We start from the raw sequence: 57,671 nt of genomic DNA on the forward strand, positions 1-57,671 counted from the left end.
TGCACCCACCGGGCGCCGCGAATGGTTGCCCTGCACCCCACCGAGCGCCGCGAATGGTTGCCCTGCACCCCACCGAGCGCCGCGAATGGTTGCTCAGCGGGAGCGGATGGTCAGTGCCACCGTCACCCTGTCGCCCAGCTCGATGCCCTCGGCGTGCCGCACGGCGTCCTTGAGCGGCACCCAGAACGACCCCTGCCGGGGCCAGAGCGAGGTGGTGAAGCCGGTCGCGCCGACCCGGCCGGTCACGGGCACCATGCCCCAGCCGTAGGTCACCTCCCGCATCACCTCGGTCAGCCACGCGCACTCGTGCTCCGGCACCACGAGGAAGTGGTAGGGCGCGGGCCCGCGCCACTCGACGACCTCGCCGGTGAACTCCAGGTCCGGCGGCGTGGTCTCCACTCGCGCATCGCCCGTCGGCGTCGCGTCGCTCGTGCCTCGCCTACCGCCCTCCTCCCGTGCCTCAGAGGTATGCCCGGAGGCCGGCAGGTCGTCCTCGTCCCACTCGAAGGCGGGGCGGGTCGGCGGGGAGTCGGGCATACCTCACCGTAGTCCTGCGCTCGGCGGACGACCGGTGTCCGTGACGATGGCCATGGCGCCGCCCGACAGTGGTCCGCGACTGCAGCGGATAGGTCGGCGACGAGGTCGATTCCGCGACATAACCGGTGCAGTCGCGCGCTGTGCGGAGGGGGGCGCGGCCTGAGGCGGGCTCCTGGCGTGGTCCTTGCCGCCGGTGGTGGAAGCGTCAGCGACCCTCGCCCGGCGGCCGGAAGGTGAGCCCCCGCACGCGCGGTCGCTCCGTCCCGGGGGCGGGCGGGATGACCTCACCGCCGCTCCCGGTCGGGTCTGCCGAGGACGACGACGCGCCGGTGCGGTCGGCGTCGCGTCTGCCGAGCACGAGGCCGGCGCCGACGAGCACGACCCCGACCACCCCGCCGCCGCCGAACCAGCGGGCAGCCACGCGGTGCGCGGCCGTCGGTTCGGCATACCCTGGGGTGAGCCGCAGGTCCGCGTCGTCGGGGGCGCAGTCCACCGTGGTGGAGGCCACCCACGCGGGGACGTCGTAGCGCGCGACCCGGCGCAGCTGCTCGTCGCCGGAGCCCAGGAGCGGGCCCGGACCGACCTCGCCCGAGAGGCCGCCGCCGGCGTCGTCCGTCACGGTGCAGGTCACGTCGGGAGCGGCGTCGGCGTCGTCGCCGACGACCTGCCAGATGATGAGCTCGGCGTCGGACGAACGGCCGACCGTCGTGCCGTCGGCCTCGACGGCGACCGCCGAGTCCATCGCGCGAGACGGGCTCTGGGCCAGGGAGGCCGCGCCCAGCGAGACCGGCAGGCAGGTGGCAGCCAGAGCCGCCCCGAGCCGCACCCACCTCATCCGCTGACCATACTCGGACTAGGCTGGACCGCCCGGTCGGTCACGTCCGACCGCTCGTCGTCCGCACCGGCATACCTGCAGGAGGGACCCGTGGAAGGCACCGTCGACCAGCAGCGCGCCGTGATCCGACAGGACGACGCGTCGCGCCGTGCCGGGCTGCGGCAGATGCGCACCGTTGCGACCGGGTTGCTCGTGGTCATGGCGGTCATCTACGTGCTGACCCACGGGCGCGACGGGATCTGGGGATACGTCAACGCGGGTGCCGAGGCGGGGATGATCGGGGCGATCGCCGACTGGTTCGCCGTTGTCGCGCTCTTCCGGCACCCGCTCGGGCTGCCGATCCCGCACACCGCTCTGGTCCGTCGGCGCAAGGACGACCTCGGGGCGAGCCTCGAGCAGTTCGTCACCGACAACTTCCTCACCCCGCAGGTGCTCAGGGACAAGCTCCTCGACGCCCAGGTCGTGCACCGGGTCGGCGAGTGGCTGCGCGAGCCCGAGCACGTCGAGCGCGTGGTCTCCGAGGCGGCGCCCTTCCTGCGCCGTGCCGTCGAGCGCCTGGACGAGGACGAGATCCGCACCTTCGTCGACGACGTCGTCCTCCCGCGGGTGCGCGAGGAGCCGCTGTCCCCGGTCGCCGGTCACCTCCTGGAGCGTGTCGTCGAGGACGGCTCGCACCGCGGGCTCGTCGACCTCTTCGCCCGGGAGCTGCACGCCTGGCTCGCCCTGCACCAGGACCAGGTAGAGACGATCGTCCGCTCGCGCGCCCCGGCCTGGGCCCCGACCTGGGTCAACGACCAGGTGACCCGACGGGTCTACACCGAGGTGCTGCGCTGGGCCCGCGACGTCAAGGACGACCCGGAGCACACCGTGCGGCACGCCCTCGACGCCTACCTGGCCGAGCTGGGCCGCGACCTGCAGGAGGACGAGCGGACCCGCGAGCGCTTCGAGTCGCTCAAGGAGCGGGTCCTGGACCACCCGCAGGTGAGCGCGACGGGCGTCGCCCTCGGGGAGACGCTGCGCACCTCCGTCCTCGACGCCCTGGACGACCCGCAGGGGGCGCTGCGCACCCGGATGAGCACCGGGCTGGCGGCACTGGGTCGACAGCTCGTCGACGACGAGCGGCTGCAGGCGCGGCTGGACGCGTGGGTCGCCGACACCGTGGTGTCCCTGGTCCAGCGCTACGGGCCCGAGCTCACCTCGGTCATCTCCGGGACCATCGCGCGATGGGACGCTCGCGAGGCGTCGGACAAGATCGAGCTGCACGTCGGTCGCGACCTGCAGTTCATCCGGCTCAACGGCACCGTCGTGGGCGCGCTGGTCGGCCTGGTGATCCACGCGGTCTCCCAGCTGCTCTGAGGGGCACCACCGGGCATACCGCCCCTCCGGACCGACGTCGGCCTAGCAGGAGCTTCATCGGCTACATCCCGATGGAGGTCGTGCTACCCCGACGTCGGTCCCAGGTATGCCGGGGGCTGTGGACAACTTCTGCGCGACGATCGCGCGCCGGGGCAGGCTGGCCGTCATGAGTTTCGAGAACCTTCCTGATGACTGGCCCGCCCGTCCGCTCGACGACCCGGTGCTGGCCGCCGATGTCGTGGACCTCGTCGTGAGCGACGCCGACCGCGCCGCCGGCGCGCTGGGCTTCCTCCTCTGCCGCCCCGGCGGCACGCTGGCCCAACCCGTCGTGGTGGGGGAGGTGGCGCAGGAGGACCCGACCCAGGTGGTGGCGCGGATGATCCCGGTCATCGCGGACCTGCCGGACACGCCCGGATTCGTCCTGGCGCTCGCCCGCCCGCGTGGCGGGGTCGGCGACGCCGATCGGGCCCTGCACCAGTACGCCCTCGACGCCTGCGAGGACGCCGGGCTGACCCTCTGGGGCACCTTCCTCGCCACCCACGCGGGAGTGACCCACCTGCCGGTCGCCTCCGGCCTGGTGCCCCGCAGCGGCGCGGCCTGAGCGCAGAGCCGCCGCCGGACCGGGGCGCCACGGCCGGAAACCCGGTGGTGCCGCCTCGTTAGAGTGGAGGGCGTGCCCGAGCCCGACCGACGTGACCCCGACGCGGGCACCGGTCGACGGCAGGGGGGCCGGGGTCGCGCAGGCTCCGGGCGTCGTGGCCGGCGCCGGCCGCGCGGCACAGGGTCACCGACACGCTCGGACCCGGGGTCGGACCGTCGCTCACGCGGAGCCTCGAGAGAGCAGGCCGCCGCGGCGACCGCCGCCCGACGGGCGGCCCAGCCGGCCCCCGGATCGTTGCACTACCCGCCCGAGCTGCCTGTCTCCGAGCGGCGCCGGGACCTGCTGCAGACGGTCGCCGAGCACCAGGTGGTGATCGTCGCGGGGGAGACCGGGTCGGGCAAGACCACCCAGCTGCCGAAGATCTGCCTGGAGCTGGGGCGCGGGGTCGAGGGCATGATCGGCCACACCCAGCCGCGCCGGATCGCGGCGCGGTCGGTGGCCGAGCGGGTCAGCGAGGAGCTCGGTGCCGAGCTCGGCACCGTCGTGGGATACCAGGTGCGCTTCACCGACGTCTCCCGCGCGGACACCCTGGTCAAGGTCATGACCGACGGGATCCTGCTCTCGGAGCTCCAGCGCGACCGCGACCTGCGCCGCTACGACACGCTCATCATCGACGAGGCGCACGAGCGCAGCCTCAACATCGACTTCATCCTCGGCTACCTGCGCCGGCTGCTCCCGCGACGCCCCGACCTCAAGCTGATCATCACCTCGGCCACCATCGACGTCGAGCGCTTCGCGGAGTTCTTCGCCGACGAGCAGGGTCGGCCGGCACCGGTCATCGAGGTCTCCGGCCGCACCTACCCGGTCGAGGTCCGCTACCGGCCGCTCACCCGTGAGGAGCCGCCGCGGGGCCGTGGGGCCGACGCCGAGCCCCGGCAGGTCGAGATCGACCAGGTCACCGGGGTGGTCGAGGCGGTCGAGGAGCTGTGGACCGAGGACACCGGGCGCGACGGCGCGGGCGAGGACGTGCTCGTCTTCTGCTCCGGCGAGCGGGAGATCCGGGACGTCTGCGACGCGCTCGCCGGGCTCGACCTGCCCGACACCGAGGTGCTGCCGCTCTACGGCCGGCTGTCCGCCGCCGAGCAGCACCGCGTCTTCGCCCGGCATACCGGCCGACGCATCGTCGTCTCCACCAACGTCGCCGAGACCTCGCTCACCGTCCCCGGCATCCGGTATGTCGTGGACACCGGCACCGCGCGGATCAGCCGCTACAGCCAGCGGCTCAAGGTGCAGCGGCTGCCGATCGAGCCGATCAGCCAGGCCTCGGCCAACCAGCGGGCCGGGCGCTGCGGGCGCCTCGCCGACGGCATCGCGATCCGGCTCTACAGCGAGGAGGACTTCGCGAGCCGGCCCGAGTTCACCGACCCCGAGATCCTGCGGACCAACCTGGCCAGCGTCATCCTGCAGATGACCAACCTGGGGCTGGGGGAGATCGAGAAGTTCGGCTTCCTCGAGCCTCCGGACCCGCGGCAGGTCGCCGACGGCGTCCGGCTGCTCACCGAGCTGCAGGCCATCGACCCCAAGGCACCCGCGCACCTGCCGCGCCAGCGCCTCACCCCCTACGGCCGGGCCATCGTCGGCCTGCCGGTCGACCCCCGGCTCGCGCGGATGCTCCTCGAGGCCGAGCGGCAGGGGGCTCTCACGGAGGTGCTCGTCGTCGTCGCGGCGCTGTCCATGCAGGACGTGCGCGAGCGACCCTCGGACCGGCAGCAGCAGGCGGACCAGGCACACGCCCGCTTCCGCCGCGCGGGCGGTGCGCAGGGCCCGCCGAACCCTCGACAGCCGGCATCGAAGGACACGACCGACAAGGACGCCAAGAACGTCGTCGACAGCGACTTCCTCGTCGTCCTCAACCTCTGGCGCTACCTCCAGCGGCAGCAGAAGCAGCTGTCCGGCAGCGCCTTCCGGCGGATGTGCAAGGCCGAGTTCCTGCACTACCTGCGGGTGCGGGAGTGGCAGGACCTGCACACCCAGCTGAAGCGGGCCGTCAAGCAGCTGGGGATGGAGCTCAACCAGCACCCGGCCACCAGCGACCAGGTGCACTCTTCGCTGCTCACCGGGCTGCTGTCCAACGTGGGGATGTGGGAACGCGAGGCACGGGCATACCTCGGCGCCCGCAACGCCCGCTTCGTCATCCAGCCCGGCTCCGTCCTCCACCGGAGGAACCCCGAGTGGGTGATGAGCGCCGAGCTCGTCGAGACGACGCGGCTGTGGGCGCGGACCAACGCGGTCATCGACCCGGCCGAGGTGGAGCGAGCAGCCGCGCACCTGGTCAAACGGTCCTACAGCGAGCCCCGCTGGTCGCGCTCGGCCGGGTCGGCGGTCGCGGACGAACGGGTGACGCTCTACGGCATACCCCTCGTCGCGGGGCGTGCCGTGCCGCTGGGGCGGATCGACCCGGAGACCGCGCGTGACCTCTTCATCCGGCAGGGGCTGGTCGAGGAGGACTGGGAGACGCGGCACGACTTCTTCCACGCCAACCGGCGGCTGGTGCGCGAGCTGGGCCAGCTCGAGGAGCGGGCGCGGCGCCGCGACATCCTCGTCGACGACGAGACGCTCGTCGAGTTCTACTCCGCCCGGATCCCGGAGCAGGTGGTGTCCGGCGCGCACTTCGACACCTGGTGGAAGACGGCACGCCGCGAGGACCCGCAGCTGCTGACCTTCACCGAGGACCTCCTGGTGGGCGACGCCGGCGACCGGGTGAGCGGTCTCAGCGAGGACTTCCCGACCGAGCGGACCCAGGGCGAGCTGACCGTCGGGCTGACCTACCAGTTCGAGCCGGGTGCTGACGCCGACGGGGTCACCGCGCACCTGCCCGTCGAGGTGCTCAACCAGGTGCAGGACGAGGGTTTCGACTGGCTCGTGCCGGGGATGCACGAGGAGCTGGTGACGGCGCTGGTGAAGGCGCTGCCCAAGGACGTGCGCCGCAACTTCGTGCCGGCGCCGGACCACGCGCGCGCCGCGCTCCGGGGTATGCGCGAGGCCGGCGTGGTCGGGCAGGTCCCGGTCCGGGAGGCGCTGGCGGCCGAGCTCACCGGCCGCGGCCTGGTGCGGGTGGACCCCGCGGACATGCCGTGGGAGAGGGTGCCGGACCACCTGCGGATGACCTTCCGGGTCGAGCGCGCGGTGCGGCCGGGCGGGGGCAAGGGTCGGGGCCGGCGGCGCGGACGGGCCGAGGTGCTCGGCGAGGGCAAGGACCTCGCGGCCCTGCAGGAGCAGCTGGCGCCCGCGGTGCGCAGCTCGATGGCTGCCGCGGCCTCGGGCGTGGAGCGCACCGGCCTGACGGCGTGGCCCGCCGACCTCGACCCGTTGCCCGAGACCTTCAGCCGGCAGGTGGGGCCGCGCGAGGTGCAGGGCTACCCGGCGCTCGTCGACACCGGAGACGCGGTGGACGTGCGCGTGCTCGCGACGCGCTCGGAGGCGGACCGGGAGACCCGGCGCGGCGTGCGCCGGCTGCTGCTGCTCGGCACGACACCGCCGTGGAAGCGGCTGCTGGCGTTGCTCTCCAACAGCCAGAAGCTCTCGCTCGGCCACAACCCGCACGGCTCGGTGCCCGCCCTGCTCGAGGACGCGCTCGCCGCGGCGGTCGACTCGGTCGTGGCCGAGCAGCCGGGGGCCACGGTGCGCACGCCCGCGCAGTTCGAGGCGGCGCTGGCCGGGGTGCGGCAGCAGAGCGTGCCGCGGGTGCTGGAGATCGTGGAGTCGCTCGTCCCGATCCTCGACACGGCGCGCGAGGTCTCGCTGCGGCTTCAGCGGCTGGACGCCCCCGCTGCGGCGGACCTCGCCACCGACCTGCGGCGACAGCTCGACGCACTCGTGCGGCCGGGCTTCGTGACCGACGTCGGGTATGCCCGGCTGCCGCGGATGGTGGTGTGGCTGCGGGCGATGGCAGAGCGGCTGGACAAAGGGGTGCAGGACCTGCCCCGTGACAAGCAGCGGATGGAGGATGTCGGTGTCGTGGAGTCCGAGCTCGCGTCCTTCCTCGATGCCTTGCCGCCGCACCGCCGGGAGGACCCCGACGTCCGCGAGGTGGTGTGGTCACTGCAGGAGCTGCGGGTCTCGCTCTTCGCCCAGCGCCTCGGCACGCCCGCCCCCGTCTCGCCGAAGCGGATCTACGCCGCCATGGATCGCGCCGAGGCCGCCGGCTAGGGCCGCTGGTACTCGCTGACCCAGAGGTCCGGGAGGACCTCGTGGTCCCCGCGGTGGCGGAACCCCAGGGACTCGTAGAGCCGGCGCGCCGGGTGGTTGTCGCGGCCCGTGGTCACGACGACTGGTGAGCTGGTCGGCAGTGCCGCCACGAGCATCCGACCGAGGCCGCTGCGGTGCCGTTCGGGGTCTACGACGAGGCGGTCGACGTCGATCTCGCCGTCGTCCATGCTGCAGGCGAGAGCTGCGACGCAACGCCCGTCAATCTCGAGAACGTGCCACGTCAGCCCCGCCGCGACCAGGTCGTTGGTCGTCTCGTGGAGCGGCGGTATGCGGTCGTCGCCGATCAGGTCCGCCTCGACCTGGTAGGCCGCGCGCTGCAGGGCCGCCAGCTCGGGAGCCCGCTGGTCGACCTCGTCGGTGGTGAGGCGTCGCAGCACGGGGGAGGCAGGCACCATGCCCTGATCTCACCACACGGCAGAGCGTCCCGTCGGTCGGCGCAGACCGTGCGGCCGGTCGGGATCTGGCAGAGTCGCGGTATGTCCTCCGAGACGCTGACCGACCACGCGCTGTCCACCGACCCCGAGCTCGCCGACTGGCGGGTGCTGCTCGGGAGGCTGCAGACCCGCTTCGCCTCGCCGGACTTCTCGACCGGGGCCCGGCTGGTGTCGCGGATCGCCGAGCTCGCCGACGAGCTGGACCATCACCCCGACGTCGACCTGCGCTACCCGCACGTCACCGTCTCCACGGTCAGCCACGACGTCGGTGCGCTCACCACGCGCGACCGGGCGCTCGCCGTCGCGATCAGCGCCGCCGCTGCCGAGCTCGGGCTGGACGCCATGCCGCACGAGGTCGCGGCCCTGGAGATCGCGCTCGACGTCACCGACGCCCCGTCGGTCGAGCCGTTCTGGGCGGCCGTGCTCGGGTATACCGGGGCCGGCGAGCACCAGCTCGAGGACCCGGCGGGGCGGCTGGCCCCGATGTGGTTCCAGCAGATGGACGACGGCCGGACCCAGCGGGGCCGGTTCCACCTCGACATCACCGTCCCGCACGACCTCGCGCAGGAGCGGGTCGCTGCGGCGCTCGCCGCCGGTGGCACCCTGGTCACCGACGAGTTCGCCCCGTCGTGGTGGGTCCTCGCCGACGCCGAGGGCAACGAGGCCTGCGTCTGCACCTGGCAGGGGCGCGAGGGCAGCGTCGAGAGCTCGTCATGACTCTGCGCGTCGGGCTCTCCGGCGGCATCGGGTCGGGCAAGTCGACGGTCTCGGCCCTGCTCGCGGACCTCGGCGCGGTGGTGGTCGACGCGGACGCCGTGGCGCGCCAGGTCGTCGAGCCGGGTATGCCCGCCCTCGCGCAGATCTCCGAGCGGTTCGGGCCGGAGGTTCTGGCACCCGACGGGTCGCTCGACCGGCCCGCGCTGGGCCGGGTCGTCTTCGGCGACGAGCAGGCCCGGCGTGACCTGGAGGCCATCACCCACCCGCAGATCCGGCGCCGCTCCGCCGAGCTCATGGCCGCGGCACCGGACGACGCGGTCGTCGTCCACGACATCCCGCTGCTGGTCGAGCTGGGGATGGCCGCCGACTACGCGCTCACGGTGATCGTCGACGTGCCCGAGGGCGAGCGGGTGCGACGACTGGTGCAGGACCGCGGCATGGACGAGCAGGCGGCCGGCGACCGGGTGCGGGCCCAGGCCGACGACGCCGCCCGCGCCGCGGCCGCCGACGTGCTGCTCGACAACACGGGCACCAGGGACGACCTGCGACGACGAGTCACCGAGCTCTGGCACGAGCGGCTGCTGCCCTTCGAGGCGTCGCTGCGCTCGCGGACCCCTCCCGAGGGCGCCCGCGAGCCCGCCCCCGGCAGCCCGGAGCACGAGCGGCTCGCGGCGCGGGCCCGCAGCGGCACCGACCCGGAGGCGCTGCGGCGCCGGGGGATCGTGCCCGCCCCGGACGGCAGCGGGTCGCTCATCTGGTGCTGCCCGCCGGCGCCGCTGCTCTGGTCGCCCGGCGTCACCGCCGCCGAGGGGTAGCCGGCCCGGCCGGCCCGGTCAGGACGCGCCGGGGGAGCCGTCCTCGCGCGAGCCGTCCTTCGTCGGCGGGGTCAGGCCGAGGTGCTCCGCCGCGGGCGGCGGCTCCTCGCCGAGGACGTGCTCGGCGAGGAAGGCGCTGACGGTGGCATACCAGACGGTGGCGTGCTGGGGCTTGAGGATCCAGTGGTTCTCCTGCGGGAAGAAGAGGAACCGGTGCGGGGTCGTGCCGTCCTCCGCCTGCGGCAGCCCGGAGCGCGAGAGCAGCTCGTACCACAGCCGCAGGCCCTCACCGATCGGCACGCGGTAGTCCTTGTCCCCGTGGATGACCAGCATCGGGGTGACGATGTCCTCGACGAAACGGTGCGGGCTGTTGGCCTGCGCCATCTCCGAGGTCATCTCCCGCTGCCAGTAGAACGCGGCGTCCGTCGTCGGCCCGAAGCCGTCCAGGGCCCAGAGCGAGGCGTGCGTGACGACCGCCCGGAATCGGTCGGTGTGCCCGGCGATCCAGTTGGCCATGTAGCCGCCGAAGGAGCCGCCCATCGCCGCGGTCCGGTCGGCGTCGAGGTCGTCCCGCGCCAGGGCCGCGTCGGTGATCGCCATGAGGTCGGTGTAGGGCGCCTGGCCCCACGCGCCCCAGCCGCGCTGCACGAAGTCCTGCCCGTAGCCGGTCGAGAGCGCCGGGTCGGGCAGCAGGACGGCATACCCCTGGGCGGTCATGAGCCACGGGTTCCACCGCCAGGTCCAGGCGTTCCACGAGCCGAGCGGGCCGCCGTGGACCCACAGCAGCAGCGGGTGTCCGACGTCCGAGGCCGGCTCACCCTCCGGGAGAGCCAGCCAGGCGCGGACCCGGCTGCCGTCCTCCGCGGTGGTCTCGACCTCCTCCAGCCGGCCCGGGAGCGTCGGTCGCTCGGCCGGCCCGGGGAGGCGGGTGACCTCGCCGGTGGCCAGGTCGAGGCGGGCGAGCTCGGGTGGGAAGAGGTAGGACGAGCGCACGCCGTAGGCGGTGGCGCCGTCGGGGGAGAGGACCAGCTCGCTCCAGGCGGCGTCGTCGTGGGTGACCTGGGTGACCTCGCCGGTGGCGACGTCGATCCGGAAGACCGGCCGCCGACCCTCGCTGTCGGCGAGCGCGATCACGGAGGCGCCGTCCGGGGTCCACGCGACGGGCTGCGCCCAGCGGTCCCAGTCGTGGGCCAGCGCTGTCGTCTCCCCGGTCGTGGTGTCCATGAGGTGCAGCCGGGGGCGCGGCGCGCTCGTCGGCGAGGTGATCTCGCTGATGACGACGACGGCGCGGGCGCCGTCCGGGCTCACCGGTCCCGCGTGCGCGTCGTGGCCCGGCGTGTCGACGAGGGTGCGCGTCCGGCCGCTGTCGAGATCCACCCGCACGACACCCTCGCGCAGGTCCGCCCGGCCCTGGGTCACGGTGAGCCCGACGAGCGCGAAGCTCCCGTCCGGAGCGACCACGGGGCTGGGCTCGTGCAAGGGGGTCGGCAGGTCGCCGGTGAGCAGGCGCAGGTGCACCTCGCGGGCGCGGTCGACGGTTCCGGGCAGGTCGGCGGGTGCCTCGTGGTCCGTGTCCTCCGGGACGGCGTCGACGCCCGCTGCGGGACCGTCGTCCAGGGCGAAGACCTGCGGCCGCGCCGGGCCGAGGTCGTGGTCCCAGTAGCGGATCGGGTAGGACGTGTGCAGGATCGCGTCGACCTCGGCCTTGCGGCGGCTCGCGGACAGCTGTGCGTGCTCCGCCTCCGTGGACGCCCCCGGCAGCAGCCCCGCGACGACGAGGACGCGATCGGCGTCCCGGGCGGTCGCCACCGCGTCGACGCCGCCGGGGCGGCTCAGCACGACCCGCGCCTCCCCGCCGCGGCGCGGGATGGTCCACAGCGCCGCGCCGGCAGCGGAGCTCTCGGCGGCGTCGTCCTGCTGGCCGTCCGGGTCCGGGCGGGCGGAGGTGAAGTAGAGGTCGCCGTCGGCGGCGAAGGCCGCGCCGCTCTCGCCCTTGGCGCTGCGCGTGATCCGGTATGCCGGTCGCTCGCCCGTCGGGTCGACCTCCCACAGCGCGGAGACGTAGCCGGTCCCGGCGCCGTTGAGGGTCGCCACAGAGGTGGCCAGGCGGGTGCCGTCGGGGCTCAGCGCGAGGCCGGAGACACGGGGGAGGGCGACGTAGTGGGACAGGTCGTGGAAGGGCGTCCGGGGGGAGGGCATACCTCGTTCCTATCATCGGCGCCCGCACGTCTCGCGCCGACATGGAATCCTGGGTGCCGGACCGACGTTGTGCTGGGCAGACCCCGAGAGGAGACACCGTGACGACGCACTCGCCGCTGTTCCGGCTGGAGGCTGACGCCGCCCGCCAGCCGCAGCCCGCCCCGCTGCTGCTGGTCTCGCTGGACGGCTTCCTCGACGCCGGCCAGGTGCGCTCGACCCTGGCCGAGCATCTGCTGGACACCCTCGAGCACGAGGTCGTCGCGACCTTCGACGTCGACGAGATGGTCGACTACCGGTCGCGGCGCCCGTTGATGACCTTCGACTCCGACCACTACACCGACTACGACGACCCCTCTCTCATCCTCTACCGGATGGTGGATGCCGCGGGCGAGCCGTTCCTGCTCCTGCACGGGGTGGAGCCGGACTACCGGTGGGAGGGCTTCGTCGAGGCGGTGCGCCAGCTCGGGATGGCCTTCGGGGTGCGACGGATGGTCAGCGCCCACGGCATCCCGATGGCGGTGCCGCACACGCGGCCGGTCGGCACCACCCGCTTCGCCAGCGACAACTCGGTGCTCGGGGACTACACCCCCATCTTCGGGCAGGTCCGCATCCCCTCCAGCGCGGACTCGCTGCTGCACCTGCGGCTGGCCGAGTCCGGCCTGCTCACCATGGGCGTCGCGGTCCACGTGCCGCACTACCTCGCCGAGACGCAGTTCGGCGACGCCGTCGTCGCGGCGGCGGACACCCTCATGGACCTCACCGGTCTGGTGCTGCCCACCAAGGAGCTCGTGGCCATGGCCGGGCTGACCCGGGGCCGCATCGAGGAGGAGCTGGCCAGCAACGACGAGGCGCGCGAGGTCGTCGAGGGGCTGGAGCAGCGCTACGACCACTTCATCGAGGGCCAGCGGCGCAAGAGCCTGCTCGCGGCTGAGGTGGCCAACCTGCCCAGCGCCGACGAGATCGGTGCCCAGCTCGAGGCCTTCCTGCGCGATCCGGAGGCCGCCGACGAGACGGACGAGTCCGACGACGACGCCCCGCCCGCGGATCAGGGTGGCGGCAGGTCGTAGCGCGGCCCGGTGGGCCCGCCCTGCGGCGGGCCGGACGGCGGCGGTCCGTAGGGATCCCGCGGCGGGGGGGCGGTGCGCGGGTCCAGGGTGTACGCCCCGGGATCCGCGCCCTGCTCCGGCTCGGTCCGGCGCCGGGCGAGCACGGCCAGCACGGCGCAGGCCAGACCCAGTGGCAGCAGGAGGAGGCCGAGCGTGAGCCCGGTGCCCCCGCGCAGGCCCGTCGGGGCGGTGGCCGGCCCGAACGGCCCGGCGTAGACGGTGTCCTCGGTGTCGCAGACCAGCGGCAGGTCGCCGGTCGGATGGCCGGCCGGGGTGCGCGCGACCTCGTGGAACTGCTCGCCCCCCACCCGGGTGGTGAAGTCCTCCGCCGGCCGCTCCAGCGTCTCTGAGTCCAAGGTGCAGACCGTGTCGGCCCGCGTGCCGGCGCTGCGCGACCAGACGGACAGGCCGTCGGCACCCACGCTGACCCGGTCCCCGGCGACCACCCCCACCATGTCCGCGCTCGCGCGGTCGCGCGAGCCGAGGACCCCCAGGACGAGCAGGACCAGGCCCGCCACGGTGAGCAGTGCCGCCAGCGGCCAGAGGACCCGCGCCCCCGGCGGCCGCTGCGGAGACGTCATACCGCGCAACCTAACGCACCCCGTGTCAGGATGAGGCGCAGACAGGCCCCCCAGACGTGAGGAGACATGACGTGGCTCGACGTGAGTCCGAGGTCGCGACCGACAACCCCGAGGCGCCCGAGGACGGGCCGCTCGACAACCTGGCCAACGCCTTCGTCGGCAAGCTGCTCGACTTCGGGGTGGACGGGGTGGGGCCGCTGCAGTCCTCCAGCCAGGTGCTGGTCAAGGCGCGCCGGGAGAAGGGCCAGGACGACGAGAAGGTCGTGGACGAGATCGTCTCCGACCACATCAAGAAGGCCGCCGTCGGCGGTTTCGTGACCGGCGTCGGCGGCATCTTCACGATGCCGGTGGCGATCCCGGTCAACGTGCTGGAGTTCTACACCCTCGCGACCCGGATGGTGGCGGCCATCGCCGAGCACCGCGGCTACGACGTGAAGAGCAAGGAGGCGCGCGCCGCCGTGCTCCTCTCGCTCGTCGGCGCGGACGCGGACGACCTCATGCGCAAGGCGGGTATCTCGACCGCCGCCGGCCTCACCGGGTCCGGGCGGCTCGCGACGCTGGCGATGTCGAGGCTGCCCAAGTCCGCGTCCATGATGGTCAACAAGGCGGTCGGCTTCCGGCTGCTCACCACTGTCGGCGGCAAGGCCCTGGGGCGGCTCATCCGCTTCGTCCCGGTCGCGGGCGGCGTCATCGGCGCCGGTCTCGACGGCTACCTCATGAAGCGGATCGCCGACCATGCGCGCGCGGAGTTCGCGCCGCGGCCGGAGGTGGCGGGCGAGCAGCCGGGCTGAGTTATCCACAGATCGCGAGCGGGCCCGCCACGGCGGGCCCGCTCGCGGCACGCTGGGGGTATGACGACACACGAGCCCGGGGGGCGCTCGCGTCGGCACGACGCTGCCGCTGACCACGACGCCCACGACCACGACGACGCCAAGGACCACGACGGCGCCCCTGACCAGCGCGGCCGCCGCGACCACGACGAGCGCGATCACCCGTCGCGAGCCACGACGACCTCGGCCCGGCTGCGCGGCGCCGAGCAGCTGATCGCCGTCCTGCCGCAGCTCATCGGCTACCAGATCGACCACAGCGTGGTCGTGGTGGCGGTCCGTCTCGGCGGACCGCACGGCCGGTCCGTGGGGCAGATGATCTTCACCGGTCGACTGGACCTCCCGCCGCTCGAGGCGATGAGCGACCACCTCGACAGCATCCGGACGGCGCTGCTCCAGGCGGACGACGGGTCACCGGGGCCGGTCCTGCTCACCGTCGTGGGCTACGACCTCCCGGAGCGGCAGCCGGGCCACGTCGACGAGGAGCACGTGCTCGCCCTGGAGGCCGCGGCCGATCGCCTGGCAGACACCACCGGTGCTCACGTGCAAGACCTGCTGCTGGTGCGTGATGAGGGGCGGGAGACCTATGCCGTCCGGCGCGACGGCGAGCACGTGCCGCCGCCGGAGCGAGGCTGGAGACCGACCCCGCCGACCGCGGACGTTCCGGTCGCCGCCGATCTCGTGCTGCAGGGCCGCGTCGCCCTGCCCAGCCGGGCGGCCCTCGCCGAGCTGGTGCGTCGCCGGGACGAGCCGGCGGCGCGGGCCACCGCGCTGGCCCTCGGGATCCTCGACCTCGACCCGACCCGGCACGACCCCGGCGCGATGCTGCGGGCGCTGACGGCCTGGCTGACCGAGGGTGTCCCGCCGACGGCGGGCCTGCGCGCCGGCATCGCCTGGACGCTCGCCGACCGGGAGGTGCGCGACGCCGTCCTGGCCCGCTGGCTGCCCGAGCTCGGCTGGGACGACGGCCTCGGGCAGGACGGCGCGAGAGACCTGTGCGCGGGGCTGGCCGCCTTCCCCGGCGAGGGATGGCGGGAGCCGGTCGGGCGGCTGCTGGCCCTGGCGGGGCAGGTGCCGCACCCCTTCGACAGCGCGGTCCTGACGATGGTGGCGATGGTCTCCTGGGTGCGCGGCGACGGCACCCTCGCCAACGAGGCCGTCGACACCGCGCTCGAGCGGGACCCCCGGTATACCCTCGCCCGGCTCCTGCGCCGGATGCTGGAGGCCGGCCTGCGACCACCGCGCGGGGCGGGTGTCGGGGCTCGTCCGGACCGACGCTCGGGAGGCCGACCGGCCTCATGAGGTTGTAGCCTCTCGGCGAAGGCAGTCACCGTCAGGAGGTCCACGTCCATGTCGATCATCGTTGGCTACATCCCCACGCGCGAGGGCCGCGCGGCCCTGGTCGCGGCGCGCACCGAGGCGCTGCTGCGCAAGGTCAAGCTCGTCGTAGTCAACTCCCACCGCGGCGGCCGCGACTTCGACGCGGGGGAGGCGCGGCGGTTCGAGGAGGAGCTGGAGTCCGTGGCCAGCGACCTGAACGGCGCGGGGATCGAGCACGAGGTCCGGGCGCTCGCGCGGGGCAACGAGCCGGCCGAGGACCTCATCGAGGTGGCCGCGGAGTCGGACGCCGACCTCATCGTCATCGGGCTGCGTCGCCGGACCCCGATCGGCAAACTCATCCTCGGCTCCAACGCCCAGCGGATCCTGCTGGAGGCGCAGTGCCCGGTCCTGGCGGTCAAGGCCGGCGAGGGCGACTGAGGCACGCCCTCGCCTCGGCCTGCACCGCCGGTCACCCCGTCGGCAGGGCTGCTGGGGGCGGCGGGAATGTGTCATCGCCCCGCAGGGTTTTATAATGGTGTGAGTCGCGTGCCGCACCCGGCACCGCTCACCACTTCCTGATCCGCGTCGGGGCACCCTGCTGCCCCGGCTGCGGCATACCTGCGTCGTCAGAAAGAGTTGGTTCAGCCCGTGACAGCCAGGACGTCTAACACCAGCACCCCCGAGCTCCCGCCCGCCTTCGAGCACGAGGCCCTGCGTGCCCTGCTCGCCTCCGGGACCGAGCAGGGTTACGTCGAGGCCGACCAGATCAAGACCGCCCTGGAGGCGGCGGAGGTCACCGCTGCCGCGACCCAGAAGAAGGTGCTGCGCGTCTTCAGCGACCAGGCGATCGAGGTGCGCGCGGCAGAGCCGGCCCCGGCGCGGCGGCGCAGCTCCACGACGAAGAAGAAGGCGGCTGCCACCAAGGGGACGCCCACCGGCTCCGGGACGACGAAGAAGACGTCGGCCGCCGCGCAGGGCTCGACCTCGACGAAGGCCGCGACCCCGTCGAAGAAGGCCGCGGCGTCGACGACGTCCAGCACGAGCAAGAGCACCACCAGCAAGAGCGCGTCCTCGGGCGCGAGCGCCGCGAAGAAGAGCACGCCGGCGTCGACGAAGAGCTCGGGCAGCACCCGGGCCGCGGCCAAGACTGCGTCGAAGACCCAGGAGGGCTCCGCGTCCGCGACCCCGACCAAGACCGGCGGCACCGGGCGGCGGAAGAAGAAGGACGTCGTCGAGGAGATCGTCGGGACCGACGCCACCGACCCGGCCGAGGTCGAGGACGCCGAGGACGCCGACGACGCGGCCGAGACCGAGACCCCCGAGGCGGCGAAGACCAAGACGCCGGCCACGAAGGGCGACGAGGACAGCTTCACCCTGTCCACGGCCGACGACGACGACGCCCCGGCCCAGCAGGTCGTGACGGCCGGCGCGACCGCGGACCCGGTCAAGGACTACCTCAAGCAGATCGGCAAGGTCGCCCTCCTCAACGCCGAGCAGGAGGTCGAGCTCGCCAAGCGGATCGAGGCCGGCCTGTTCGCCGAGGAGAAGCTCAACTCGGGCGAGAAGGTCGAGGCCAAGCTCAAGCGTGAGCTGTGGTGGATCTCCAACGACGGCAAGAACGCCAAGAACCACCTGCTCGAGGCCAACCTGCGGCTGGTCGTCTCGCTGGCCAAGCGGTATACCGGCCGCGGCATGCTCTTCCTGGACCTCATCCAGGAGGGCAACCTCGGCCTCATCCGGGCGGTCGAGAAGTTCGACTACACCAAGGGCTACAAGTTCTCCACCTACGCCACGTGGTGGATCCGGCAGGCCATCACCCGGGCCATGGCCGATCAGGCCCGCACCATCCGCATCCCGGTGCACATGGTCGAGGTCATCAACAAGCTGGCTCGCGTGCAGCGGCAGATGCTGCAGGACCTCGGGCGCGAGCCCACCCCGGAGGAGCTCGCCGCCGAGCTGGACATGACCCCGGAGAAGGTCGTCGAGGTCCAGAAGTACGGCCGCGAGCCCATCTCGCTGCACACCCCGCTGGGCGAGGACGGCGACAGCGAGTTCGGCGACCTCATCGAGGACTCCGAGGCCGTGGTGCCGGCGGACGCGGTGTCGTTCACGCTCCTGCAGGAGCAGCTGCACTCGGTGCTCGACACCCTGTCCGAGCGCGAGGCCGGTGTGGTCTCGATGCGCTTCGGGCTCTCCGACGGCCAGCCCAAGACGCTGGACGAGATCGGCAAGGTCTACGGCGTCACCCGCGAGCGGATCCGGCAGATCGAGTCCAAGACGATGTCCAAGCTGCGGCACCCCTCGCGCTCGCAGGTCCTGCGCGACTACCTGGACTGAGCCGACCGGACCGACCGCGTGTCCCGGACGGACGGTCGGTCCGGTCGGGGTCAGCCCTTGTTGCCCGTCTCCCGCCACTGCCGCTCGAAGGGCAGCCGCCAGGTGAACGGCGTGATGAGCTGGTGGATCTGGTTCGGTCCCCACGAGCCCTGCTGGTAGGGCCGCACCACCGGCGGGTTGTCGAGCAGCGGCTGCGAGATCTCCCAGAGGCGCTCGATGCCGGACGCGGTGACGAAGAGCGTGCGGTCGCCGCGGGCGGCGTCGTAGATGAGCCGCTCGTAGGCCTCCAGCACCGATCCGGCCCAGTCGGTGTCCTGCATCGAGAACTGCATCGACAGCTTGTCCAGCTTCATCCCCGGCCCAGGCCGCTTGCCGTAGAAGCTCAGCGACATCCGGGCGCGGTCGGCCAGGTCGAAGGTCAGGTGGTCCGGGCCGTGGTCGCCCACCCCCGACCTGGCGGGAACATCGACTGCGGCGGCTCCCGGAAGGCGATCGAGATGATGCGGGCGCCCTCGGCCAGCTGCTTGCCGGTCCGCAGGTAGAACGGCACCCCCGCCCAGCGCCAGTTGTCCACGAAGCACTTCAAGGCGACGAAGGTCTCGGTCTGGCTGTCCTCGGCGACCCCCTTCTCGTCGCGGTAGCCGACGTACTGCCCGCGCACCACGTCGGTGGGCTCCAGCGGCAGCATGGACCGGAAGACCTTGTTCTTCTCCCGGCTGATGGCGGCCGGCTCCAGCGACGTGGGCGGCTCCATCGCGGTGAAGGCGAGGATCTGGAACAGGTGGGTCACCACCATGTCGCGGTATGCCCCGGTCTGCTCGTAGAAGTCGCCCCGTTGCGACAGGCCCAGGGTCTCGGGCACGTCGATCTGGATGTGGTCGATGTGGTTGCGGTGCCAGATCGGCTCGAAGAGCCCGTTGGCGAAGCGGAAGGCCAGGATGTTCTGAGCCGGCTCCTTGCCGAGGAAGTGGTCGATCCGGAAGATCTGCTCCTCGTCGAAGACCTGGTGCAGCCGGCCGTTCAGCTCGACCGCCGAGGCGTGGTCGGTGCCGAACGGCTTCTCCATGACGATCCGGCTGCGCTCGACCAGACCCGCCTCGCCGATGGTGCCCACCGCCTCCAGGGCCGCCCTGGGTGGCACCGACAGGTAGTGAAGGCGCAGCAGCTCGTCCCCGCCGAGCTCCTCCTCGGAGCGGTCGACCGCCTCCCGCAGCGCCTGCGGACCGGCGGAGCCGGGCACGTAGTCGAGGCGCTGGGCGAAGTCGCGCAGCGCCGCCTCGTCGCTGTCCCGGACGCTGAACTCCCGGACCGCCCCCGTCGCCACGTCGCGGAACTCGTCGACCGACATCTCGTCCAGCGAGGTGCCGAGACGCGCAGGTCGTCGACCAGCCCGGAGAGGAAGAGGTGCAGCAGCCCGGGGATGAGCTTGCGGCGCGCCAGGTCACCGGTGGCGCCGAAGAGGATCACGGTCAGCGGTGCGGTCATGGCCCCACTCTGTCCTGCCCGCACCCACGAGCGCCACCCGAGGGAGGGTCCGGTGCTCCCGCCGTCAGCGACGCAGCAGCCGACGCACGCCCTCGCGCAGCCCCTCGACACCGCTGCCCGGCACCAGGGCGGCACCGGCCCGCTGGTTCCACGCCGAGGTGTGCCGGACCCCGTCGACCACGGTCCGGACCTCCTCGCCCATCCGCTCGGCCTCGTCGTCGGTCACGAGGTCCGGCGCGGCATACCGGGTGCGCTCCAGCGTCGCCGTGGCGCGGCCGAGCGCCTGCTGGCCGTCCTCCTCCATCGCCGTGCCCCGCAGGTAGTGGCGGCGCAGCTCGCGCGGGCTCCGACCGGGAGGAGGGTCCACCCCCAGGTCGGTGAGGGAGCGGGTCAGCAGCTGCCACTGCCCCTCGACCCGTTCGGCCGGCGTGCTCGCGGCCCGCAGCGCAGCCTCCCGGTGTCGGCGTCCGGCGAGCGGCAGCACCAGCAGGAGCAGGCCCAGGCCGACCAGGGCCACCACCGCGCGCAGCACGGTGGGCAGCAGGTCGCCGAGCCGGTCCAGGACGGTCGGGTCGGTGGGCGCCGGCGCGGCGGTCGGCTCGGGGGTCGGCGTGATCTCCTGCGGCACGGTGGCGGTGCTCGGTGCCGTGTCGGGCTCGTCGGTGGAGCGCGCGTAGGCCGGCGGGGTGCCCGCTCGTATGCCGGGCGTGGGCTCGAACCGGGTCCACCCGAGACCCTCGATCCACAGCTCGGGCCAGGTGTGCGCGTCGGAGGCGATGACCTGCCGGGTGCCGTCGTCCTGCGTGGTCCCGGGCAGGAAGCCCACGGCCATCCGGGCCGGGATGCCCTCGTAGCGGGCCATCATGACCATCGCGCTCGCGAACTGGACGCAGTAGCCCTGTCGGGTCTCCAGGAAGGCGCCGATGGGGTCGTCGGCGCCGACCTCGGCAGCCGCTGCGAGCTCCAGGGAGTACTCGTAGTCGCCGTCGGTGCGCAGGTGGTTCTGGATCAGCACCCCCGCCCGCAGGGCGTTGTCCTCCTCGCCCACGACCTCGTCCGCGAGGGCGCCGACCGCCTCGGCGGAGTCCTCGTCCAGGTCGAGCAGGTCGCCCGCGAACTGCTCCGGGTCCGCGGGGGTCTCACCGACCCCCTGCGGCAGCTCGCCGCCGGACTCCAGGCTGAGGTAAGTCGCGTCGTAGCGGCCCACCCGACCCTGCACGACAACGGTGCTGTCCTGGGGGTCGTAGCGGTAGGCGCCGCCCCGCAGCTCCAGCGAGGCCAACGGGCTCGGCGCCGCGAGGTGCGGGGGCTCCAGCTCGTTGGCGAGCACGCTGAACTCGGACTCGGTCAGGGGGACGCCGTCGCCGAGCCCCGGCGGGGCCGGCAGTGGTGCGCCCTGCGGCAGCAGGCCGGAGCTCAGCCGCTCCGGCGCGACCCAGCGGCCGTCCTCGAATCGCTCGGTGGCCGTGACCCGCAGCGGCTGGACGGAGACGGCGTTGGTGCGGTAGGTCACGACCGGGGCGCGGGACTGGTTGCGCAGGTCCTGCGCCGGGTCCATGGTCTCGGTGAAGGACACCTCACCGGTGTCGCCGTCGGCGTCGCGGGCGTCGGGGTTGCGGGCCAGCCCGTCGCCGAAGAAGGTGGGCGGCAGGTGCGGCAGGAAGGCGGCGCCGAGCACCGCAGCCACCAGGGTCAGCGCACCCACGACCTGCGCGAGGCCGCGGTAGGTGCGGGGACCGGCGGCGACGTCGTCGCCGCCGCGTGACTCCCGGCGGTTCGCCGTGGGCCAGGCCAGGGTGAGGCGCTGCCCCTGCTGGGCGAGCATGAGCAGCCACATCACGAGGACGGCGGCGAAGTACCACGGCTCCATCGCCTGCCCGGTGTTGGAGACCGACACCAGGAAACCCGCCACCAGCGGTATGCCCGCGCTCGCCGGCGCCCGCCCCGTCACCCCCATCGAGTCCACCGAGACCGCGGTCAGGGTGAGCACCGCCACGACGAGGAAGGCGACGCCCTGCGTCGTCGGCGCGGGCGCGGCATACGTCTGCAGGACGGCACCGGCCTGCTGCAGCAACGTGGCGACCCGGTCCAGCGTGGCTCCCGTCGGGACGACCCCGCGCCACAGCGTGTCCCGCAGGTACAGCACCACCAGGCCGGCCAGCCCGAGCAGGAGCTGCCCCAGGGCCACCACGGTCGGCGGTGCGTCGAGGGTGCGCAGGACCGCGCCGGTGAGGGCCACCAGGACCACCATCGCGACCGCGGGCACCACCCACGTCTCCTCGCGCAGCAGGGCGGTGAGCGGCCACGCGACCGCCAGCGAGGCGAGGGCCGCGACGAAGCCCTCGGCCCACAGGCCGCGCTCCCACCACGCCCGGTCGTCGAGCCTCATGCCGACCTGCCCAGGGCAGCCTGGCGCAGCGAGACCCACGCCTGCGCGAGCTCGGTATGGGGCCCGACCGTCACGGTGCGCCACCCGGCGTCCGCCAGCACGCCGGTCGGTCTGTCGGTGGCGCTCGAGCCGCCCTGATCCGCCCCGAACCGGGCGGGGTCGAGCACGAAGGCGAGGGCGCGTGAGCCCGGCTGCCGGACGGAGGCCAACGAGCGGAGTGCGGCATCGTCGTGGGCGACGACCGCCGCGATCAGGAGCACCCCGCCGGAGGTGAAGGAGGAGGCGGCGGCCGTGACGCGGTCGAGCCGGGCGTCCTCCTCGGGCTGCACCCGGGCGAGGGTGTCCATGAGCGGGCCGAGCTCGACCTGGTGCTCGGCGCTCCCGTCGCGCAGGGTCTCGTCGGCGAGCAGGTGCACGACGAAGCCGTCGGCGACCAGGTGCCGGGCGACCGAGGCGATCGCGCTGACCGCCCACTCGTAGGAGGCGCGCATCCCGGTCCCGGGATGCGCGTCGGCCCGGGAGTCCAGGAGCAGCACGGCCCGGCGTCGGGCGGGACGGTCCTCCTGCCGGACCATGAGCTCGCCCCGGTGTGCCGTCGCCGGCCAGTGCACCCGGCGCAGCTCGTCCCCGTCGCGGTAGGAGCGGATGCTGACGTCGTCCTCCCCGTGCAGCGCGATCATCTGCGGCATCTCACCCTCGCTGCCGCGCGAGCTGCCCCGGAGCCGGTCGTCACCGAGGGACACCACGCGGGGGAGCACCAGCAGCTCGGTGCGTGAGGACAGGTGCAGGGTGCGGAAGGTCAGGCCGAAGGGGTCGCGCTGCCGCAGCACGATGGGCCCGAGCGCATACGCGCCGCGATGCCGGGACCGGACGGTGTAGCGCAGCCGCCGCTCCTCCCCGGTGCTCATCCGGGGCAGGATGTAGCGCGGCCGGTCGCCGAGCTGGTAGTCGAGGTGCTCCTCGGCGAGGTAGACCGCGGAACGGGCACCGACGTTGCGGAACCGGACCTGGACCTCGCCGCGCTCCTCGGGCGTCAGCCGCTGGGGGGTGACCTCGCGGGACACCGTGAGCCGCGGGGGACGTCGCGGCATGAGCAGCAGCACGAGGACGGGCAGCAGCAGCAGCGCCAGCCCGACCCGGGTGACGTCCTCGTAGCCCAGGAAGGTCCCGGCCACGACGAGGAGCACCCCGAGCACGGCGAAGACCTTGCCGCGCGCGGTGAGCAGCCCCCACGGGGAGCCGGACGTCGTCATGCCCCTGGCACCTCTCGGTCAGCGTCCGGACGGCACGGCCGTGCGCTCGACCAGGTCGCGCACGATGTCCTCCGTGCCGCGATGGGCCAGCGACGCCTCGCCCGTGGGCAGGACGCGGTGGGCGAGGACGGGGACGGCGACGGTCTGGACGTCCTCGGGCAGCACGTGGTCGCGCCCGGCGAGGGCGGCGTGCGCCCGCGCGGCGCGCAGCAGCTGCAGCCCGGCGCGCGGGGAGGCCCCCAGCCGCAGCAGCCGGTGCGCGCGGGAGGCCGCCATGAGCTCGACGACGTACTGCCGCAGCGCGGCGGAGATGTGCAGTCCACGGATGTTCTCGATCTGCTGCTGCACGTCGGCCGCCGTCGTCACGGCGCTCAGCCCCTCCAGCGGGCTCACGGCACCGTGCGTCTCGAGCATCGCCATCTCCGAGGCGGCGGCGGGGTAGCCCATGGAGATCCGGGCCATGAAGCGGTCCCGCTGGGCCTCGGGCAGCGGGTAGGTGCCTTCCATCTCGATGGGGTTCTGCGTGGCCATGACGAGGAAGGGGCGGGGCAGGGCGTAGGTCTGCCCGTCCACGGTGACCTGCCGCTCCTCCATCGACTCCAGCAGCGCCGACTGCGTCTTCGGCGACGCCCGGTTGATCTCGTCCCCGACGACGACGTTGGCGAAGATCGCGCCGCGGCGGAACTCGAAGGCACGCGTGTCCTGGTTGAACACGCTGACCCCGGTGATGTCGCTCGGCAGCAGGTCCGGGGTGAACTGCACCCTGCTCACCCGGCAGTCGATGGCCCGGGCGAGCGCCTTGGCCAGCATCGTCTTGCCGACCCCGGGCACGTCCTCGACCAGCAGGTGCCCCTCGGCCAGCAGCACGGTCACCGCGGTGGAGACCGCCTCGTCCTTGCCCTCGATCACGGTGGCGACAGCGCGGTGCACGGAGCCGGCGACGGCCTTCACGGCGTCCAGGTCGACGGTGTCGGGCGCGGGAGAGATCGCAGACATGACCCGATCCTGCCAAACTCCCGCCGCGCAGGCCGCACGGCAGGCCTCCGGGCCGCCCGCGGACCCTGGTCCTCCACATCGCCCCACCCCGGGCCGGGAGAGCCGCCTGCTGCGGCCCGCAGGACGCGTCGCCAGCTTGTGACCTGCGGCGATGCGGACGGTGGCCGTCAGGACCTGCGATCGCGGTGGCGCCGCGCCGCCTCGGAGCGAGATCTCCCTCCACCTCGCACCACCCCCTCTGACCTGTGTCGATGGCTCGGGACCTGGCATACTCACGCCCGAACGCTCGCCAGAGTGGGGGAAAGTGGAGTAGAGTGGCGCGCACTGGGAGTCGTCCGCACCGGATCGCGTGAAAGGGGTGGTGCACGTGCTGTTCCTCGGCACCTACACGCCCCGCCTCGACGACAAGGGCCGGATGATCCTCCCCGCCAAGTTCCGCGAGCGGCTGGCCGGCGGGGTCGTCATCACCCGTGGCCAGGAGCGCTGCCTCTACGTCTTCACCCAGGCCGACTTCGACGGCCTCGTCGAGCAGTGGCAGAGCAGCCCGACCTCCTCGAAAACGGTCCGGGACTACCAGCGCTTCTTCCTCTCCGGCGCCTCGGACGAGATCCCGGACAAGCAGGGCCGGGTCACCGTGCCCGCACTGCTGCGCACGTATGCCGGCATCACCGGCGACTGCACGGTGATCGGCGCCGGCAACCGGCTGGAGATCTGGGACACCCAGGCGTGGGAGTCCTACACCGACGCGCACGAGCAGTCCTTCGCCGACCTCTCCGAGGAGGTGGTCCCTGGGCTCATGTGAGCGCCGGCCCACCCGGGCCCCGGCCTCCCCCCGTCCGCACACGCCGTGCCCCCGACTCCTCTTCCCCGGAGCCGGGACGCACCTCGGCAGCCGACCCGACTTCCCCCGGGCCGGACGCCGGTGGACGGTGGGGGACCAGGATCCGGGTGGCGGGCGCCCGCCGACCAGGGACCACGAGACATGGCCGCCGCCGCGCAGCGCCCCACCCAGGACCGGCACACCCCGGTGATGCTGGACCGGTGCGTCGAGCTGCTGGCCCCCGCGCTGCAGCGCCCGGGCTCGGTCTACGTGGACGGGACGCTGGGGATGGGTGGCCACACGGAGGCCGTCCTGCGCGCGTGCCCGGACGCGAGCGCCGTGGGCATCGACCGCGACCCGCAGGCCCTGGCCCTGGCGACCGAGCGCCTCGCCCCCTTCGGTGAGCGCTTCCGCCCGGTGCACGCGGTGAGCGACGACCTCCCGCAGGTGCTCGCCGAGCTCGACCTGGTGGGCGCCGACGCGGTCCTCTTCGACCTCGGGGTCTCCTCGCTGCAGCTGGACGAGCTGGACCGGGGCTTCGCCTACCGCGCGGACAGCCCGCTCGACATGCGGATGGACCAGAGCACCGGACGCACTGCCGCCGACGTGCTCAACGACACGGAGGTGCGCGAGCTGGAGCGCATCCTGCGCGACTACGGCGAGGAGCGCTTCGCCCGCCCGATCGCCCGCGCCATCGTGCGCCGCCGGGAGAGCCAGCCGTTCACGACCTCGGCACCGCTGGTCGAGCTGCTGCACGACGTCGTCCCGGCGGCCTCGCAGCGCAGCGGCGGGCATCCCGCCAAACGCACCTTCCAGGCGCTGCGGATCGAGGTCAACGCCGAGCTGTCCACGTGGCGGGACGGCCTGGCCGCCGCCCTGCGCGCGCTGCGGGTGGGTGGCCGCATCGCCGTCCTGTCCTACCACTCGCTGGAGGACCGCATCACCAAGCGTGGGCTGGCCGACGGCGCGAGCAGCTCGGCCCCGCCGGAGCTGCCGGTCGAGCTGCCCGAGCACCGGCCCTGGCTGCGCCTGCTCACGCGAGGTGCCGAGCAGGCCGGTCCTGCCGAGCGCGAGACCAACCCGCGCTCCGCCTCGGTCCGGCTCCGGGCCGCCGAGCGCACCCGGACCACCCCCGACCAACCGCACCTGCCCACCCGTGAGGAGCACCGATGAGCCAGATGACCATCTCCGCCCGGCTCGGCCGCACCGCCGCCCTGGGGGCGCGGGGCCGTGCCCGCGCCGTCGACGCCGCCCCGACCTCGGCCAACCACGGCTTCCGGCTGCTGTGCGCCCTGCTCGTGGCGCTCACCTTCACCGCGGTGCTGCTGCTCAACACGGTCCGGGCCGAGGGGTCCTACGTCCTGAGCACCCTCGAGGTGGAGGCCACCGCCCTGCACGACGAGAAGGTCACGCTCGCCGACGAGCTCGCCGGCAAGGAGTCCTCGGAGCACCTCGCCCGGGCCGCCACCAAGCTCAAGATGGTGCCGTCCACGTCCACGGCGACGCTGCGGCTGTCCGACGGTTCCCTCACCGGCGTGGCGTCCAAGGTGGACGGCTCGCGCACGCTTACCGTTGATCTGCCCTCGACGGGCACGGCACCGGCGAAGGACGACTGACAAGGGGTAGGCACCGTGGCAGCACCACGCAACGGTCGTCGACGGACGACTCCCCGCGCGGTCGCGGCCGGCGTCGCCCACCCGGCCCGGCGCGCCCGCGCGCTCATGCTGGGCGTGCTCATCGTCCTCAGCCTCTTCGCCGCCCAGCTGGTGCGGCTGCAAGGTCTCGACGCCGCGAGCGTCTCCGCGGCGGCCCTGGGGGAGCGGCTGCAGAGCCGGGCCATCCCGGCGGCGCGCGGCAGCATCACCGACGTGGACGGCGAGGATCTCGCGGTCAGCGTGGAGCGGCGGCGCATCGTCGCCGACCCCACCCTGGTGGAGGACTACGAACGCACCGAGAAGGGCCCGGACGGCAGCACCGAGGTGGTCGGCGAGGGGTATGCCGCGGCCGCCGAGGTGGTCGCCGACATCACCGGGGTCGACGAGGCCGACGTGCTGCGCCGGCTGACCGAGCCGCTGGGGGAGCAGTACGCCATCCTCGTCCCGGACGCCTCGCCCCAGCAGTGGCAGGAGATCAAGGCCGCGGGGATCCGCGGGGTCTCCTCCGAGGAGTTCATGCGCCGGGAGTACCCCTTGGGGGAGTCCACCGCGCCGCTGCTCGGCTGGGTCGGGTCCGGCGACATGCCCGCCGGTGGCCTGGAGCTGGTCAACGACGAGGCGCTGACGGGTGAGCCCGGCGAGGCCCTCTACGAGGTCGGCCGGGACGGCGAGATGATCAGCACCGGCGTCTACGAGGAGGACCCGGCCGAGCCCGGCCAGGACCTGCGGCTCACCCTCGACGGCGACCTGCAGTGGCGCGCCTACGACGCGGTACGCACCCGGGTGAAGGAGGCCGGGGCGATCTCGGGCTACGCCGCGGTGATGGACATCGAGACCGGCGAGCTGCGCGCGCTCACCAGCTATCCCAGCTTCGACCCCTCGGACAGCACGCAGGACGCCGACGAGATGCGCAACGCGGCGATCGAGGACGTCTACGAGCCGGGGTCCACGTCCAAGCTCATCACCGCCGCGGCGGCCCTGGAGGAGGGCATCGTCGACGTGGAGACCCCGATCGAGGTCCCGGTCACGATGAGCCGGGCCGGGACCCGCTTCAAGGACGCGGAGCCGCACCCCGTGGAGTACCTCACCTTCGGCGGCGTGTTGGCCAAGTCCTCCAACATGGGCACGATCCTCTACGGCGAGAAGCTCTCCGACCAGCAGCTCTACGACTGGATGCGCCGCTTCGGCATCGGCGACCCCAGCGGCCTGGGCCTGCCCGGGGAGTCGCCAGGGATCGTCCCCGAGCCCTCGACCTGGAGCGCGACGACCCGCTACACCTTCATGTTCGGCCAGGGCCTGTCCGGCACCATGCTGCAGCAGCTCGGCGTCTTCCAGGCGGTCGCCAACGACGGGGTCATGGTGCCCCCGAGCATCGTGGCCGGCACGGTGGACGAGGAGGGGCGCTACACCGAGGGCGAGCAGCAGGAGGGCCGCCGCGTCGTCTCCGCGGAGACCGCCCAGACCCTCACCGACATCATGCAGTCGGTGCCCTCCACCGAGGGCACCGCACCGCTCGCCGCGGTCCCCGGCTACCACGTCGCGGGCAAGACCAGCACGGCGAGCCGGGTGGACCCGGAGACCGGGCGCTACTCCGGCGGGGTGACCTCCTCCTTCATGGGCTTCGCCCCCGCCGACGACCCGAAGTACGCCGTCGCCGTGGTCATCCAGGGCCCCACCCGGATCAGCGAGTTCGGCGGCGTCATCGCCGGGCCGGTCTTCGCCGACCTCATGCGCTACACGCTGCAGCAGGAGGGCATCGCGCCCGCCACCACACCGCCGACGCAGATCGACATCAAGTTCGACCCCGACGAGAAGGTGGGGGACGGCTCGGGTGACACACTGGGGGACATCGCCATCAAGGACGAAAGGACCGATGGGTGATCCCCCTGACCCTCGGTGAGGTCGCCCGCGTGACCGGTGGTCAGGTCCACCCGGGCTCTCCCGGGACCGAGGACCTGCGCGTCACCGGACCGGTCGTCACCGACTCCCGCGAGGCTGGCCCCGGAGCCCTCTACGTCGCGCGCCGCGGCGAGGTCGCGGACGGGCACGACTTCGTCGACGCCGCCGCCCGGCGGGGCGCGCTCGCCGCCCTCACCAACCGCGTCGTCGAGGGCCTCCCCTGCGTGGTGGTGCCGGAGGATCCCGACCGGCTCTCCGCCCGCCCGGACCGGCCGCCCTACGACGCCGTCACCCGCGCCTTCGCGGCGCTGGGACGCGAGGTGGTCGACCGGTGCGCCGCCGCGGGCGGGCTGCGGGTCGTCGGCATCACCGGCTCCTCGGGCAAGACCTCGACCAAGGACCTCCTGGCGCAGGTGCTGCCGGCGCTGGGCCCCACGCTGGCCCCCGAGGCGTCCTACAACTCCGAGGTCGGTGTGCCGCTGACGGTCTGCCGGCTCACCGAGGACACGGCCTACCTCGTCGCCGAGATGGGCGCCTCCGGCGCCGGTCACATCGCCCACCTCACCGCGATCGCGCCCCCGCAGGTCGCCGTCGTGCTCAACGTGGGGTCCGCCCACCTCGGGGAGTTCGGCTCCCGGGCGGCCATCATGGAGGCCAAGTCCGAGCTGGTGCAGGGGCTGGTGCCGGACGGGCTCGCGGTCCTCAACGGCGACGACGAGGCGATGGTCGAGACGATGGGGGGTCGGGCCCGCGACGTCGGTGCCCGGGTCGTGCTCGTCGGGCTCGGGGAGCGGGCCGACCTGCGCGCGACCGAGGTCGTCACCGACGAGCGGGGCCGGGCCACCTTCACGCTCACCGCCCCGGGGCTCGGTGCCCCCGAGCCGGGGCTCCGCGTGGCGCTGCAGCTCGTGGGGGTCCACCACGTCGGCAACGCGCTCGCCGTCGCCGCGGTCGCCCACGAGTGGGGTATGCCGTGGGAGCAGATCGCCGCCTCGCTGGCGGCCGCGACGCCCCGGTCGCGCTGGCGGATGGAGGTCACCGAGCGCGAGGACGGCGTGACCGTCGTCAACGACGCCTACAACGCCAACCCCGAGTCCATGCGTGCGGCGCTGCAGAGCCTGGCCGCGATGCGCCGGGCGGAGGGCCGGACGCTGGCCGTGGTCGGGGGGATGCTCGAGCTGGGCGCCGACAGCGACGCCGAGCACGCCGGTGTCGGCGCCCTCGCCGCCCGGCTGGGCGTCGACCACCTCCTGACGGTGGGTGAGGTGGCGCTGCCGGCCGCCACGGCATACCAGCAGGGTGGTGGTGCCCGGGCGAGCTCGGTCGCCGACCGTCACGAGGCGCGCGCCCTGCTGGAGGAGGAGCTGCGGGCCGGAGACGTCGTGCTGCTCAAGAGCAGCCGGGACTCCGGGCTGCGGGTGCTGGGGGACGAGCTGGCGGGCGTGACCGACTGATGGTCAACGTCCTGCTCGCGGGTGCCGTGGCGATGATCTGCGCGCTCTTCGGCACCCCGCTGTTCATCCGCTTCCTCGTGCGCCGGGGCTACGGCCAGTTCATCCGCGACGACGGCCCGACCTCGCACCACACCAAGCGGGGCACGCCCACGATGGGCGGCGCGGTCATCATCGTGGCCACGGTCGTCGGCTACCTGCTCTCGCACCTGCTGCTCATCCTGCTCGACGTCACCGGGATCCTCGAGGTCACGCACTCCCGCTTCAGCCTCAGCGCGATCCTCGTGCTCTTCCTCATCACCGGCCTGGGGTTCATCGGCTTCCTCGACGACTACACCAAGATCTCCAAGCAGCGCAGCCTCGGCCTCACCTCGGTCGAGAAGCTCACCGGGCAGACGGTCGTCGCGATCGTCTTCGCGCTGGCCGCGCTGCTGCTGCGGGGTGACAGCACCCGCTCCCCGGCCTCGACCGCGATCTCCTTCGTCCGCGACACCTCCTTCGACCTCGCCTTCGCCGGCCCGGTGCTCGGGGTCATCCTCTTCATCGCCTGGGCCAACGTGCTCATCGCGGGGGCATCCAACGGCGTCAACCTCACCGACGGGCTCGACGGGCTGGCCACCGGGGCCTCGATCATGGTCTTCGCCGCCTACTCCGTCATCGGCATCTGGCAGTACAACCAGAACTGCCAGCTCGCGCCCGGGCCCAACTGCTACGACGTCCGCGATGCGCTCGACCTCGCGGTCGTGGCCTGCTCGGTGGCGGGCGCCTGCTTCGGCTTCCTGTGGTGGAACGCCTCACCGGCCAAGATCTTCATGGGTGACACCGGCTCGCTGGCCCTCGGCGGCGGCCTGGCCGGGCTGGCGATCACCACCCGCACCGAGCTGCTGCTCGCCGTGCTCGGCGGGCTCTTCGTCATGATCACCCTCTCGGTCATCATCCAGGTCGCGAGCTTCAAGCTGACCCGCAAACGGGTCTTCCGGATGGCGCCGCTGCAGCACCACTTCGAGCTGCTGGGCTGGGCCGAGGTGACGATCGTCATCCGGTTCTGGCTCATCGCCGGGATCTGCGTCGCCGTCGGGCTCGGGCTGTTCTACGGCGAGTGGGTGGCCAACCTGTGAGCGCCTCCCTCGACGACCTCACCCACCGGGACGCCGACTGGGCCGGGCTGCGGGTCCTCGTGACCGGGCTCGGAGTCACCGGCTTCGCGGCCGCCGACGCGCTGCTCCAGCACGGGGCGACCGTCACCGTCGTCGACGCCGGCAGCAGCAACGAGCAGCAGGAGACCCAGGCCGGGATCCTCGGGATCCTCGGCGCCGACGTGCGGCGCGGGCCGGAGCACACTGTCGCGTGGCCGTCCGCCCCGGGGGAGGGGGGTGACACGGGCGAGGGAGGTCCGGGCAGCGAGCCGCTGGACGTCGACGTCGTCGTGACCTCACCCGGCTGGCGTCCGGATCACCCGGTGCTCGCCGCGGCCGCGACCCGCGGCATACCGGTCTGGAGCGAGATCGAGCTCGCCTGGCGGCTGCGCCCGCGGGTCGGCGCCGCCCCCTGGCTCGTCGTCACCGGCACCAACGGCAAGACCTCGACGGTGCGGCTGCTCACCGAGATGCTGCAGGCGGCCGGGCTGCGGGCCATCGCCACGGGCAACGTCGGCACCCCGGTGCTGGACGCGGTGCAGCACCCGGACCCCTACGACGTCGTGGCCGTGGAGCTGTCCAGCTTCCAGCTGCACTTCACCCACAGCATGAGCCCGCTGGCCTCCTGCGTGCTCAACCTCGCGCCGGACCACGTCGACTGGCACGGGTCGATGGAGGCGTATGCCGCGGCCAAGGCCCGCATCTACGAGCGCACCCAGGTCGCCTGCGTCTACAACGTCCAGGACCCACGCACCGAGGCGATGGTCGAGGAGGCCGAGGTGATCGAGGGCTGCCGGGCCATCGGCTTCACCCTCGGCACGCCGGGGCTGTCGATGCTCGGTCTGGTCGAGGACGTCCTCGCCGACCGGGCCTTCGTCGAGGAGCGGGCGACCTCGGCCGCCGAGCTGGGCACGCTGGCCGACCTGTCCCGGGCCTCCGGTGGCGACGGCAGCGCCGCACCCCCTCCGCACCTGGTGGCCAACGCCCTGGCGGCGGCGGCCCTGGCCCGCGCCGCGGGCATCACGCCCGCCGCGGTGCGCGAGGGCATGCGACGGTTCCGATCGGAGGCGCACCGCACCACCATCGTCGCCGAGCGGGACGGGCTGACGTGGGTGGACGACTCCAAGGCCACCAACCCGCACGCCGCGCACGCGGCGCTGCTGGCCTACCCGCACCTCGTCTGGGTGGCCGGCGGCCAGCTCAAGGGCGCCGAGGTCGACGAGCTGGTCCAGGAGGTCGCGCCGCGGCTCCGGGGCGTGGTCCTGCTCGGCGCCGACCGCGAGCAGATCGCGCAGGCCCTGCGACGACACGCACCGGATGTCCCGGTCCACGACGCGGGCGTCACCGACCATGGGGACATGGCTGCGCTGGACCGGTTCATGGACGATGTCGTGGCGCGTTGCGCCGCGCTCGCCCGCCCGGGCGACGTGGTCCTGCTCTCGCCCGCCGCCGCCTCGCTGGACATGTTCCCCAGCTACGGCAGCCGCGGCGACGTCTTCGCCGCCGCCGTGCACCGCGCGCTCGGGGAGGCCGCCCCGTGACCACGATCCTGGACCGGCGAGCGCCGGCCCGGTCGACCGGCACCGCGGGGAGCACGACCGGCTGGAGCGTGCAGTCGGTCGGGGAGTGGTTGCGCTCCCCGGTGGCCCCCTACTACCTCGCGCTGGTCTCGGCCTCGGTGCTCACCGGGCTCGGGCTGGTCATGGTGCTGTCCGCCTCGAGCGTCGGGTCCTACCGCGACAACGGCAGCTCCTACACCGTCTTCCTCGACCAGCTCCTCTTCGGTGCCGTGGGCATCGCCCTCGCGGTGGTCGGCTCGCGGCTGCCGGTCTCGCTCTGGAAGCGGCTGGCGTGGCCTGGGATCTTCCTGGCGCTGGCCCTGCAGGTGGCCGTCTTCACCCCCCTCGGCATCGAGTTCCAGGGCAACCGCAACTCACTGTCGGTCGCCGGCTTCTCGCTGCAGCCCGCGGAGTTCGGCAAGGTCGCGCTCATCGTCTTCGGGGCGGTGGTGCTGGCGGCCAAGCGTCGGGTCATCCACAAACCGGTCCACGCGGCCGTGCCGCTCATCTTCCCCTTCGGCCTGCTCCTGCTGGGCCTGGTCCTGCAGGGTCGCGACCTCGGCACCGGGCTCATCCTGCTGGCGATCATGGCCGGGCTGCTGTGGGCGGCGGGGCTGCCCGCCCGCTGGTTCGTCGGGCTGGGCACCGTCGGCGGGATCGGCGTGGCCGTCCTCGCCGCCGGCAGCGCCAACCGGATGCAGCGCATCGAGGCGTGGATCGGCGGCATCTGCGACAACCCGCAGGTCGAGGGGTGTTTCCAGAAGGTCCACGCAGAGTATGCGCTCGCCGACGGTGGTTGGTGGGGGCTCGGGCTGGGGGAGTCCCGGGAGAAGTGGGGGCTGCTGCCCGAGCCGCACAACGACTTCATCCTGGCGATCATCGGCGAGGAGCTCGGCCTGCCGGGCAGCCTGGCGGTGCTGGGGCTCTTCGCCGTGCTGGCCTACTCCTGCTTCCGGGTGGTCACCCAGGCCGAGGACGGCTTCACCCGGCTGGCTGCCGGCGGCTTGCTCGTGTGGTTCATGGGTCAGGCGGTGCTCAACATCGGGTCGGTGATCGGGATGCTGCCCATCATCGGCGTGCCGCTGCCGCTGGTCTCCAGCGGCGGGTCGTCCCTCATCGCCGCTCTCATCGGTGTCGGCCTGCTCCTTGCGCTCGCCCGGTCGCTGCCGGGCGGCGACGCGGCGCTGCGCGGGCGCACGGGGACGCTGCGGCGCACCCTGGCCGCCGTCCCGGGCCGGGCGGCGCCAGGCGCCGGCGGCCGGCGGCGGACGTCGGGGCCGACCCGGGGCCGCCGGTCACCGGGCGGACGGCGGTGACCGGCCGACCGGAGGGCGCCGCACCTGGGCCCGGAAGAAGCCACGGAGGACAGCACGGTGATCGGCTCGGAGGGCGGCTCGGTGTCGTGCTCGCCGGGGGTGGGTCGGCAGGCCACGTCAACCCGCTGCTCGCCACCGCTGACGCGCTGCGGCGCCGGGTCCCGGACAGCGAGCTGCTCGTGCTGGGCACCGCCGAGGGGCTGGAGGCCCGGCTCGTCCCCGAGCGCGGCTACCCGCTCACCGTCGTGCCCAAGGTGCCCTTCCCCCGTCGCCCCGACGCGACGGTCGCGCGCTTCCCGGGCGCGCTGCGCCGGGCGGTCGCCGCCGCTCGGGACGCCATGCGATCGGTGGAGGCGCAGGTCGTCGTCGGCTTCGGCGGCTACGTCGCCACCCCGGCCTACCTCGCCGCGCGGCGCGCCGGCATACCCATCGTCATCCACGAGCAGAACGCCCGTCCCGGGTTGGCCAACCGACTGGGCGCGCGCTTCACCCCGCACGTCGCCACGACCTTCGACCTGACCCGGCTCCCGCACGCCACACCGGTGGGCCTGCCGCTGCGCGAGGAGATCCGCACGCTGGACCGCGCCGCCTCCCGGGCCGAGGGGCTCGCCGAGTTCGGGCTCGAGGACCGGCGTCCCACCCTGCTCGTCTTCGGCGGGTCGCTCGGGGCGCAGCGCCTCAACGGTGCCTTCGCGACCGCAGGTGCCGACCTGCTCGCCGCGGGCGTCCAGGTGCTTCACCTCACCGGGGCGGGCAAGGACGTCGACGTGCCCGCTCCCGAGGACCGCACGGGTGCCCGCTACGTCGCCCGGCCCTACACCGACCGGATGGACCTCGCGTATGCCGTCGCCGACCTCGCGGTCGGACGCTCCGGCGCCGGGACGGTCTGCGAGCTGGCCGCGGTCGGTCTGCCCGCGGTCTACGTGCCGCTGCCGATCGGCAACGGGGAGCAGCGGCTCAACGCCCGCGGCGTCGTCGAGGCCGGCGGCGGTCTGCTGACCGAGGACGCCGCCGTCACCCCGACATGGGTGCGCGACGTCGTGCTGCCGCTCGTCCAGGACGGGGAGCGGGTGGCGCGGATGGCGGCCGCCGCGGCCGAGCACGGCGACCGTGACGCGGCCGACCGGCTGGTCGACATGGTCCTGCGCGCGGCGGGACACCCGGCATGAGCGCCCCCCGGTTCGACTTCACCGTCCCGGTGCCGCCGGTGGACGAGCTCGGCCCCGTGCACTTCGTCGCGGCGGGCGGATCCGGGGTGTCCGGGGTGGCCCGGATGTTCCTCGACCACGGGGTCCCGGTGTCCGGGTCGGACCAGCAGGACAGCGCCACGCTGCGCGCCCTGGAGCAGGCCGGTGCCCGGGTCCACGTCGGGCACGACGCCGCCCACCTCGGCGGCGCCAGCACCGTCGTGGTCTCCGGGGCGGTCCGGGAGGACAACCCCGAGCTGGCGGCCGCCCGCGCGGCCGGGCTGCGGGTGCTGCACCGGTCCCAGGGCATCGCCGCGCTGCTGCACGGGCGTCCGGCGGTCGCGGTCGCGGGGGCCAACGGCAAGACCACGACGAGCGCCATGACGGTGGCAGCGCTGCAGGCCGCCGGGGCGGAGCCCGGGTATGTCATCGGCGCGCCGCTGGCCAGCAGCGGCGTCAGCGCAGCGCTCGGTGGCCCCGGGCCCCGCTCGTCGTGGAGGCGGACGAGAGCGACGGCAGCTTCCTCACCTACCGGCCCCAGGTCGCGGTGGTCACCAACGTCCAGCCCGACCACCTCGACTTCTACGGCGACGCCGCCGCGGTGGAGGCGGCCTACCGCGACTTCGTGGCGACCCTCCCCGACGACGGGCTGCTCATCACCTCGTTCGACGACCCCGGCGCCGCCCGGCTGGCGCGCGACGCGCGCGAGGCAGGCACCCGCGTCCTCACCTGGGGGGCGGGCCGCGCGGACGTGCAGGTGGACGAGGTGAGCACCCACGGGACGACCTCGACCGGTCGCCTCACCTTCCGCTCCGGCGTCGGCGCGGTCGAGCCGGGGGCCACCGTGCGGCTGCGGCTGCCGGTGCCCGGTGAGCACAGCGTGCACAACGCCACCGCGGCGCTGCTCGTCGCGATCGCCGGCTTCGGCCTCGCGCTCGAGCCCGCGGTCGCCGGGCTGGAGAGCTTCGCCGGGGCGCACCGTCGCTTCGAGCGGCTGGGCGCCCACGGCGACGTCGAGGTCGTCGACGACTACGCGCACAACGCGCCCAAGGTCGGCGCCGTGGTGCGCGCCAGTCGCAGCGCGGCGGGGGAGCGTCGCCTCGTCGTGGCCTTCCAGCCGCACCTGTTCTCCCGCACCCGCGACTTCGTCGACGGCTTCGTGGCGGGCCTCGCCGGCGCCGACGTCGTGCTGCTGCTCCCGGTCTACCCCGCCCGGGAGCGCCAGGCGGACTTCCCCGGTGTCGGCTCCGAGCTGCTGCGGCAGGGACTGCTCGCGCTCGGACCCGGCGCCCCGCGGGTGGAGACCGTCGGTTCTGTCGACACCGCGGCGGCCGCGCTCGCCGCCTTGCTCGCCGACGGGCGGGAGACGCTGGTCGTCACGGTGGGGGCGGGTGACGTGACCCGGGTGGGACGTCAGCTGCTGGACCTGCTGGGCGACGGCTCGGGACAGGAGGCCCGGACGTGAGGGTGGGACTGCCGTGGCGCGGGCGTCGGGGGCGGGGCTCGGCGCGCGGTCGTCGCCCCGGCCGTCCGCCGCGGATCGGGAGGCGGGCCCTGCTCGTCTGGAGCGCCGTCGTGCTCGCCGCGGCCGCCGCCATGGTCTTCCTCTTCTATTTCTCCGCCGCCTTCGTCGTCAAGGACCTGCAGGCCACAGGTGCCCGTGAGGAGGTGGCGGCGAGCGCCCTCGAGCATGCCCAGATCCCGCAGGGCCGCCCCCTGGCGCGGGTGTCGGAGGGCCGGGTGAGCGAGCGGGTGCTGGAGGACCCGCGGGTCGAGTCGGTCGAGGTGGAGCGTGACTGGCCGTCCTCGGTGACGCTGGTGGTCACCGAGCGGGACCCGGCGGTCGCGCTCCGCGGAGGCGGGTCGACGTGGCTCGCCGACGACACCGGGGTGGTCTACGAGCAGGTGGACGACCCCAGCAACAAGCTGCCGCTGATCAGGCTGCGCTCGGACCCGACCGAGCTGGACGCCGCGACGGTGACCGGTCTGGCCGAGCTGTGGCGGCTGCGGCCGGACCCCGACACGCTGGAGGGTGATCTCGGTGCCCCCGCGGTGGGGCGGGACGGCTCGGTCGAGATGGACCTGGGGCAGGTCACCCTGCTGTGGGGCGAGCCGACCGACAACGAGACGAAGTGGAGCGTCGTCACCGCGCTGCTGCGGCAGGAGACCATCGATCCGCAGGGGGCGCTGGCGATGACGATCGACGTGCGGATCCCCGGCACGCCGGTGGTGTCCGGATTGCCCGAGGCCACGGGCTGAGCCCACCCTCGACCTTCGACCTGAGGTCGAGGTTCAGTCTCGCGCTGGCTGGTGGTGAGCGCGCGTATGCTCGCGCACACGCACCGCATCCATGCACCGCACCCCGCACCCGCACCCGAAAGGTCCATCGTGTCCGCAGCGCAGAACTACCTGGCCGTCATCAAGGTCGTCGGCATCGGCGGGGGTGGCGTCAACGCCATCAACCGCATGATCGAGGTCGGCCTCAAGGGTGTCGAGTTCATCGCCATCAACACCGACGCGCAGGCCCTGCTCATGAGTGATGCCGACGTCAAGCTCGACGTCGGGCGCGAGCTGACCCGCGGCCTGGGGGCCGGCGCGGACCCCGAGGTGGGTCGTCGGGCGGCGGAGGACCACACCGAGGAGATCGAGGAGGCGCTGCGCGGTGCCGACATGGTCTTCGTCACCGCCGGCGAGGGCGGCGGGACCGGCACCGGCGGTGCGCCGGTCGTGGCCAAGATCGCGAAGACGCTGGGGGCGCTGACCATCGGTGTGGTCACCCGTCCGTTCACCTTCGAGGGCCGCCGGCGAGCCAACCAGGCCGAGTCCGGGATCGCCACGCTGCGCGACGAGGTGGACACCCTCATCGTCATCCCCAACGACCGGCTGCTGTCGATCTCCGACCGGACCGTGTCGATGCTCGACGCCTTCCGCAGCGCGGACCAGGTGCTGCTCTCCGGTGTGCAGGGCATCACCGACCTCATCACCACCCCGGGCCTGATCAACCTCGACTTCGCCGACGTCAAGTCGGTGATGCAGGGTGCGGGGTCGGCGCTCATGGGCATCGGCTCGGCACGCGGGGAGGACCGGGCCGTGCAGGCGGCCGAGCTGGCGATCTCCTCGCCGCTGCTGGAGGCCAGCATCGAGGGCGCGCACGGCGTGCTGCTCTCGGTGCAGGGCGGCTCGGACCTCGGGCTCTTCGAGATCAACGAGGCGGCCCGCCTGGTGCAGGAGGCCGCCCACCCCGAGGCCAACATCATCTTCGGTGCGGTCATCGACGACTCCCTCGGCGACGAGGTGCGCGTCACCGTCATCGCGGCCGGCTTCGACGGCGGCGTGCCGCCGGGCCGGGGCGAGGGCAACGACCGGGCACTGGGCCAGGTGCAGGCCGGGGGAGCGGGCCGGCAGCAGGGCGGCGGCCAGCCGCAGCAGCGTCCGGGCGCCTCCCAGCAGCAGCCACAGCAGCGCCCCGGCTCCGAGGGTCAGCAGGCTCCGGCTCAGGCGCCGCAGCAGCAGCGTCCCGCGCAGCCGGCGGAGTTCCCGCAGGGCGAGCGTCGCGACGCCGACGCCCAGCCGCAGGCAGAGCGGGAGCAGGCTCCGGCACAGGACGGTGGGCAGCAGCAGCGGCCGGTCCAGCAGCCGCCCCGGCAGGTGACCTTCGAGGACTCCGACGACCTGGACGTGCCCGACTTCCTCAAGTGAGGCGGTAGTTCCTCGTGTTCACCTGGCGCGAGCGGCTGGAGCCCACCGGCGACGGCTACGGCGTGGAGTGGGCCGTGACCGACCGGCACGGCGGCTCCATCGTCGACCCCTACGCCTCGTTCAACCTCGGCGCGCACGTGGGCGACCGGGAGGACGCCGTCAGCACCAACCGGCACCGGCTCGCCCGCGAGCTCGGGCTGCGGGTCGCCGATCTGCGGCTCATGGACCAGCAGCACGGGTGCGCCGTCGCCCTGACGCCGTCGACGTCGGGCGCCGACGGCCCTGCCGTGCCGGCCGTCGACGCGCTGGTGACCGGCAGCAGCGACGAGGCGCTGGTGGTCCTCGTCGCCGACTGCGTCCCGCTGCTGCTGGTGGACCGCGCCGAAGGGCTCGCGGCTGTCGTGCACGCCGGGCGCCCCGGGCTGCTCGCGGGGGTCGTCCCGGCGGCACTGGACGCCCTGCGCGACCTCGGGGCTCGTCGGCTGGATGCTGTCGTGGGGCCCTCGGTCTGCCCCCGCTGCTACGAGGTGCCGGCCGCACTGCGGGACGAGGCGACAGCACTGACACCGACCGCCGCCAGTGTCTCGGTGAGCGGCACCCCCGCCATCGACGTCGCCGCCGGTGTGGTGCAGCAGCTCGCCGACAGCGATCTCGACGTCCGCCTGCGCTGGCTGGCCGGGTGCACCCGCGAGCGCGACGACCTCTACTCCTACCGCCGCGACGGCACGACCGGCCGGTTCGCCGGGGTCGTCCGGCTCCTCGCCCCGGAGCAGGTGGCCTGACGTGACTGCGACGCGGGAGCAGGAGCTGAGCGGGCGGCTGGCCGAGGTCCGGCACCGCATCGAGGCGGCGTGCGCGGTGAGCGGGCGCCGGCCCGAGGACCTGACGCTGGTGGCGGTGACGAAGTTCTTCCCCGCCGCTGACGTCGAGCTGCTCGCCGGCATGGGGGTCACCGACGTCGGCGAGAGCCGGGACCAGGAGGCCGGGGACAAGATCGGCGCCCTGCCGTCGGACGTGCGCTCGAGGATCCGGGTCCACTTCGTCGGCCAGCTCCAGACCAACAAGGCGAAGCGGGTCGCGCGGTATACCGACGTCGTCCAGTCCGTCGACCGGGCGCGCCTGGTGCGTGCGCTCGCCGCCGGCCGCGCCGCAGCGGTCGAGGACGAGGTCGTGTCGGGCCCGCTCGAGGTGCTGCTGCAGGTCGACCTGGGGGAGGGGGAGCAGGCCGGGCGTGGTGGCGCCGCCCCGGCCGAGCTCGGTCAGCTCGCCGAGGCCGTCGCCGGGTGCGAGCAGCTGCGGCTGCGCGGCGTGATGGCGATCGCGCCCCTCGACCTCGACGACGACGGCGTCCGCCGGGCCTTCGACCGGCTCCACGGGCTGGGGGAGCAGCTGCGGCACACCCACCCGGACGCGACCTGGGTCTCGGCGGGGATGAGCGGCGACCTCGAGGCGGCCGTGGCGGCCGGTGCGACACACCTGCGTGTCGGGAGCGCAATCCTCGGTTCGCGCCCCGCGCAGCGGTAGCGTCGTTCTCGACCGATCCACCACGGGACGCACCCGTCACGCACCTAGGAGCTCGCACACATGGCCGGGGCACTGCGCAAGACCATGGAGTACCTCGGACTCGCCGAGTCCGACGAGCGCTTCGACGACTACGACACCTACGAGCAGGAGTCGCCGGAGCAGCGCGGCAGCGGGGCGACCGTGCGCCAGCTGCGTGAGGACGACGGCGCGAGCGACCCGCAGGGCGGGTCCGCGGTGGCCACGCTGCCCTCCCGCACCCCCGTCTCCCAGGTCGTCCGCGAGCCGGAGGTCGGCGAGTTGAACCGCATCACCACGATCCACCCGCGCACCTACAACGAGGCCAAGACCATCGGTGAGGCCTTCCGCGGGGGCGTCCCGGTCATCATGAACCTCTCCGACATGGACGACGCCGACGCCAAGCGCCTGGTCGACTTCGCCGCGGGCCTGGCCTTCGGGCTGCACGGGTCGATCGAGCGGGTGACGAGCAAGGTCTTCCTGCTCAGCCCGTCCTTCGTCGAGGTCGACGGGGGCAGCCAGCCCGAGCAGGTCCGCGGGGCACAGGGCCCGTTCAACCAGAGCTGAGCCCGCTCGGTCAGGCGGCCGCCCCAGCGGCTCCTCCCAGCGTCCTCACGTAGGCTGGTCGCATGGTCGGCCAGATCCTCGCGCTCCTGCTCAATCTCTACTTCTTCGTCCTCATCGCGCGGCTGGTCTTCGACTGGGTCCAGGTCTTCGCCCGTGACTGGCGGCCGAAGGGCCCGGTCCTGGTCCTGGCCAACGGCGTCTACTCCCTCACCGACCCGCCGCTGCGTGCGCTGCGGCGGGTGATTCCCCCGCTGCGCATCGGTCAGGTCGCCCTGGACCTCGGCTTCCTCGTGCTCATCATCGCTGTCGGCATCGGTCGCAGCCTGGCGCTGTCGCTGCCCTTCTGAGGGTGTATTCGGTCCCCTCGGCCGCCTCGCTGCGCTGCCCGCCGCGGACCTGACCGGGCTCCGACGGTGCGTTAGAGTGCTCGCTGGACAAGGTGCATACCAGCACGTCACCGCCGGGCCCGGCACCGAGCCGGGGAGGCGGCCGTTCCCTGCACACGTGAGGTGAAACATGGCGCTGTCCCCCGAGGACGTCATCAAGAAGAGCTTCAGCGCGACGCACCTGCGTCGCGGCTACGACGAGACCCAGGTCGACGACTTCCTCGACGAGGTCGTGGTCGAGCTGCGGCGGCTCGTCACCGAGAACGACGGCCTGCGCACCGACCTCGAGGACTGCCGCGCCGGCGGAGTCTCGATGCGCTCCGTGGAGAGCCGACCCGAGGGCGAGGCGGAGCAGGACGCGGGGGCACCGGAGGGAACCGACGCCGTCGCGGCCGACGCGGGGGCGGCCGACGCGGACGTGGAGTCGCTGCGTCGTCAGCTCGAGGAGTGCCGGCAGGCCCGGGCGGCCGCCGAGGAGAGTCTCGCGGCGGCGCAGGAGCAGGTGGCGAGCGCCGAGCGCGAGCGCGACGAGCTGCGCGCCTCGCGGGACAGGGACATGGACACGGTGGCGGCTGTGCAGGACGGCGGCTCCGGTGAGCAGAGGACCGGCGACGGGGAGGACCCGAGCTCGATCATCTCCCTGGCCCAGCGCCTGCACGACCAGCACGTCGCCGAGGGCGAGAGCACCAAGGCCCGGCTCATCGAGGAGGGCGACGGCTACCGGGCAAGCGCCGTGGCCGAGGCCGACGAGCGCAGCGCCGAGCTGCAGCGCACCGGCCAGGAGACCCACGACCGGCTGCTCCATGAGGGTCAGACCCAGCACGACGAGCTGGTCCGCACCGGCCAGGCGACCCACGACCGGCTCGTCGAGGAAGGTCAGACCCAGCACGACGAGCTGGTCCGCACCGGGCAGGAGACCCACGACCGGCTGGTCGGGGAGGGCGAGACGAGCCGGGACCAGATGGTCAGCGAGGCCGAGGGCCGGCGTGACAGCGTGCTCAAGGACCTGCAGGGCCAGGAGGCCGCTCTCGGTTCGACCATCAGTAACCTGCAGGGTCAGGAGCGCGACCTGCGCCAGCGGCTGCGCACCTTCCTCGCCGACCAGATGGAGCGGGTGGACGCCACCGGGCCCACCTCCTCCTGAGCACGACCCCGAGAACTTTCCGCAGCGCCCCGGCCGACATCCTCGCCGGGGCGCTGCGGCATACCCGGGGGAGGGGGTGTCGTCCTGCGTTGTCAACGTCTGGGCGCTGATCTATTCTGCCGCCACCATCGCTCGTCCCCAGGACGGGCCAGCTGCGAACGAAGGGCGAGGCGTGGCCACGACCGCGAAGAAGGGGGGCTCCGGGACCGCGACGCGCCCGGGGCGGGGCAAGGGTGAGCACCGCGCCCTGAGCGTGAGCGAGGGCGAGAGCCCGTGGAGCGCCGCCGAGGTGGAGGAGCTGCGCGAGGAGCTGGAGGGCGAGATCGCGCGCTGCGCGCCGAGGTCGAGGAGGCCGAGCAGGAGCTCTTCGAACGCGGCCGGGCCTACGGTGACGGCGCCGGTGACGACCAGGCCGACGCCGGGTCGGCGACCTGGGAGCGGGAGCACGAGCTCTCGGTCACCAACAACGCGCGTGACCTGATCGACCAGAACACGCACGCGCTGGACCGCATCGCGGACGGCAGCTACGGCGACTGCGAGTCCTGCGGGACGCCGATCGGCAAGATGCGGCTGCAGGCCTTCCCGCGTGCGACGCTATGCATGTCATGCAAGCAGAAGCAGGAACGCCGCTAACCTCCCGTCCACCCCGGCGCTCCCACGTGGTGCTGCTCGTCGCGCTGCTGTGGGCCGGCCTGGACCAGGCGACCAAGTTCTGGGCCGAGGCGAGCCTCACCCGGGGCGAGTCGGTGCCGCTGGTCGGCGAGCTGATCCAGCTGCACCTGACCTACAACTCGGGTGCGGCCTTCTCGCTGGGCACGAGCTGGACCGGGGTCGTGACCACCATCGCCACCCTGGTGTCGGTCGGCATCGTCGTCCAGGCCTTCCGGACCCGCAGCCTGGGCTGGGCGCTCACGCTCGGGCTCCTGCTCGGTGGCGCCGTCGGCAACCTCATCGACCGCTACTTCCGCCCGCCCTCGGTCGGGCTGGGGCACGTGGTCGACTTCCTGGCGCTGCCCAACTTCCCGGTCTTCAACGTCGCGGACATGGGGGTCACCACCGCGGCGTGCCTCATCGTGCTGCTCTCCCTGCGCGGTTTCCACCCGGACGGCACGCGCGAGGGCCACGGCAGCCGCGAGGACGACGGGGCCGGCGCCGACGCGGCTGCCTCCCAGCACGAGGACGAGAGCGCCCGGTGAGCGAGTCGCGGGTCTTCACCGTCCCCGACGGCCTGGAGGGCGAGCGCGTCGACGCGGCGCTGCCGCGCCTGCTCGGGCTGTCCCGCTCCAAGGCCGCCACGCTGGCCGGCCAGGGCCTCGTGCAGGTCGACGGGCGGGTCGTCGGCAAGTCCGACCGGCTCACCGCCGGCTCCTTCCTCGAGGTGGAGCTGCCCGCGCCCGGCCCACCCGCCGGGCTCGAGGTCGTGGCCGAGCCGGTCGAGGGCATGCGGATCGTCCACGACGACAGCGACATCGTCGTCGTCGACAAGCCGGCCTTCGTCGCGGCCCACCCCAGCGTGGGCTGGACCGGCCCGACGGTCGTCGGCGGCCTTGCCGCTGCGGGCTACCGGATCTCGACCTCCGGCGCACCGGAGCGGCAGGGCATCGTGCAGCGCCTGGACGTGGGGACGAGCGGGCTCATGGTCGTGGCCAAGTCCGAACGGGCATACACCGTGCTCAAGCAGGCCTTCCGCGACCGGGTGGTCGACAAGACCTACCACGCCCTGGTGCAGGGGCTCCCCGACCCGCACGAGGGGACGATCGACGCGCCGATCGGGCGGCACCCCGGCCACGACTACCGCTTCGCCGTCATGACGAGCGGGCGGCCGAGCATCACCCACTACGAGCTGCTCGAGGCGCACCGGCGGGCGAGCCTGCTGCAGATCCACCTGGAGACGGGACGCACGCACCAGATCCGGGTGCACTTCTCCGCGCTGCGCCACCCCTGCTGCGGCGACCTCACCTACGGCGCCGACCCCACGCTGGCGCGCGACCTCAGGTTGGAGCGGCAGTGGCTGCACGCGGTGAAGCTCGGCTTCCTGCACCCGGGCAGCGGGGAGCAGGTCGAGTTCGAGTCGCCCTACCCCGAGGACCTGGGGGGAGCGCTGGACGTCGTCCGAGGTTGAGGTCGACGGCCCGCACGGCGCAGGCACGGCGCAGGGCCGGGGAGGAACTCCCCGGCCCTGCACGTGTCTCTCCGTCGGACGACGGTCAGCGGCCCCCGAGGATGCCCTCGAGCGTCTCGACGACCGTGGCGGAGAGGGCGCCGTCGCCACCGAGCACGTAGGCGTGCTCGGTCTCTTCGTTGCCCACGAGCCAGGTCGTGGTCGCTCCGGGCAGCGCGTCCGTCTCGCTGAGCAGGATCAGCTGACCCAGGGTGCCGCCCGGCAGGGCGTCCACCATGTTGGCCTGGATGCCGGAGGCGATGGACACCGAGCTGCTGTCCATCCCCTCGGCGACGAAGTGGTCGGCGACCGCGACGGCGGTCTCCCACCGGCCGGGGCCGGAGACCCGCAGCGGGTCGGGCAGCTCGTCGAGGACCTCCTCGTTGACCGCCCCGTCCCCACCGACGACCAGCGAGGAGTCGTAGTCCTCGAGGCGCCCGCGGTGACGCCGGGCACGCCGTCCTGCCGGACCAGCAGCACCGGGGTGCCGGTGGCGGCTGCCGGGCCGGACACCGCGAGGGCGTCGACCAGGTTGTCCTGGCGGCCCGAGGCCACGATGACCTCGTCGGTGCCGGCGCCCAGCTGCTCGGCGACCGCGACGGCGGTGCCGTACCGGTCCGTACCTGAGACCCGCTCGACCTCGATGTCCATGGCCTCGACCGCCTCGACGACCTCCTCGCCGACGGCACCGTCACCGCCGACGACGACGACCTCGGTGACACCGCGGTCGGTGAGGTCCTGCGCCGTGGCGACGGAGAGCCCGTCGGTGTCGGTCAGCAGGACCGGAGCCTCGAGAGCGGCCCCGAGCGGTGCAGCGACCAAGCCGTCGACCATGCTGGCGTCCGGGCCGCCGACCAGCACCGCGGTGGTGCTGTCCGGGTAGGACTCCTGGCCGATGGCCACCGCCGTCTCGTAGCGGGTCTCGCCCGAGAGCCGGGTGACGTCCTCCCTGTCCTCGCGGGCGTCGTCTGCGGCGATACGGACGAGCTCGACCAGCCCGGCTGCATACTCCTGCGACTCGGGGTGAGCCTCCTCGAACGGCGGCTGGAAGCCGACGCCCTCCCAGCGCTCCAGCTCCGGGTTCCACAGGTCGTTGCCGACCTCGAAGTTGTAGGCCACGATGTCGTGCTCGTAGTACATGTGGTCGGCAGAGTTGCCGCCGGCGCTGTACAGGACGTCGATGACCGGGCCGGTGTTGGCCGGCCAGGTCACGGTGCCACGGTGCTGGCTGATCGCCTCGATGATCCGCTGGGAGGCGTCGAAGAACTCCTGCAGGTCCTCCGCCGGGGGGAACGGCAGCGGCTCGCGGCCGGGCACCTTGTAGGCGCCCGGGCTCCACATGAAGTAGCCGCCGTAGCTGTGCACGTTCATCGAGTGGGTGATGTTCTCGTAGTTCTCCCCGATCCAGGCGGTGTTCAGCGTCTCGGGCTCGGACAGCTCCTCGGGGCCTGCGTAGGTGCCCGAGAGGCAGTTCAGCGAGCCGCCGACATACCCGTCGTGGACGGAGCCGACCGTGAAGTTGCGGTTGAGGTCGACACCCCACCGGTCCTGACGCCGCGGGTCGCGGGCGGCACCCTCGCAGTGGTTGCTGAGGTTCTTGCGCTGGAAGTTGTAGTCGTAGAAGGAGTAGTTCGCCCCGTCCGGGTTGACCACGGGCACCAGGAAGATCTCCACCTCCTCGAGCAGCTCGGCCGTCTCCTCGTCCGTGGCGGCATTAGCCAGCATCCGCTCGGCGAACTCCATCGTCGCCAGCGGGGTGACCCACTCGCGGGCGTGCTCCTGGCTGTAGGCCAGGACGCCCGGGCGAGACCCGTCGCGGTGCTCACCGATGCGCATCATCCGCATCGTCCGGCCCTCGGGGTTCAGGTGCGAGGCGTCCAGCCCGTCGTCCAAGGTGACGGACTCCACGACGGTCATCGTCGCCGCGCCGTCGGTCACCGCGTTGGCGCGGAAGGTCTCCTCGAACGTCTCGTTGATGTATGCGGCCACCTCGTCGACGGTGCTGGTGACGGCGCCCTCGGCGTCGGTGGCCAGGGAGAGGGTCAGCGTGCCGTCCTCGTAGACGCCGGTGAGCTCCTGGCTGGGCTCACCCGGGTCGGCGACGACGACCTCGGTGCCGTTCATCCCGTCGGTGCCGTAGGCGACCGACTCCACGGCCAGCGCGGCGGTGGCGGGGTCGCCGACCAACGCCATGGCCGGGCGGCGGTAGCCGAGCGACTCGTTCGGCAGCTCGACGACGTCGACCAGGTCCGGATACTGCGCAACGAGCCGATCGATGCGCTCGTCGATCTCGCTCGGCGTCATGTACTGGTCGATGAAGTCCTGCTGATAGCCCTCGGGCAGCTCCGGCACGTCGGCGCCGGGCCAGGGGGCGGGCTCGGCGGTCGCGGTGCCGCCCTCCGACGAGGTGACCGTCAGGCTGACCGGGGCCGACGGCAGCGGCTCCGGTTGGTGGTAGTGGAACATGTACTGGCCGGCGTCGACGTACCGGAACAGCTGGAAGGTGCCGCTCTCACCGTCCCCGGTCTCCCACTCGACCTCGATCTGCACGTCCGGGTTGTCGGTGGCGGAGGTCGACACCTGCACCTGCAGGAACGTCTGGCCCCCGGACTCCCACCAGTAGGCGTGGTCGACGACCAGGACGTCCGCGAGCATGCGGCCCTCGTCGGTCGCCTGCATCGTCATCCCCTCCTGGTGCCGGCGCTCGGCCTGCGCCCGGCTGGCCTCGAAGTTCGCGGTGCCCTCCTTCTCGCGCTGGATCACCTGGAGGAGGGTGGCGCCCTCTGCCTGCAGCGCGGTCAGCTCTGCGCCGGTGAGGACGACGTCGGCCAGCACCCGCTCGCCGCGGACGTCGGGAGCGGAGGCGGGCACGCCGGCGAGGTCAGCACCGTCAGCGACGAGCTGCTCGAGCATCTGACGGTTCGGCAGCTGGAGACGGACCAGCGCCGTCTCCTCCGCCGCCAGCTCGGCGTCGACGGAGGCGGTGGGCGGGTCGGCGTCACCGGGCGCCGCGGCGGCCGTGACGGAGCCGGCGAGCACCAGTGCTGCTGACAAGGTGGTGGCGAGGGTTCTACGCGACATTGCGCTCCTTGGGGGATGGCCGCCCGAAGGAAGATCATATGAAGCCAGGAATGTGCCGGGCGGAACTTTCATCCTGATCCGACGCAACCCCCGGGTCAAGAATTCTTGGGCAAAGATGAGGTAAATGTTCCCGAGCCACGGGTCCGTGGTGCCCTCGCGAGTGCCGCGCTCCGGCCTGCGAACGGTGGTGGTGGGGTCGTGGTGGCGGCATGACGGTCTCCGTCGCAGGTCAACGAGGTGCCCTCCGCGCAGGGTGACGGGCGCTCCATGCCTGTCGGTCCGGGGCTCTAGGATCATCTGCGATGTCCTCCCCAGCCAGCCCCGCGCAGAGCTTCGTCCACCTGCACAACCACACCGAGTACTCCATGCTCGACGGGGCGGCGCGCATCACGGACATGTTCGAGAAGGCCGCCGAGCTCGGGATGCCGGCCGTCGCGACGACCGATCACGGCTTCATCTTCGGCGCCTACGAGTTCTGGAAGACCGCGCAGAAGTACGACGTCAAGCCGATCATCGGGCTCGAGGCCTACGTCACGCCCGGCACGCACCGCACCGACAAGACCCGGGTGAAGTACGGCGACGGGGGACGCGACGACGTCTCCGGCGGCGGGGCATACACCCACATGACGCTGCTGGCGCGCAACAACAACGGCATGCACAACCTCTTCCGGATGGCCTCGCTGGCCTCGATGGAGGGCTACTACTTCAAGCCGCGGATGGACCGCGAGCTGCTGGAGACCTACGGTCAGGGTCTGATCGCCACCACCGGGTGCCGTCCGGGGAGATCCAGACCCGGCTGCGCCTGGGCCAGTGGGACCAGGCGGTCCAGTACGCCTCGGACATGAAGGACATCTTCGGGGCGGACAACTACTTCCTCGAGCTGATGGACCACGGCATCCAGATCGAGCGGGTGGTGCGCCAGGACCTGCTGCGGCTGGCCAAGGAGCTGTCGCTGCCGCTGCTGGCGACCAACGACCTGCACTACACCCACCAGGAGGACGCCAAGGCGCACTCGGCGCTGCTGTGCGTGCAGTCCGGGTCGACGATGCAGGACCCCAACCGGTTCCAGTTCAACGGCGACGGCTACTACCTCAAGACGGCCGCCGAGATGCGCGAGGTATGGCGCGAGCTGCCCGAGGCCTGCGACAACACGCTGCTGGTCGCCGACCGGTGCGACATCTCCTTCACCGAGGGCGAGGGGCGTTACATGCCGCGCTTCCCGGTGCCCGAGGGCGAGGACGAGACCAGCTGGTTCATCAAGGAGGTCGAGACCGGGCTGCAGCGCCGCTTCCCCGAGGGCGTTCCCGACTACGCGCGGAAGCAGGCGGAGTACGAGTCCGAGGTCATCATCGGCAAGGGCTACCCGGGCTACTTCCTCGTCGTCGCGGACTTCATCAACTGGGCCAAGACGAACGGCATCAAGGTGGGCCCGGGGCGTGGCTCGGGGGCAGGGTCCATGTGCGCCTACGCCATGGGCATCACCGACCTCGACCCCATCCCGCACGGCCTGATCTTCGAGCGCTTCCTCAACCCCGAGCGCAAGTCCATGCCCGACTTCGACGTCGACTTCGACGACCGGCGCCGCTCCGAGGTCATCCGCTACGTCACCGAGAAGTACGGCGACGAGCGGGTGGCGATGATCGTCACCTACGGCACGATCAAGGCCAAGCAGGCGCTCAAGGACTCCTCCCGGGTGATGGGCTACCCCTTCGCCATGGGGGAGAGGCTCACCAAGCGATGCCGCCGACCGTCATGGGCAAGGACATCTCGCTGGCCGGGATCCAGGACCCGCAGGACAAGAGGTATGCCGAGGCGGGCGAGTTCCGCGAGCTGCTCGCCGAGGACGACCACGCCGCCGAGGTCTTCGACACGGCGACCGGGCTGGAGGGGCTGAAGCGCCAGTGGGGCGTGCACGCCGCCGGCGTCATCATGTCCAGCGAGCCGCTGATCGACGTCATCCCGATCATGCGCCGCGACCAGGACGGCCAGATCATCACCCAGTTCGACTACCCGACGTGCGAGTCGCTCGGGCTGGTCAAGATGGACTTCCTCGGGCTGCGCAACCTCACGGTCCTGGACGACGCGATCCACAACATCAAGGACAACCGCGGCCAGGACATCGACCTGGACGCGCTGTCCAAGGACATGACCGACCGCAAGACCTACGACCTGCTCGGCCGCGGCGACACCCTCGGTGTCTTCCAGCTCGACGGCAACGGGATGCGGCAGCTGCTGCGGCTCATGCAGCCGGACACCTTCGAGGACATCTCCGCGGCGCTCGCGCTCTACCGCCCCGGCCCGATGGGCGTCAACGCCCACACCAACTTCGCGCTGCGCAAGAACGGCAAGCAGGAGATCACCCCGCTCGACCCCGAGCTCAAGGGCAAGCTGCAGCCGGAGATGGAGGCCGCCCTCGAGCCGATCCTCGGCACGACGTACGGCCTCTGCGTCGCGGGCGACACGCCGATCATCGATGCCGACACGGGCGAGAAGGTTCGAGTCGACGACCTGGAGCGCCGTGTGCAGGAGGGCTTCTTCACCTTCGGCGTGGACGAGCGTGGCAAGGTCGTGCGGCGACGCGTGACCCACTGGTGGCAGATGCCGGACAAGCCGGTGCTCACCGTGAGCACGAACTCAGGGCAGCAGTTGCGGCTGTCCTCGGATCACCCCGTGCTGACGACGCGAGGTTGGATCCAGGCAGGTGAGCTGCGGGCGGGAGAGGACCGGATCGCTCGTCCCCGTGACGGCATGGGGTACAGCTCCCCATCCTGCGTTCGACCGGAGGAGGCCGCCCTGCTGGGATACCTGCTCTCTGACGGCTACATCACGTTGTACGAGAACAGTTTCATCAATGCGAGTGCAGAGCTGCGCACCGAGGTGTCCCGCCTCTGCTCCACGTTGTTCGATGACGTCTTCCCCGTCGAGGAGTGCCAGGACCGCAGTGCCGCGCGCGTGAGGTTCGCCGCGTCCCCGGCCGGCACCGGGTCGGGCCGCAACCCGCGACGTGGCCACTTCACGAACATCGGCATCAACGCGTGGTTACGCAGCCTCGGATTCGCCGACAAGACGATTTCGGCTGACAAGTTCATCCCCGAGGCGATGAAGCGCAGTCAGCCTCTCGTGCGGCAGCGACTGATGGCAGCTCTCTGGGACGGTGATGGTCACGTCGGTGCCAAGTTGGCCTACTACAAGACCATCAGCGAGCGGCTGGCGCACGACGTCCTTGATGTGCTAGCCAGTCTCGGCATTCCAGCACGACTGCACGAGGCCGGCGAATACACCTCGGTCCGCCGTGGTCGCCAGCGGGCGTGGACCGTCCACGTGTACGACCAGCGCTTCTGGCAGCTCGTCACGCCGCACATGGTCGAACAGCGCAAGATCGCGGCGCGGACCGACAGGAAGATCGCCTCGCGTAGCCGCGGCCTGAACCGTCAGCGCATGCTCGAACACGCCAGCGATGTGCTGCGGGACGCTCCCGACGTGTCCGCGAGGACGAAGAACGCCATGGGGTGGGGCCCCGCCTCGCCCGCTGGGCTGCACCGCCACCTCTGGCGGCAGGGTCGGGTGCCGGAGCCGAAGACCAGCCACCCGGCGGAGGGCGAGGGCGGCTTCTATCCGCTCAACGCCACCGCCCAGGCTTACCTGGACGTCATGGGTACCGACGAGGACCGCTTCTACGCCTCGATGGACTGGAACAGGGTGACTGATGTCTCGGTGGGTCCGGCGGAGCCGGTCTACGACATCACCGTCGACGACGTGCACAACTTCATCGCTCACGGATGGTGCTCTCCAACTGCATCTACCAGGAACAAGTCATGGAGATCGCGCAGAAGCTCGCGGGCTACACGCTGGGTAACGCCGACCTCCTGCGGCGCGCGATGGGCAAGAAGAAGAAGGAGGTGCTCGACGCCGAGTACATCCCGTTCTCCGACGGGATGAAGGCCAACGGCTACAACGAGGCCTCGGTCGCGGCGCTCTGGGGCGTCCTCGTGCCGTTCTCCGACTACGCCTTCAACAAGGCGCACACCGCGGCCTACGGGGTCATCTCTTACTGGACCGGCTACCTCAAGGCCAACTACCCGGCCGAGTACATGGCGGCCCTGCTCACCAGCGTCGGCGACGACAAGGACAAGACGGCGCTCTACCTCGCCGAGTGCCGCCGGCTCAAGATCCCGGTGCTGCCGCCGGACGTCAACGAGTCGATCGGCACCTTCGCGGCCGTCGGCGACGACATCCGCTTCGGGCTGCAGGCGATCCGCAACGTCGGCGCCAACGTCGTCCAGGCGATCGTCGACACCCGTGACGAGAAGGGCGCCTTCACCTCCTTCGAGGACTTCCTGCGCAAGTGCCCGGCCGTCGTGTGCAACAAGCGCACCATCGAGTCGCTGTGCAAGGCCGGCGCCTTCGACAGCCTCGGGCACAGCCGCCAGGGTCTGGTCACCGTGCACGAGCGATATGTCGAGGCGCTCGCGGACGAGAAGAAGCAGGAGGCGATCGGCCAGGACAGCCTCTTCTCCGGCCTGTCCTTCGGCGGCGGCGACGACGACGGTGAGGACGCAGCCGTCCAGATCGTCACCCTCCCGCCGATCCCGGGGATCGAGTGGGACAAAACCGCGCGGCTGGCCTTCGAGCGGGAGATGCTCGGGCTCTACGTCTCCGACCACCCGCTCAACGGCATCGAGCACATCCTGTCGCAGCACGCGAGCGCCTCGATCCTGCAGCTCGTCGGGGAGGACGGGGCCAAGGACGGCGACTTCGTCACCGTGGCGGGCCTGATCACCAACCTGCAGTTGAAGCGGACCAAGAACGGCGACCCGTATGCCCGCGCCTCGGTCGAGGACATGGCCGGTTCGCTCGACGTCGTCTTCTGGCCCAAGACCTACATGACGATCTCGACGATGCTCGCCGAGGACACCGTCGTCGTGGTCAAGGGCCGGCTGAAGAAGGACGACTCCACCGAGCTCATGGCCAACGAGATGACCCTGCCGGACATCAAGGCCGGACCGCGTGGGCCGGTCGTGCTCAACCTGCCGCTGACCCGCGTGACCGACGGTCTGGCACACAGGCTCAAGACGGTTCTCGCCGACCACCCCGGCGCCACCGACGTCCACGTCAAGCTGAACCAGCCGGGGCGGACCGTGCTGCTCAAGCTGGACGAGAGCCTGCGGGTCACCGCGACCCCGGAGCTCTTCGGCGAGCTCAAGGCGCTGCTCGGCCCTGCCAGCGTCGGCAACTAGGCCGCAGGTCGGGCTCGGGCACGACCAGCCAGGGCGAGGTTGCGCGCAGGACGATCTCGGGGCGGTCCAGGCATCGCGCCGCCAGCAGCGCGCGGTGCCGGCCCGGAGCGGCCGGCGCCCCGAAGGTCGCCCTCGCCTCCTCGGTCGTGATCTCGGCGACCTCGTCGGTACCGCGCACCAGGGTGAAGGTGTGCTCCAGCCGCCAGCCCGCCCGCTCCGCACCGACCCGCCGGGCGAGGAGCTCGCCGTCGACCAGCTCGAGGTGGCAGTAGACGCCCGGCTCGGTGCGGGGGTCGACCTCGAAGGTCTCGAGACCCGCGGACGGGGCGTTGACGGCATACCCCCGCAGGTCCCGGACCGACCCCGGCGGTCCGGCGCGCACCGGCGCGACCTCGACCCGCTCCCGCCTGCGCCACGGCAGGCCCCCGCCGTGGCGCACCCGTACCTCCAGGCTCGCGGGCGGGTCCGCGACCGGCTCGTCGACCGCCCGCAGGATCGAGGCGAGCCGCACCACCGTCGTGGCCGGGGTGATCGCCGATCGGCTCACGAGGTCGGCGAGCGGGCCGATCACGTCGGCCGGTGCGTCGTGCGGGGCCAGGTCGTGCAGCCGCCACAGGTCGGCCACGGCGCGGGTCTGCGCCGCGGTGCGGATGTCGAAGCGCAGCGGCCCGCTCGTCCAGCCGCGACGGAAGTGGTTGTGGTCCTCGGCGTCGAAGTAACTCGGGACCCGGTCGCGGCCGAAGGGTCCTCGCGGCGCGCGGGGGAGCGGCGCGGGGGCGCCGCCGCGCCGCTGCCACACTTGCTCGGGCCAGGTGCCGGAGGCGAGCCGGTGCCGGTTGAGGTCGGGCCGCAGCCGCTCGACGACGTCGAAGGCGGCCAGCCCCAGGTCCCGCTCGGCGAAGGGCAGCAGGTGCGCCGCGCGGAGGAACTCCGGCGTCGCGAGCGGGTGCAGGGCCAGGCTGCGCCGGTGCGTGGAGTGCAGCACGTGGCCGAAGTGGGCGCGGTTGCGGTGCAGCCGGTAGTGCGCGTCCACCTGCTGCCCGATCGGCGCGTCCGGGACCAGCGCGAAGGCCTCGGCCACCGCCTCCTCACCCGGTGCCCGGACGGCGTCCGGCAACGGGACGCCGCCGTGGATGACCAGTCCGTGCAGCCGGCGCAGGTCCGGTGCCAGGCTCGCGACGCTCTGATCCATCGCCGCGAAGGGCTCGCCGGTGCGGATGGTCCGGTATGCCGTCCGCATGAGCTCCCCTGCCCCGCCCCGGACCGCGACGTAGGGGACCGTCGGCCAGCGCAGCTGCCGCTCCGCCGAGGCGGCCCACTGGCTCCCGGCGTAGAAGCTCTGGTGGTGGTCGATGCTCTCGGCGAAGGACAGCATCCGGTCCTCGTAGTCGGGCTCGACGTACCACGGCCGACCTGCCCCCTGCCGCAGCTCGTTCGAGACGACCAGGTCGCGCCACAGCCCCTGGCGCCCCGCGGCGTCGGCCCACCGGCTGGGGTCGGCGGCCACGAAGCTGCTGCGGGAGAGCACCCCCGCGTGGTCCATGAGGGCGAGCACGACCCGGCTGTCCTTGCCGCCGGAGGCGAAGACCCGCACGTCCGGCACGGCGTCCGCGACCTGGGCCAGCAGCGCGGCGGAGCGGGCGATCCCGGCGTCGAGCAGCTCGTCGTAGGACCGCCCCTGCGGGTCGGTGCTCATCGCCCGGGGCACCGTGCCGACCCCGCGCTCGCCCATCACCAGCAGCTCGTCCGGACGCAGGCAGCGGACCCCCTCGACGAGGGTGCGGCGGGACCACTGGTTGCGCAGCAGGACGTGGTTGGAGGCGAGCGTGGTGAGCGCGACCGGCCAGTCCACCGCGAGCCGGTGCCCGTCGGCGCGCAGCCGGTCGACGACGGCGTCCAGGGTGGTCCCGAGGTAGACGTCCTGACCCTGCTCGCCGGGGCGCACCGCCCAGAAGAGGTGCCCGAAGCCGTGGTAGTCGCTCATCGCGACCCACGTCCGCCCGACGTCGTCGCTGAGCAGGCCGACCCACTCGCCGGTGCTGTCCAGCAGCTCCGCCAGCGGGTATGCCCATGGCGCGGCCCCGTAGACCTCCCGCACCGCTCCTGGCCCCAGCAGCAGTCCCTCGGCCTCGCGCAGCCGGATCCGGGCATACCGGGACGGGCGCAGCACCGCCGACGAGCCCCGGCCCGCCCCCCGCACCACCCAGCAGGCCCGGCGGTGACGGACGGGGCGCTCGATCATGGTCCGCCCAACCTAGCCGGTCGGCGCCGCACCTGGCGCGACCCGGGACCCGCGGAGGGTTAGCGTGGGGCGGGTGACCGATCAGCCCGCCCCGCCCCGAGCCGCCCGCGTCGACGTCGTCCGCTCCCACCACGGCGAGGACGTCACGGACCCCTACGAGTGGCTCCGCGACAAGACCGACCCCGAGGTCGTCGCGCACCTCGAGGCGGAGAACGCCTACACCGAGGCGCGGACCAGCCACCTGGACGGCCTGCGCGAGCGGGTCTTCACCGAGATCAAGGACCGGGTCCAGCAGACTGACCTCTCGGTCCCGGTGCGCCACCGCGACTGGTGGTACTACAGCCGCACGATCGAGGGGGAGCAGTACGCCGTGCACGGCCGGGTCGCGGTGGGCGAGTCCCCGGAGCGGCCCGAGCTGGACCCCGGCGCCGCACCGGAGGGGGAGCAGGTGCTGCTCGACGGCAACGCCGAGGCGCAGGGGGAGGAGTTCTTCAGCCTGGGGGCCTTCGACGTCACCGCGCACGGGGAGCGGCTGGCCTACGCCGTCGACACGACCGGTGACGAGCGCTTCGACCTGCGCGTCAAGGACCTCGAGACCGGAGAGGTGGTCGACGACGCCGTGACCGGGATCGGCTACGGCACGGCGTGGAGCGTCGACGGCGAGCACCTGTTCTACACCCGCGTCGACGACGCCTGGCGCCCCTTCCAGGTCTGGCGGCACCAGGTCGGCATGCCGGCGCAGGACGACGTGCTCGTGCACCAGGAGGACGACGAGCGGTTCTGGATGGGGGTCGGCACCTCACGTGACGACCGGCACGTCCTCATCTGGCTCGGCAGCAAGAACACCTCGGAGGTGCGGCTCGTGGACGCCGAGGACCCCACCGGGGCGGTCCGGGTGGTGGCTGCCCGCGAGGAGGGCGTGGAGTACGACGTCGAGCCGGCCGGTGACCGGCTGTGGATCGTGCACAACCGTGACCACCGGGACTTCGCGCTGGCCGTGGCGCCGGCGGACAGCACCTCGGCGGACGACTGGTCCACGGTCCTGCCCGGCGAGGACGGCGTCCGGCTCGCGGGGGTGGAGGCCTTCGCCGGTCACCTCGTGCTCTCGCTGCGCCGCGACGGCCTGACCCAGCTGCAGGTCCTGCCGCTGTCCTGCGAGGGTCGCCCGGTGGGGGAGGGCTACCAGGTGCCGGTCGACGAGGCGGTCTACACCATCGAGTCGGGCAGCAACCCGACCTACGACACCGACACCCTGCAGGTCCTCGTCGAGTCGATGGTGACCCCGCGCAGCGTCTACGACCTCGACCTCGGCAGCGGGACGCTCACGCTCGTCAAGCGTCAGCCGGTGCTCGGCGGCTACGACCCGCAGGACTACCAGCAGCTGCGGCTCTGGGCCACGGCGCAGGACGGCACGCGGGTGCCGATCTCGCTCGTCGCCCGGGCGGACCTGTCGCCCGACGGCACGCACCCGGGGCTGCTGTACGGCTACGGCTCCTACGAGATCTCGGTCGACCCGCACTTCTCCGTCTCCCGGCTGTCCTACCTCGACCGCGGGGTGGTGTATGCCGTCGCCCACGTCCGCGGGGGCGGCGAGCTGGGCCGGGGGTGGTACGAGGACGGGCGCATGGAGCGCAAGACCAACACCTTCACCGACTTCGTGGCCTGCGCGGAGCACCTCGTGGCGACCGGCTGGGTCGCGCCGGACCGGCTGGCCGCCGAGGGTCGCTCCGCCGGAGGACTGCTCATGGGGGCGGTCCTCAACCTGGCGCCCGAGCGGTTCCGGGTGGTGCACGCCGGGGTGGCCTTCGTGGACGCCCTCACCACGATCCTCGACCCCTCGTTGCCGCTCACGGTCAGCGAGTGGGAGGAGTGGGGCAACCCGGTCGAGTCGGCGCAGATCTACGCGCTCATGCGGTCCTACACCCCCTACGAGAACATCCGTCCTGTCGACTACCCGGCGATCCTGGCGACGACCGGGCTCAACGACACCCGGGTCTACTACGTCGAGCCGGCCAAGTGGGTGGCCCGGCTGCGGGAGACGGTGACGAGCGACCCGCAGGACCGGCCGATCCTGCTCAAGACCGAGATGGTCGCCGGTCACGGCGGCAAGACGGGCCGTTACGACGCGTGGCGGGAGACCGCCTTCGAGATCGCCTTCGTGCTGGACCAGCTCGACGCCACCCAGGTCGACGCGACCCCGGACCAGCGTCCGTGAGCCGAGGTCAGGCGCTGAGCTCGCACGCAGGTGCCTCCTCGAGGTCGGCTACCGCCGCCTCGTAGGGCTCCGTCGTGTCCGGGGCGGCGTCCACCATGCCCAGCCCAATCTCCTGGGCCACGCCTACCCGAGCAGCAGACCCGCTGCGATCCAGCAGCGTGCATACAGGAGGATTTCCGGTGTGTGCGAGATTCTTCCGTCAATCGTCCTGAGGATCTGGCAGTATGGCGGATGAACTTGACGATCCGCGAGATGTGAGGAGACGACGCCGTGTCCGAGCCCTACAAGGTGACCTACGCCACCCTGACTGCCGACAACGA

Annotated in this window: 44 protein-coding genes and 3 pseudogenes; 33 read left to right on the plus strand and 14 right to left on the minus strand. The window is 72.8% G+C overall.

The features are described 5' to 3' along the window. Nucleotides 1–93 precede the first annotated feature (93 nt). The gene (locus BJF80_RS16780; protein WP_083673778.1) at nucleotides 94–537 is read right to left on the minus strand and encodes a DUF1905 domain-containing protein; all 444 of its coding nucleotides are present in this window, start codon (nucleotides 535–537) and stop codon (nucleotides 94–96) included. Nucleotides 538–742: 205 nt separating this feature from the next. Further along, nucleotides 743–1,372, minus strand: coding sequence for a hypothetical protein (locus BJF80_RS16785; protein WP_075815398.1), 630 nt, complete (start codon nucleotides 1,370–1,372; stop codon nucleotides 743–745). A 90-nt stretch (nucleotides 1,373–1,462) separates the two neighbouring features. Between BJF80_RS16785 and BJF80_RS16790 the strand changes: the two genes are divergently transcribed. The 3 genes from BJF80_RS16790 (at nucleotide 1,463) to hrpA (ending at nucleotide 7,538) form a co-directional block, all read left to right on the plus strand. Further along, nucleotides 1,463–2,728, plus strand: coding sequence for a DUF445 domain-containing protein (locus tag BJF80_RS16790; RefSeq protein WP_237767679.1), 1,266 nt, complete (start codon nucleotides 1,463–1,465; stop codon nucleotides 2,726–2,728). Nucleotides 2,729–2,834: 106 nt separating this feature from the next. After that, the gene (locus tag BJF80_RS16795; RefSeq protein WP_143554169.1) at nucleotides 2,835–3,329 is read left to right on the plus strand and encodes a hypothetical protein; all 495 of its coding nucleotides are present in this window, start codon (nucleotides 2,835–2,837) and stop codon (nucleotides 3,327–3,329) included. Nucleotides 3,330–3,623: 294 nt separating this feature from the next. Continuing rightward, complete coding sequence (hrpA, locus tag BJF80_RS16800; protein ID WP_414899305.1) at nucleotides 3,624–7,538, plus strand: ATP-dependent RNA helicase HrpA; 3,915 nt, start codon at nucleotides 3,624–3,626, stop codon at nucleotides 7,536–7,538. On the opposite strand, the gene BJF80_RS16805 is transcribed toward hrpA, so the two are convergent. Beyond that, entirely contained in the window at nucleotides 7,535–7,993 is a 459-nt protein-coding gene (locus BJF80_RS16805; protein WP_083673779.1) for a GNAT family N-acetyltransferase, read from the minus strand. The two genes, hrpA and BJF80_RS16805, sit on opposite strands and share 4 nt — an antisense overlap. Before the next feature lie 81 nt (nucleotides 7,994–8,074). On the opposite strand from BJF80_RS16805, the gene BJF80_RS16810 reads away from it, so the two are divergent. Both BJF80_RS16810 and coaE read left to right on the plus strand, forming a co-directional pair. Beyond that, nucleotides 8,075–8,749, plus strand: a complete 675-nt coding sequence (locus BJF80_RS16810) for a 4a-hydroxytetrahydrobiopterin dehydratase (RefSeq protein WP_075815404.1) — start codon at nucleotides 8,075–8,077, stop codon at nucleotides 8,747–8,749. Further along, the gene (coaE, locus tag BJF80_RS16815; RefSeq protein ID WP_075815406.1) at nucleotides 8,746–9,564 is read left to right on the plus strand and encodes a dephospho-CoA kinase; all 819 of its coding nucleotides are present in this window, start codon (nucleotides 8,746–8,748) and stop codon (nucleotides 9,562–9,564) included. Before BJF80_RS16810 ends, coaE begins: the two co-directional genes overlap by 4 nt. A gap of 18 nt (nucleotides 9,565–9,582) precedes the next feature. Here coaE and BJF80_RS16820 read toward each other — a convergent pair whose 3' ends face one another. Further along, nucleotides 9,583–11,763: a S9 family peptidase gene (locus BJF80_RS16820; protein WP_075815408.1), complete on the minus strand. Its 2,181-nt coding sequence runs from the start codon at nucleotides 11,761–11,763 to the stop codon at nucleotides 9,583–9,585. 98 nt (nucleotides 11,764–11,861) lie between these two features. Here BJF80_RS16820 and BJF80_RS16825 point away from each other — a divergent pair, with 98 nt between their 5' ends. Beyond that, nucleotides 11,862–12,830, plus strand: coding sequence for a PAC2 family protein (locus BJF80_RS16825; protein WP_075815409.1), 969 nt, complete (start codon nucleotides 11,862–11,864; stop codon nucleotides 12,828–12,830). On the opposite strand, the gene BJF80_RS16830 is transcribed toward BJF80_RS16825, so the two are convergent. Further along, complete coding sequence (locus tag BJF80_RS16830) at nucleotides 12,809–13,450, minus strand: hypothetical protein (RefSeq protein WP_075815410.1); 642 nt, start codon at nucleotides 13,448–13,450, stop codon at nucleotides 12,809–12,811. The genes BJF80_RS16825 and BJF80_RS16830 overlap by 22 nt on opposite strands. Before the next feature lie 71 nt (nucleotides 13,451–13,521). Here BJF80_RS16830 and BJF80_RS16835 point away from each other — a divergent pair, with 71 nt between their 5' ends. From BJF80_RS16835 to BJF80_RS16850, 4 genes are all read left to right on the plus strand, one after another. Next, nucleotides 13,522–14,241, plus strand: coding sequence for an EcsC family protein (locus BJF80_RS16835; RefSeq protein WP_083673780.1), 720 nt, complete (start codon nucleotides 13,522–13,524; stop codon nucleotides 14,239–14,241). Between the two features lie 60 nt (nucleotides 14,242–14,301). Further along, nucleotides 14,302–15,579, plus strand: a complete 1,278-nt coding sequence (locus tag BJF80_RS16840; protein ID WP_075815414.1) for a DUF4192 domain-containing protein — start codon at nucleotides 14,302–14,304, stop codon at nucleotides 15,577–15,579. Between the two features lie 48 nt (nucleotides 15,580–15,627). Beyond that, nucleotides 15,628–16,035: a universal stress protein gene (locus BJF80_RS16845; RefSeq protein WP_075815416.1), complete on the plus strand. Its 408-nt coding sequence runs from the start codon at nucleotides 15,628–15,630 to the stop codon at nucleotides 16,033–16,035. Between the two features lie 210 nt (nucleotides 16,036–16,245). Beyond that, nucleotides 16,246–17,934 (plus strand): RNA polymerase sigma factor, encoded by a 1,689-nt coding sequence (locus BJF80_RS16850; protein ID WP_075815418.1) that lies wholly within the window; start codon nucleotides 16,246–16,248, stop codon nucleotides 17,932–17,934. A gap of 50 nt (nucleotides 17,935–17,984) precedes the next feature. Here the strand turns inward: BJF80_RS16850 and BJF80_RS20930 are convergent, their stop codons facing one another. The 6 genes and pseudogenes from BJF80_RS20930 to BJF80_RS16870 all read right to left on the minus strand — a co-directional run bounded on the left by BJF80_RS20930 (nucleotide 17,985) and on the right by BJF80_RS16870 (nucleotide 24,057). Further along, nucleotides 17,985–18,380 carry a glucose-6-phosphate dehydrogenase gene (locus BJF80_RS20930; RefSeq protein WP_269087419.1) on the minus strand — a complete coding sequence of 132 codons (396 nt, stop codon included), beginning with the start codon at nucleotides 18,378–18,380 and terminating at the stop codon, nucleotides 17,985–17,987. Next, entirely contained in the window at nucleotides 18,353–19,282 is a 930-nt protein-coding gene (locus BJF80_RS20935) for a glucose-6-phosphate dehydrogenase (protein WP_269087420.1), read from the minus strand. Before BJF80_RS20935 ends, BJF80_RS20930 begins: the two co-directional genes overlap by 28 nt. 71 nt (nucleotides 19,283–19,353) lie before the next feature. Continuing rightward, a pseudogene (locus BJF80_RS20940) lies at nucleotides 19,354–19,419 on the minus strand (hypothetical protein); the annotation flags it as partial. A gap of 64 nt (nucleotides 19,420–19,483) precedes the next feature. After that, the gene (locus tag BJF80_RS16860; RefSeq protein WP_075815420.1) at nucleotides 19,484–21,808 is read right to left on the minus strand and encodes a transglutaminase TgpA family protein; all 2,325 of its coding nucleotides are present in this window, start codon (nucleotides 21,806–21,808) and stop codon (nucleotides 19,484–19,486) included. Beyond that, nucleotides 21,805–23,061 carry a DUF58 domain-containing protein gene (locus BJF80_RS16865; RefSeq protein ID WP_075815422.1) on the minus strand — a complete coding sequence of 419 codons (1,257 nt, stop codon included), beginning with the start codon at nucleotides 23,059–23,061 and terminating at the stop codon, nucleotides 21,805–21,807. Before BJF80_RS16865 ends, BJF80_RS16860 begins: the two co-directional genes overlap by 4 nt. Before the next feature lie 18 nt (nucleotides 23,062–23,079). Next, nucleotides 23,080–24,057 (minus strand): AAA family ATPase, encoded by a 978-nt coding sequence (locus BJF80_RS16870; RefSeq protein ID WP_075815424.1) that lies wholly within the window; start codon nucleotides 24,055–24,057, stop codon nucleotides 23,080–23,082. A gap of 370 nt (nucleotides 24,058–24,427) precedes the next feature. Between BJF80_RS16870 and mraZ the strand changes: the two genes are divergently transcribed. From mraZ to BJF80_RS16970, 21 genes and pseudogenes are all read left to right on the plus strand, one after another. Next, nucleotides 24,428–24,859 (plus strand): division/cell wall cluster transcriptional repressor MraZ, encoded by a 432-nt coding sequence (gene mraZ, locus BJF80_RS16875; RefSeq protein ID WP_028130992.1) that lies wholly within the window; start codon nucleotides 24,428–24,430, stop codon nucleotides 24,857–24,859. Between the two features lie 180 nt (nucleotides 24,860–25,039). Beyond that, complete coding sequence (rsmH, locus tag BJF80_RS16880; protein WP_075815426.1) at nucleotides 25,040–26,050, plus strand: 16S rRNA (cytosine(1402)-N(4))-methyltransferase RsmH; 1,011 nt, start codon at nucleotides 25,040–25,042, stop codon at nucleotides 26,048–26,050. Next, nucleotides 26,047–26,493 carry a cell division protein FtsL gene (gene ftsL / locus BJF80_RS16885; RefSeq protein ID WP_075815428.1) on the plus strand — a complete coding sequence of 149 codons (447 nt, stop codon included), beginning with the start codon at nucleotides 26,047–26,049 and terminating at the stop codon, nucleotides 26,491–26,493. Before rsmH ends, ftsL begins: the two co-directional genes overlap by 4 nt. A 15-nt stretch (nucleotides 26,494–26,508) precedes the next feature. Beyond that, nucleotides 26,509–28,413, plus strand: coding sequence for a peptidoglycan D,D-transpeptidase FtsI family protein (locus BJF80_RS16890; RefSeq protein WP_075815430.1), 1,905 nt, complete (start codon nucleotides 26,509–26,511; stop codon nucleotides 28,411–28,413). Further along, nucleotides 28,410–29,885, plus strand: a complete 1,476-nt coding sequence (locus BJF80_RS16895; protein WP_075815432.1) for a UDP-N-acetylmuramoyl-tripeptide--D-alanyl-D-alanine ligase — start codon at nucleotides 28,410–28,412, stop codon at nucleotides 29,883–29,885. The genes BJF80_RS16890 and BJF80_RS16895 overlap by 4 nt, the downstream gene beginning before the upstream one ends. After that, the gene (mraY, locus tag BJF80_RS16900; protein WP_075815434.1) at nucleotides 29,885–31,000 is read left to right on the plus strand and encodes a phospho-N-acetylmuramoyl-pentapeptide-transferase; all 1,116 of its coding nucleotides are present in this window, start codon (nucleotides 29,885–29,887) and stop codon (nucleotides 30,998–31,000) included. The genes BJF80_RS16895 and mraY overlap by 1 nt, the downstream gene beginning before the upstream one ends. Further along, nucleotides 30,997–32,559, plus strand: a complete 1,563-nt coding sequence (murD, locus tag BJF80_RS16905) for a UDP-N-acetylmuramoyl-L-alanine--D-glutamate ligase (RefSeq protein ID WP_075815436.1) — start codon at nucleotides 30,997–30,999, stop codon at nucleotides 32,557–32,559. Before mraY ends, murD begins: the two co-directional genes overlap by 4 nt. Next, nucleotides 32,556–33,893: a peptidoglycan glycosyltransferase FtsW gene (locus BJF80_RS16910; protein WP_075815438.1), complete on the plus strand. Its 1,338-nt coding sequence runs from the start codon at nucleotides 32,556–32,558 to the stop codon at nucleotides 33,891–33,893. Before murD ends, BJF80_RS16910 begins: the two co-directional genes overlap by 4 nt. An 86-nt stretch (nucleotides 33,894–33,979) precedes the next feature. Next, nucleotides 33,980–35,062, plus strand: coding sequence for an undecaprenyldiphospho-muramoylpentapeptide beta-N-acetylglucosaminyltransferase (murG, locus tag BJF80_RS16915; RefSeq protein WP_075815440.1), 1,083 nt, complete (start codon nucleotides 33,980–33,982; stop codon nucleotides 35,060–35,062). A gap of 104 nt (nucleotides 35,063–35,166) precedes the next feature. Continuing rightward, nucleotides 35,167–35,346: pseudogene (locus BJF80_RS21340) on the plus strand (Mur ligase domain-containing protein); the annotation flags it as partial. A gap of 281 nt (nucleotides 35,347–35,627) precedes the next feature. Next, nucleotides 35,628–36,545, plus strand: a complete 918-nt coding sequence (locus BJF80_RS21345; protein WP_321166437.1) for a Mur ligase family protein — start codon at nucleotides 35,628–35,630, stop codon at nucleotides 36,543–36,545. Nucleotides 36,546–36,547: 2 nt separating this feature from the next. Continuing rightward, a complete protein-coding gene (locus tag BJF80_RS16925) occupies nucleotides 36,548–37,339 on the plus strand; it encodes a cell division protein FtsQ/DivIB (RefSeq protein ID WP_075815442.1) in 792 nt (263 codons plus the stop codon). Nucleotides 37,340–37,468: 129 nt separating this feature from the next. Continuing rightward, nucleotides 37,469–38,779 carry a cell division protein FtsZ gene (gene ftsZ, locus BJF80_RS16930; RefSeq protein ID WP_075815444.1) on the plus strand — a complete coding sequence of 437 codons (1,311 nt, stop codon included), beginning with the start codon at nucleotides 37,469–37,471 and terminating at the stop codon, nucleotides 38,777–38,779. Nucleotides 38,780–38,793: 14 nt separating this feature from the next. After that, the gene (locus tag BJF80_RS16935; protein WP_075815446.1) at nucleotides 38,794–39,561 is read left to right on the plus strand and encodes a purine nucleoside phosphorylase YfiH/LACC1 family protein; all 768 of its coding nucleotides are present in this window, start codon (nucleotides 38,794–38,796) and stop codon (nucleotides 39,559–39,561) included. 1 nt (nucleotide 39,562) lies between these two features. Beyond that, nucleotides 39,563–40,303 (plus strand): YggS family pyridoxal phosphate-dependent enzyme, encoded by a 741-nt coding sequence (locus tag BJF80_RS16940; RefSeq protein WP_075815448.1) that lies wholly within the window; start codon nucleotides 39,563–39,565, stop codon nucleotides 40,301–40,303. A 60-nt stretch (nucleotides 40,304–40,363) separates the two neighbouring features. Beyond that, a complete protein-coding gene (locus tag BJF80_RS16945; RefSeq protein ID WP_075815450.1) occupies nucleotides 40,364–40,885 on the plus strand; it encodes a cell division protein SepF in 522 nt (173 codons plus the stop codon). A gap of 62 nt (nucleotides 40,886–40,947) precedes the next feature. Continuing rightward, nucleotides 40,948–41,232: a YggT family protein gene (locus BJF80_RS16950; RefSeq protein WP_022924827.1), complete on the plus strand. Its 285-nt coding sequence runs from the start codon at nucleotides 40,948–40,950 to the stop codon at nucleotides 41,230–41,232. A 169-nt stretch (nucleotides 41,233–41,401) separates the two neighbouring features. Further along, nucleotides 41,402–42,415, plus strand: coding sequence for a DivIVA domain-containing protein (locus BJF80_RS16955; protein WP_075815452.1), 1,014 nt, complete (start codon nucleotides 41,402–41,404; stop codon nucleotides 42,413–42,415). Nucleotides 42,416–42,688: 273 nt separating this feature from the next. Continuing rightward, a complete protein-coding gene (locus BJF80_RS16960) occupies nucleotides 42,689–43,048 on the plus strand; it encodes a TraR/DksA family transcriptional regulator (protein WP_075815454.1) in 360 nt (119 codons plus the stop codon). Between the two features lie 26 nt (nucleotides 43,049–43,074). After that, entirely contained in the window at nucleotides 43,075–43,611 is a 537-nt protein-coding gene (gene lspA / locus BJF80_RS16965; RefSeq protein ID WP_075815456.1) for a signal peptidase II, read from the plus strand. Further along, entirely contained in the window at nucleotides 43,608–44,537 is a 930-nt protein-coding gene (locus BJF80_RS16970; protein WP_075815458.1) for an RluA family pseudouridine synthase, read from the plus strand. The genes lspA and BJF80_RS16970 overlap by 4 nt, the downstream gene beginning before the upstream one ends. Nucleotides 44,538–44,622: 85 nt before the next feature. On the opposite strand, the gene BJF80_RS21715 is transcribed toward BJF80_RS16970, so the two are convergent. Together BJF80_RS21715 and BJF80_RS21350 are read right to left on the minus strand one after the other, a co-directional pair. Continuing rightward, nucleotides 44,623–44,814 (minus strand): hypothetical protein, encoded by a 192-nt coding sequence (locus tag BJF80_RS21715; RefSeq protein WP_187344390.1) that lies wholly within the window; start codon nucleotides 44,812–44,814, stop codon nucleotides 44,623–44,625. Next, the gene (locus BJF80_RS21350; protein WP_083673782.1) at nucleotides 44,775–47,657 is read right to left on the minus strand and encodes a M14 family zinc carboxypeptidase; all 2,883 of its coding nucleotides are present in this window, start codon (nucleotides 47,655–47,657) and stop codon (nucleotides 44,775–44,777) included. Before BJF80_RS21350 ends, BJF80_RS21715 begins: the two co-directional genes overlap by 40 nt. Nucleotides 47,658–47,959: 302 nt before the next feature. On the opposite strand from BJF80_RS21350, the pseudogene dnaE reads away from it, so the two are divergent. Beyond that, a pseudogene (gene dnaE / locus BJF80_RS20590) lies at nucleotides 47,960–52,873 on the plus strand (DNA polymerase III subunit alpha); the annotation flags it as partial. Here dnaE and BJF80_RS16995 read toward each other — a convergent pair. Next, a complete protein-coding gene (locus tag BJF80_RS16995; RefSeq protein WP_075815464.1) occupies nucleotides 52,857–55,136 on the minus strand; it encodes a hypothetical protein in 2,280 nt (759 codons plus the stop codon). The pseudogene dnaE and the gene BJF80_RS16995 sit on opposite strands and share 17 nt — an antisense overlap. Nucleotides 55,137–55,209: 73 nt before the next feature. Here BJF80_RS16995 and BJF80_RS17000 point away from each other — a divergent pair, with 73 nt between their 5' ends. Continuing rightward, a complete protein-coding gene (locus BJF80_RS17000) occupies nucleotides 55,210–57,351 on the plus strand; it encodes a S9 family peptidase (RefSeq protein WP_075815466.1) in 2,142 nt (713 codons plus the stop codon). Nucleotides 57,352–57,671 lie beyond the last annotated feature (320 nt).

Source organism: Serinicoccus sp. CUA-874 (assembly GCF_001942225.1).
Lineage (GTDB): Bacteria > Actinomycetota > Actinomycetes > Actinomycetales > Dermatophilaceae > Ornithinicoccus > Ornithinicoccus marinus.

What these genes read in the sequence shown, in the direction of transcription:
- BJF80_RS16945 (WP_075815450.1), top strand. Translation starts at nt 40,364, where the DNA reads ATGGCCGGGGCACTGCGCAAGACCATGGAGTACCTCGGACTCGCCGAG.
- BJF80_RS16870 (WP_075815424.1), bottom strand. Translation starts at nt 24,057, where the DNA reads ATGTCTGCGATCTCTCCCGCGCCCGACACCGTCGACCTGGACGCCGTG.
- BJF80_RS16860 (WP_075815420.1), bottom strand. Translation starts at nt 21,808, where the DNA reads ATGAGGCTCGACGACCGGGCGTGGTGGGAGCGCGGCCTGTGGGCCGAG.
- BJF80_RS16840 (WP_075815414.1), top strand. Translation starts at nt 14,302, where the DNA reads ATGACGACACACGAGCCCGGGGGGCGCTCGCGTCGGCACGACGCTGCC.
- BJF80_RS16820 (WP_075815408.1), bottom strand. Translation starts at nt 11,763, where the DNA reads ATGCCCTCCCCCCGGACGCCCTTCCACGACCTGTCCCACTACGTCGCC.
- BJF80_RS16780 (WP_083673778.1), bottom strand. Translation starts at nt 537, where the DNA reads ATGCCCGACTCCCCGCCGACCCGCCCCGCCTTCGAGTGGGACGAGGAC.
- BJF80_RS21715 (WP_187344390.1), bottom strand. Translation starts at nt 44,814, where the DNA reads ATGGTGGACGCCCTGCCGGGCGGCACCCTGGGTCAGCTGATCCTGCTC.
- BJF80_RS16995 (WP_075815464.1), bottom strand. Translation starts at nt 55,136, where the DNA reads ATGATCGAGCGCCCCGTCCGTCACCGCCGGGCCTGCTGGGTGGTGCGG.
- BJF80_RS16810 (WP_075815404.1), top strand. Translation starts at nt 8,075, where the DNA reads ATGTCCTCCGAGACGCTGACCGACCACGCGCTGTCCACCGACCCCGAG.
- BJF80_RS16785 (WP_075815398.1), bottom strand. Translation starts at nt 1,372, where the DNA reads ATGAGGTGGGTGCGGCTCGGGGCGGCTCTGGCTGCCACCTGCCTGCCG.
- BJF80_RS16830 (WP_075815410.1), bottom strand. Translation starts at nt 13,450, where the DNA reads ATGACGTCTCCGCAGCGGCCGCCGGGGGCGCGGGTCCTCTGGCCGCTG.
- rsmH (WP_075815426.1), top strand. Translation starts at nt 25,040, where the DNA reads ATGGCCGCCGCCGCGCAGCGCCCCACCCAGGACCGGCACACCCCGGTG.
- coaE (WP_075815406.1), top strand. Translation starts at nt 8,746, where the DNA reads ATGACTCTGCGCGTCGGGCTCTCCGGCGGCATCGGGTCGGGCAAGTCG.
- mraY (WP_075815434.1), top strand. Translation starts at nt 29,885, where the DNA reads ATGGTCAACGTCCTGCTCGCGGGTGCCGTGGCGATGATCTGCGCGCTC.
- BJF80_RS16865 (WP_075815422.1), bottom strand. Translation starts at nt 23,061, where the DNA reads ATGACGACGTCCGGCTCCCCGTGGGGGCTGCTCACCGCGCGCGGCAAG.
- BJF80_RS16805 (WP_083673779.1), bottom strand. Translation starts at nt 7,993, where the DNA reads ATGGTGCCTGCCTCCCCCGTGCTGCGACGCCTCACCACCGACGAGGTC.
- BJF80_RS16955 (WP_075815452.1), top strand. Translation starts at nt 41,402, where the DNA reads ATGGCGCTGTCCCCCGAGGACGTCATCAAGAAGAGCTTCAGCGCGACG.
- BJF80_RS16845 (WP_075815416.1), top strand. Translation starts at nt 15,628, where the DNA reads ATGTCGATCATCGTTGGCTACATCCCCACGCGCGAGGGCCGCGCGGCC.
- ftsL (WP_075815428.1), top strand. Translation starts at nt 26,047, where the DNA reads ATGAGCCAGATGACCATCTCCGCCCGGCTCGGCCGCACCGCCGCCCTG.
- BJF80_RS20935 (WP_269087420.1), bottom strand. Translation starts at nt 19,282, where the DNA reads ATGTCGGTCGACGAGTTCCGCGACGTGGCGACGGGGGCGGTCCGGGAG.
- BJF80_RS21350 (WP_083673782.1), bottom strand. Translation starts at nt 47,657, where the DNA reads ATGTCGCGTAGAACCCTCGCCACCACCTTGTCAGCAGCACTGGTGCTC.
- BJF80_RS16795 (WP_143554169.1), top strand. Translation starts at nt 2,835, where the DNA reads ATGCCGGGGGCTGTGGACAACTTCTGCGCGACGATCGCGCGCCGGGGC.
- BJF80_RS16950 (WP_022924827.1), top strand. Translation starts at nt 40,948, where the DNA reads ATGGTCGGCCAGATCCTCGCGCTCCTGCTCAATCTCTACTTCTTCGTC.